Origin of the sequence: Klebsiella sp. BDA134-6 (assembly GCF_015601345.1) — a bacterium.
Lineage (GTDB): Bacteria > Pseudomonadota > Gammaproteobacteria > Enterobacterales > Enterobacteriaceae > Klebsiella > Klebsiella grimontii.
Window position 1 is genome coordinate 3732811 of record NZ_CP064784.1, and the last position, 57671, is coordinate 3790481.

Sequence of the window (57671 nt, forward strand, 5' to 3'; positions counted from 1 at the left end):
ATTCTCTTTACCAGTAAGCCCAACTTTCGTGAGCAGTTCACGCGCCCGGGCAATGGATTCATTTTTATCCTCCCCCTTGACGATGACCGGCCCTTCGATAATGTTTTCCAACACCGTACGATGGGGAAACAGATTAAAGTTCTGAAACACAAAGCCCACATGCTGACGCAGACGACGAATCGCCGCTTTTTGCTGGTTAATGCTGCGCGCGGCATCAATCGTCACGTCGCCTACGCGAATCGTGCCGCTTTCCGGCTGCTCCAGGAGATTAATGCTGCGCAGCAGCGTCGTTTTCCCCGAACCGCTGGGACCGATGATCGCCACCACTTCACCCTGTTGAACCTCAAGGTCAATACCGTGGAGTACCGTTTGTCCATGGAATTTTTTCACCAGGTTTTTGACTTCAATCGCACTCATTTTGGATCTCGCTCCTGGCGGTTCAGCTGATTTTCAAAATAGTTCTGCAGCGTAGAAAGCACCGTCGCCATTACCCAGTAGATAAGCGAAGCGGCCAGGTACATGGTGAAAACCTCCAGCGTTCGGGAAGTGATCAACTGGGCCTGGCGGAACAGTTCCGGCACCTGGATCGTAGCCGCAAGCGACGTATCTTTCACCAGGCTGATGAAACTGTTGGACAGCGGCGGTAGCGCCACACGCGCGGCCTGGGGAAGAATAGCGCGGCGCATCGCCTGCCAGCGCGTCATCCCGATACTCGCTGCCGCCTCCCATTGCCCTTTATCAATCGAGGCAATCGCTGCGCGCAGCGTTTCCGCCGCGTAGGCCGCCGTATTAAGCGACAGGCCGATCATCGCCGCGGGAATGGGATCCAGCTCAATACCAAACTGCGGTAAGCCGTAATAGATCATAAACAGCTGCGCTATCAGCGGCGTTCCGCGAAAGATGGAAATATACATCCGCGCCAGCCACTTAATCGGCCAGACGGGCGACATGCGCATCAGCGCCAGAATAAACCCCAGCACCAGGCCAAAAAACATGCCGCCGATGCTGAGCTGTAGGGTAAATACCGCACCTTTCAGCAGAAAAGGCGCAGAATCGATCACCAGTTGGATACTTTCTTGCATTCTATGTGTTCTGCATTAGATATGAGGATGATAGGCGAACAGCGCAGGGGCGCCACCGGTGTGAACAAACAGTATTGGGCCTTCATCCTTAAAGCGTTTCTGGCTAATGCCATCAATCAGTCCAGCCATCGCCTTCCCGGTATAAACCGGATCCAGCAGGATACCTTCCAGCTGCGCCAGTAGCTTCACCGCGGCCATCCCTTCGTCGTTCGGCGTCCCGTAACCCGGCGCAAAGTAGTCATCCCACAGCTGAATCCCGGCCTTTGCCTCAAGCTCCAGGCTATTGGCCACCGCCTGCTGCAACGCAGCCACTTTTGGCAGCTGGTCGGCCACCTTGCGCGACACAGTCACGCCGATAAGTTCGGCATTGGGCATCAGTTGCTCAAGCCCCACGGCGAGACCCGCATGCGTACCGGCGCTGCCGGACGCGACGACCACGGAGGAGAGCTCAACCGCCCCTTCGCACTGCTGAGCAATTTCCAGCGCGCTTTCCACGTAGCCCAGCGCGCCAAGCGCGTTCGAACCGCCAACCGGGATCGTGTACGGACGGTAGCCCTGAGCCTCGATACGGGTCGCCAGCTCTTCCAGCTGCGCATTCGGATCGGTCAGTGCGTCGCACATTTCGACCTGAGTATTAAACAGGTCAAGCAGCAGACGGTTACCGTTAGTCAGGTAGTTCTCAGCCCGGGTGCCGATTGGGTTTTCCAGCAGCGCAACGCAGTGCAGGCCCAGTTTTGCGGCCACGGCCGCCGTCTGGCGCACGTGGTTGGACTGGATAGCCCCTGCGGTAATCAGCGTATCCGCCCCCTCCCGCAGCGCATCAGCGGCCAGGAACTCAAGCTTACGCAGTTTATTGCCCCCCATCGCAAGCGGGGTCACATCATCACGCTTGATAAAGATTTCGCGGCCAAGGTAATCGGACAAGCGCGGCAGATATTCAAGCGGCGTCGGCGCGCCAATCAGTTCCAGACGCGGGAAAAGGGTTAAATTTTGCAGTGACATAAGACCTCCTGACTGAGTTATCCTTGATTATGCACGCTATGGCGCTCGAAATAAAAAAAGGCGCTATCAAGAGCGCCTTTTTTCATCGCCAGCCGTTACTTCGTCACGTCAGCGCCAAACCATTTTTCCGACAGCGCCTTCAGGGTGCCGTCTTTTTGCATATCCGCAATGGCGCCATCAACCGCTTTCAGCAGGTCTTCATTACCTTTACGCAGCGCAACGCCGGACTCCTGACGGGAGAAGGCCTCCCCGGTCACAGCCAGGGTATTGCCGGTTTTCTTCACCAAATCCAGCGCCGCCAGGCGGTCAACCAGGATAGCGTCGATACGGCCTACGCGCAGATCCTGATATTTCGTCGGGTCATCATCATAGGTACGAATGTCGACGCCCTGTACGTTCTGGCGCAACCACTCTTCATAGTTGGTGCCCAGACCAACGCCAACTTTCTTACCTTTCAGGTCAGCAGCGGTTTTGATCACGCCTTCGTTACCTTTCTTCACCAGCGCCTGAATCCCGGAGATGGTGTACGGCGTCGAGAAGTCATATTTTTTCTTACGCTGATCGGAAATAGTGACCTGGTTGATCACCACATCGATACGTTTAGAGTCCAGCGAAGCCAGCATGCCGTCCCACTTAGTGGGTTTAAGGTCAGCTTTCACGCCAAGGTGTTTTGCCAGCTCGTTAGCAAATTCCACCTCGAAACCGGTCAGCTTACCGTCATCTCCCTGGTAGCTGAATGGCGGATAAGTCCCTTCCAGGCCAACGCGTAGCGTGCCGCGCTCTTTAACCTGATTGAGCAGATTTTCAGCCGCAAAGGTTTTTGCGCTGACGCCAACCATTAATACAACAGCCATTGCGCCCATCAGCGCCTGACGACCCAGAAGTGCTAATTTCATAGATACCCCTAACAGAGTGATATTTTGCAATAGTGTAAGGCGTTTAGCCCTGGTCACCAACATCGATACGCTACATCTTATTCCAAATTATTATATATGATGCCTTTTAGGGCATAGGGAAAACGTAGGCGAAACGTCTGCATTTTGCTGGATATCTCTCATACTGCAATAGTCAGCTTGATGACGTCTGGAGCATGGAAGATGAAAAACCCCACGTTACTGCAGTGCTTTCACTGGTACTACCCCACCGGCGGCGAATTATGGCGTGAAGTCGAGGCCCTGGCGCCGAACCTCAATGAAATCGGTATCAATATGATTTGGTTGCCCCCAGCTTATAAGGGTGCTTCCGGAGGATATTCGGTCGGTTATGACTGCTACGATCTGTTTGATCTCGGCGAGTTCGATCAAAAGGGGTCTGTCGCCACGAAATACGGCGATAAAACCCAGCTACTGGCCGCCATCGCCGCGCTGCGCGAGCACGATATCGCCGTGCTGCTCGACGTGGTGGTCAACCACAAAATGGGGGCGGATGAGAAAGAGCCGGTACGCATTCAGCGTGTTGATCAAAACGACCGCACGCAAATCGCCGATGAGATTATCGAGTGTGAAGCCTGGACACGCTACACCTTTCCGGTACGGGCCGGTCAATACTCTGAATTCATCTGGGATTATAAGTGCTTCAGCGGCATCGATCATATCGAGAATCCCGACGAAGATGGCGTGTTTAAAATCGTCAACGACTACACCGGGGAGGGATGGAACGATCAGGTCGATGATGAAATGGGTAACTTCGACTACCTGATGGGCGAAAATATCGACTTTCGTAATCGGGCGGTGACCGAGGAGATTAAGTACTGGGCGCGTTGGGTGATGGAACAAACCGGCTGCGACGGCTTTCGCCTCGATGCGGTTAAGCATATCCCCGCCTGGTTTTATAAAGAGTGGATCGACCACGTCCAGGAGGTCGCGACAAAACCGCTGTTTATCGTCGCGGAATACTGGTCGCACGAAGTCGATAAACTCCAGCAGTATATCGCCATGGTTGACGGCAAGACGATGCTCTTCGACGCCCCCCTGCAGATGAAATTCCATGAAGCCTCGCGGCAGGGTCGCGACTACGACATGAGCCAGATTTTTAGCGGCACGCTGGTGGAAGCCGACCCGTTCCACGCCGTGACTCTGGTGACTAACCACGACACCCAGCCGCTGCAGGCGCTGGAGGCGCCGGTTGAGGCCTGGTTCAAGCCGCTGGCCTATGCGCTGATTTTGTTACGTGAGAACGGCGTTCCGTCAGTCTTTTATGCCGATCTGTTCGGCGCAAGCTATGAGGACACCGGCGGCGACGGCGAGACCTACGCCATTGAGATGCCGGTGATTGAGCAATTACATGAGCTGATCGATGCCCGTCAGCGTTTTGCTCACGGCGTACAAACGCTGTGGTTCGATCACCCGAACTGTATCGCCTTCAGCCGAAGCGGCACCGAGGACGATCCGGGCTGCGTGGTCGTGCTTTCCAACGGCGACGACGGCGAAAAAACGCTGCCTCTGGGCGAAAACTACCGTAATAAACGCTGGCGGGATTTTCTCGGCAACCGCGAGGAAATCGTTGAAACCGACGATGAAGGAAACGGCATTTTTACCTGTAACGGCGGCAGCGTGAGCGTCTGGGTTATTGAAGAGGTGCTGTAAAATACGGGGGGAAACGCCGCGGGCTGAGAAGGTTTTCAGCCCGCAAAAAGCTTATTGTCCGCTTTTATCCGCTGACGCTTTTTTCCATGCCAGTTCACATTCCGGAGTGAGACGATTCACCCTTTTAAGCGTCATCCGATCGTAGCTCAAGGTATCACCTTCGCGCTCAATCGGATAGACATCCAAAGCGGAGGTGACGTTATAAACCGCGTCATCACGCTTCATTAATTTCCCCGGCAGGACAATGACCCGCTGCCACTGACGACAGTCAAGCGTGTCACCCTCTTTGGTCACAATCAGGCTGGCGATCGCCTCCGGGCTCATCATTTCGCTCTGCGGGCCTGCCGATTGCCAGTATCCTTCCAGCCCTGTCGGGGCTGGCGCTTTAACAACATCGCTGTAGCTATCAACCTGAACGCACCCGGCGAGGGTCAGCAGAGCACCAGCAAACACTATCTTTTTCATCATCCATCCCACAAACCGATAAAAAAACATTGTGGCATTAAAGCGTTAAGCTCGCCACCCTTCCCGGATCGGGGAGCAGCGCAGCAAGACGCCGCCGTCCTCAACCAATATGGCTAAAATTTGCCTTCGAATGTTAAGTTATTCTTACTTATCTTATAAAACCAATAAATGAGAAGATGTTATTTTAACCATTCAATATAAGGATAATCCTATTTTAAAAAACCACAAAAATGACCATCCTGTATATGACGGGTATTGAATGTTTTTATTTCCTCCACATAGCGATTTGTAGCCTTTACTTTGAGAATATTCCTGGCAAATTATGGGGCTTATTACGAAATAGTTCAGGCTGCCTAATGGTTCCATGGCAGCAGTCGTTTTTATTGCTAACAAAATGGACTTCATCGCTTATCGGCGAGGAATAAATTATCGTTACGTGTTGATTGAGGATGGGTCATGTCAACGATTATTATGGATTTGTGCAGCTTCACCCGGCTGGGATTAACCGGGTACCTGACTGGCAGGGGGGTAAGGAAGCGAGATATCACTGAAGTTCACAGTGCTCAAAGCCTGAAAACCCTCTGCGAGGCCAGCCGCCCTTCAGTGGTATTTATCAACGAAGATTGCTTTATTCATCATGAAGACAGCAACCAGCTTATCCGGCAAATCATTAGCCAGTATCCTGCAACGCTATTTGTGATCTTTATGTCGCTGGCGAATATTCATTTCGACCATTACCTGCTGGTACGTAAAAACTTACTTATTTGCTCTAAATCTCTCACCGAAAAAGACCTGGATGACATTCTCGCCATCCGCCTAAAATATGAGAACTATCGCGCTACCCGGCTTAATATCCCCACGCTGACCTTAAGCCAGACCGAGTCAAATATGCTGCAGATGTGGATGGCTGGTCACGGAACCTCGCACATATCAGCGCAGATGAACATTAAGGCGAAGACCGTCTCATCGCACAAGGGCAATATTAAAAAGAAAATTCACACCCACAATAAACAGGTGATTTATCACATCGTACGACTGACTGAAAACATCACGTCCGGAATTCATGTCAACCTGCGTTGAAAGACGCTGGCGGCCGCTGCCGCCAGTTCACTTGCGGCAAGTCACTCGTCCCGCTCAACGAAAATACCGTCAGGATGCCCGTGCTCGTTAAAAAACCATATGCCGAGCGGATAATCTTCCAGTGATACCAGATACATTACCCCTTCGCTAAACGACTCTATCGCCAGCACAACACCCGATCGACGTGGGCCACCATCGGTCTTCACCGTGACACGATCGTTTACCTGCATAACTCATCTCCTCTATTTTTGAGCCAGTGTAGAACAAAACAGCCGATCGCGCAGTGTCCAGCCCGGTAACTGCTGTTTTTCTAGACCGTCTATACTTAAGTGGCCCTATCTGAGTTAAGCGAGGTAGCCGAAATGAAAACCGCCAAAGAAAATAAAGGCGCAGGCGGCGTTGATGTTGACGCCCTGCTGGCGGCGATTAATGAAATCAGCGAAAGTGAAGTGCAGCGTACGCAAGACGATCCCCACCGCGTCAGTATTGATGGCCGGGATTACCATACCTGGCGCGAGCTGGCTGAGGCCTTTGAACTCGATATCCATGACTTCAGCGTCACCGAAGCCAACCGCTGAATTCTGCGCGAAAAAAATCCCGACTCGCAGGAGTCGGGATGAAGCTTGCTAATGCAAGAAGCACTTGAAAATTCGTTACATCAGGATATCCGATGCGCTACAAACATTACCCTCAATTATTTTGCATGACAACAAACATTCATGAGGCAAATTATTGAAAAAAGTGACTTAGCTTCATCGTCACGCTGGCAAAGCTCGCCAGGCAAGGACTCCAACACTTCGTTCTTCCACGAACGTCCGACTGCCGCCAAACGATTTTTAAGAATAATCTCACTAAAATAACCGCAGTGGATGATTTCAATTCAATTTATTCACAAAAGAAATTTCTTTCACCCTTCAGCGCAGACCCGATCGCGCCCATCCTGCTTGGCCAGATACAAGCGATGATCGGCAACTGACTGCAAATTTTCGAAGTTATATTCGCCGGTATCATCGCTGGCGCTCACCCCTAGCGAAGCGGTAATACGCAAAGAGGTGCTGTTTCCCAGCAAAATCTCGCGACTATTGATGCGGATACGGATCCGTTCAGCAATCACCTTCGCTTCTTTTAATGGGGTATTCGGCAGCACAATGCAAAACTCCTCCCCGCCAACCCTCCCCGCCAGATCGCCTTGCCGAATATGGCTGGCGATAGTGCTGGCCACCAGCGACAGTACGCGATCCCCCGCGTGATGACCGAAGCGATCGTTAACGCTTTTAAAATAATCCAGATCGAGCTGAATCACCGCCACAGGTCGCTTCAGACGCTCGCTCAGACGAGTTTCCGCAATAGCGCGTTCAAACAGCGCGCCGCGGTTTAATAAACGGGTCAGCGCATCATGCCAGGCCTGCCATTCCAGCGAGGTCTGCAGCACGCTCATGTTGCGCACCATTCGACGAATGACCAGCCAGGAGATCAGCAGCATAAAAGTAAACATTAACCACATCAGCATCAGCGCAATGGTGATGCTGCCAAAATCACCGCGGACCCCTTCCTGGATAGTATGGATACGGATCAGCACTCCATCAAAATTGCGTAAATTTTCCCAGCTAATATAACGCGTTACCAGGCGAATCCCGCCCTGATTCTCATGGGAGGACGCGCGGCTTAGCATCTCCTGTTCACGCGGCGACAGCAGCGTCAGCACGTTGCCCGGCGCAGAAGAGGCAATTAAATTGAGTCGATTATCATAAAGCTGGTACTCGCCTTCCTCGCCCGTTTTTATCGCATTGACCAGAAACGTTTTCATCTCCTGAACCGAGAAATCCATCGCCAGAACGCCGAGCCAGTGGCGCTGGAAATCAAGCGGAATAGATGCCGTTACCACCTGCATTTCGCGCTGCGATTCATCATCGGGGAACGTTTGCCACACAATTCCGCGGGCAGGATTATTCCGCTGCGTTTGTCGGGTAAACCATGCAGCGCCTGTTGCCCGCGAATAGAGGGCCAGCGCCTGCGTTGAATTTTTCGGCAGCTCGGTCGTCGTAAAAAAAACCGCTGCGCGACACGTACAGCATGCGTTTCGCAAATCCACGGTTGTTATTGGCCAGACGCAACATATAACCCAACTCCAGTGTGGCCATGAGCTCATTGCCGGAAAAGGGATTATCACGGGAAAGAAGCGCGTCGCCATCGACAAAGGCATCCGCAACGCCGTAGATCGGCAGCGTCCGGCGGTTATGGATCTCAACCGACCATATGGGATCGTGCCGCTTTGTTAAGTAATCCTCTTCGGCCTTACGCAGCGCGGCAAAATCCAACGGCGTACCCAGCGCCGACTGCATACCGTTACGAAAAAAAATCATTCTGTCGATATTAAACTGCAGCAGGCTGTCGAACTCATGGGCCACGTTTTCAAGATTATTGCGCTGGTTTGCGACGTAGGCCTCTTCCAGGACCTTGATCTCACGCCATATCAGCAGCGTGGAGAAGCAGAAGACGATAAAAAAACAGAGATTAACCACATATCCGGGGCTTAAAATCTGACGCAATTTTTCCACCCATATCAGCTTATCCATCGTTTTCTCGCAGCACGGTTAAAGAAGCAAACGTCATCCACGCTCCCTGTTTGTAAAATAATCACTATTATGAAAACGCCCGACGAATGCCGGGCGCTGATAAAGGGTCAGGTGCGATTCGACTTCCCTCCCCCTCCGCGAATAAGTTCATCCTCACGAAACGCCTCGCGCTTAACGCCGTAACCGTCATACCAGCGGCACTCCACCATGCCGCTGGCGAACCCGGTAACGACCATACGAGGGCCGCCGTTTTTTCGCCTCACTTCATCACTGACCAACAAGACCATTTTTGCCTCCGGTATCAGGAAGAAACAGATTTACCTTAGACGAAGCTGAACCACTTTGCATGAGCAGGAGCACATTTACTTCGCCGGACGACGAAGAGCGGCAATCGCTTTCACTCCAGCCAACACGATGGCGCCAATGATGAATCCCAGCACCAGGTTGGCGGCCGTTGGCAACAGCGAGGCAATCACCGCATTCTGCCCATGGGCCAGATTTTCAACGGCATGGTGCAGCGGCGCAATACCGTGGACCACAATACCGCCGCCGACCAGGAACATCGCCAGCGTGCCAACGATGGACAATACTTTCATCAGGCGGGGCGCAATTGCCAACAAAGCTTTGCCTGACCACTGCGCCAGCGAGCTGGTTTTCTCCACCAGCCAGTAGCCCATATCATCAAGCTTGACGATGATCCCCACCAGACCGTAAACCCCCACCGTCACCAGCAGCGCAATGCCGGATAAAATCAGGATCTGATTTAATAACGGCGCTTCAGCCACAATCCCCAGCGTAATCGCGACAATTTCAGCTGACAGAATAAAATCGGTGCGTATCGCCCCTTTCACCTTATCCCGTTCAAAAGCCATGGGGTCCTGGTTCGCCAGGGCCTCAAGCCGCTGCCGGCGAACCTGCGGATCCTCTTTATGCTTCCGCGCCTGCAGACTGTGCAGCACCTTCTCGACGCCTTCGAAGCAGAGAAACGCGCCCCCCACCATCAGCAGCGGGGTAATCGCCCACGGGATAAAGGCGCTGATCAACAACGCCAGCGGCACCAGGATCACTTTATTGATCAATGAGCCTTTAGCTACCCCCCAAACGACCGGCAATTCGCGGTTGGCCCGCACGCCGGTGACCTGTTGAGCATTAAGCGATAAATCGTCTCCCAATACGCCTGCCGTTTTTTTTGCTGCCAGTTTCCCCATGACCGAAATATCATCGAGTAACGTGGCAATATCATCCAATAAGGTTAATAGACTACTTCCCGCCAAAATTGCATTCCTTCATTTATGGTTGTTCCTCCTGAAGTATGAAGCAAAAGCGCTTTTTCGCCCACCAGTGTCCATAGTCAACAAAAATTTAACCATAGCAGGCGAATTAAAGCGCTCGCCAGCACGAGAGTTTTCACGTTTACTATATCTCCCCCTTTCTGTCTCTGTACCGTCGTGAGGAAGTATGTCTACCCGTCAGCTGTTACCGCTCATCGGGGCGTTGTTTGCGCTGTATATCATCTGGGGTTCCACCTATTTCGCTATCGCCGTCGGCGTCGCCAGTTGGCCCCCGCTAATGATGGCTGGCGTGCGCTTCCTTTCCGCAGGCGCACTGCTGACCGCCTGGCTACTGGCAACCGGCCATAAGCTCCCTGCGCGAAAGCCGCTGCTCAACGCGGCGCTGATTGGCGTGTTACTGCTGGCCGTGGGTAATGGTTTTGTCACTCTCGCCGAGCACCAGCATGTGCCCTCCGGTATTGCGGCGGTCATGGTCGCAACGGTGCCGCTGTTCACCCTGTGCTTTAGCCGCTTTTTTGGTATTGCGACCCGCAAACTTGAATGGCTGGGTATCGCTATTGGTCTCGCGGGGATCGTACTGCTCAACAGCGGCGGCAACCTGAACGGTAACCCCTGGGGCGCGCTGCTGATACTTATCGGTTCAATGAGCTGGGCGTTTGGTTCCGTCTACGGCTCGCGAATCGAGCTACCGACGGGGATGATGGCGGGCGCCATTGAGATGCTGGCGGCAGGCATCGTACTTATGATCGCCTCCTCGCTAACTGGAGAAAAATTAACCCAGATGCCGTCGTGGTCCGGCATTTTTGCCGTCGCCTATCTGGCGATCTTTGGTTCGCTTATCGCCATCAACGCCTATATGTATCTGATTCGCAACGTAACACCGGCGGTAGCGACCAGCTACGCCTACGTTAACCCGGTGGTCGCCGTGCTATTAGGCACCGGTTTTGCCGGCGAAAGCCTATCCGCCGTAGAGTGGCTGGCGCTGGGAATCATCATCTTCGCCGTCGTTCTGGTCACGCTCGGCAAGTACCTGCTCCCGGCTCGCCGCGATGTCACCTCCTGTAAGGCGGAGAAGTAACGTCTAACAGACCTATACCTTGCGTATCGATCTGCGCGCAGTTCCCACCGCCGCAGATCCACTCTTCCAGCCGTTCCCCCAGCGCTTCGTCGCTAAGCTTCTGGCGCCCGCGCAGCGCGCACTCCCAGACCACCAGCACCCGCCATCCCTGCTCCGCCAGGATGCCGATATCCCGGCGATCGCGCGCCACATTTTTGGCTATTTTATCCAGCCAGAACTCAGTTCTCGTCGCGGGGACCTTAAACAGGTAGCAATTATGATGATGCCAGAAGCAGCCGTGGGTAAAGATAACGCACTGATACTCGGCCACCACAAAATCCGGGCGGCCGGGCAGCGCGGCATCCTGCACGGTAAAGGAAAATCCCGCACGCGCCAACAGTCCCGCCAGCCGTTTTTCAATCGCCGTATCGCGGGTGCCGATCGCGCGCATGTTTTTACTGCGGGTGGCTTTATCGTGGACGTCGGCCATAGTCAATCTCTTGCTCACGGCAAGCCACCGCTCTTGCAATACGCGGCGCCAGCAGCTTCGCTACCGCCGCAAAGACCGGCACAACAACCGAATTGCCAAACTGGCGATAGGCCTGGGTATCCGATACCGGAATGCGAAAATGATACCCCTGCGGCGCTTCAAATCCCATCAGACGCGCACACTCGCGGGGAGTCAACCGACGCGGCCGCCGAAGCTGGTTTTCAGGATCGTCAAAAGACTTTTCGCCTAAAGGCCGATCCCAACCGCGATCGATAAGGATCTCCGCACCATCTTTGTAGTAGCGGGCAGACAGCGTACGCGCCACGCTGTGCGGATTCGTTGGGTCAACGAGCCCGTAGCCAAAGCCGTTCCCTCGCTCCTGATGCTTGCGCGCATAGCGATAGAGATATTTCCACAGCACTCTGGTGAGGATAAATTTGTCATCAACGGCGGGTTCCAGCAGCTCGCCGAAAGTCGGGCGAACGGAGGGATAGAGAGTGGCGATATCACGCAGGGTGAATCCCTCATGCAGCTTGAGGTCACGCCGAAAACCCACCAGCACAATGCGTTCCCGGTGCTGAGGTAAAAAATGACGCCCGTCGATCACTTTCGGATCATCCGCTCCAGTATGAGCCGCATCAGCAACCTCATAACCCAACTCATCCAGCGTCTGCATAATGATACGAAACGTCCGCCCCTTATCGTGGCTCTTCAGGTTTTTGACGTTCTCCAGAACAAAAATCGGCGGCTGACGGGCGGCGATAATCCTGACCACGTCAAAAAACAGCGTCCCCTGCGTTTCGCAGGCAAAGCCGTGAGCGCGACCAAGGGCATTCTTCTTCGACACGCCGGCGAGTGAAAACGGCTGGCAGGGAAAGCCGGCCAGCAGTACGTCATGCTGCGGGATAGTCTGGCGTATATGCTGCGCCGCGTCTTCATCGCTCACCTCAGGGAGATGGCTTAAAGTCACATCGCGGATATCTTCATTGAAACGATGCTGCTCAGGATCGCAGTACCAGTTGGCTTTATAGGTGCGCACCGCATGTTTATTCCACTCGCTGGTAAACACGCATTGCCCGCCAATCGCTTCAAAACCGTGGCGAATGCCGCCGATACCGGCAAACAGGTCGACGAAGCGGAATCCATAATGCGGATGATGCGCAGGCGGCTGCGGCAGGAGCGTACGCAGGTGGGCCTGCTCCTGGTGGGATATGCGACCTGCCGCGCGCGCTACCGTCGCAACGCGCTTGAGGATAGCCGGGCTCCAGTGCTGCTCGCCGACGGCGACCAGCTGCGCGACCAGCGTTTTGACATCGTATATCGCCATCAGCTGGCGCAATAGCGCCTGCGCGTCTTCTCCGGTATGTTCAACCTTCAAAGACGGGGGATTTTCCTTGGATAAATTTTGCGCCATAACCTCAACCAGCCCGACTATTTTTGCAGAGGTTACCATAAATAGCGCAGCCAGTTTTACGCGAGTGGGTTAAAGCGCTGCAAAACCTCGTCATCAATAGCCATTGGGTCTCCGCGAAGCTCCGCGCTGAGCTTGGCCATAAACTGCACCAGAAAGCGCGCATTGTGTATCGCCATTGCCCTGCCCTTTTCGGTCTGCATCGTTTGCGGTAAACGCAGCAGCTTGCACTGGAAATGATCCAGCGCGTAGGTTTTATCATTTAATTCCCGCCGGTCGGCAAAGGGATCGCTGGCATCAAACAAGATATTGTTCAACGCGCCGGACACGGCAAAAACGCGCGCCAGGCCAATCGCCCCCAACGCCTCAAGTCGATCGGCGTCCTGGACGATTTTCGCTTCTTCGCTTCGCGGAGCAATCGCCGCGCTAAAACTGTGCGCTTCAATAGCGTGTAAAACCGCCGCGTAGCGTTCGACGGGGAAATCAGGGAAAGCTGACTGGAGGATAGCCAGCGTTTTTTCCGCCGCCATCGCAGAAGAGCGGCTACGCTCAGGATGGTTTTTCGCCAGGCTGACGATGTCATGAAAGTAGCAGGCAGTCAGGATCACCAGACGGTCAGCATCCGTATCTTCGGCCAGTCGCTGCGCAGTGGCCCAAACGCGGCGGAAATGCGAAATATCATGAGCCGCATCCCCTTGCGCGTGATGTTCGGTTAGCCAGGTTTCAAATCGTTGCTGCCAGTGAAAAAGGTCCATGCATGTTCCTTAGGTGTCAGGCCAGCAACGAGCATAGCAACTTTATTCGTGATGTTCATAGATCTGCGGATTGGGGCGCGTGTACCACGCAATTGCACCAAGAATGGTCCCCACGATACCTAACACCAGAAACCCCAACAGGGCACCAATCCACTTCCCACTCGTTGAACCAAGTTCACCGTCAATCGTGGCGCCGGGCACGCTTTGAATCTGCCCGACAACCCACCAGTACCGCGCCATCGCCCACAGAAAATAACCACAAAAAGCATAAAATGCCCACAGCGCCAGTTTTCCACCAGGACTTCTTTTCGCTTTATCTTCCATTCATTTGCTCTCCATGTACTCAACAAGCAACATCACTTGCCAGTCAAAAATAGTGACATCCATCACATTATATAGCGAAAATTCTTGCAAGACAGCATTTCTCTCTGCCCGATGCATTTCTGTGCATCAACCTGCTTCATTGTCATAATACCGGCTATATATACTCAATGAATTTATTCCATTTTTAAATAATACAAATTAATGAATGGCATTTAATTTCTGGCCATTTCCCACTCCCCCTCCCCAGCCCCTCATTTCACCATCAACCACTCTTACTCAGACCACTCTCTGAAAGAAAACTCCACGTTTAAACACGAGCAAATAATTATTCATAAAATCAATATTAAATGATGACACATAGAACACATGAAACTCATCAACGACAAAATTCAATCAATGAATAACCATAAGTCCATGTTATTAAAAGCTATAAACACGGAAAATAATTTATCACAAAACAATACAATTTTAATATAAAGAATATAACTGAAACATTTTGCAATATTAGATATAATTTAGTTACATATTTGATTTAAAGAAAAATGAACTTAATCGCTAATATCAAATAGTCACCCCGGAAGGAATGACACAATTCATATTAATTATGATTAAAAGGGAATATATAATGAAAAGAAAAGTATTGGCAATTCTGGTTCCAGCTTTATTAGTCGCTGGCGCGGCTAATGCAGCAGAAATCTATAATAAGAACGGCAACAAACTGGATTTCTACGGCAAAATGGTTGGCGAACACATCATGACCCATGATGGCGACAACAACAATTCTGACGATACCTCCTATGCGCGTTTCGGCGTTAAAGGCGAAACCCAGATTAGCAGCGAACTGACCGGTTATGGCCAGTTTGAATACAACATCAAAGCGGACAAACCGGAAGGTCAGCAGGGCAGCGCTACCCGTTTAGCATTCGCTGGTCTGAAATTCAGCGATTACGGCTCATTCGATTATGGTCGTAACTACGGCGTGGTTTATGACGCGGCGGGTTACACCGATATGCTCGTTGAGTGGGGCGGTGACGGTCTGGTTTACACCGATAACTTCATGACCGGCCGTACCAACGGCGTAGCAACCTATCGTAACACCGACTTCTTCGGCATGGTGGATGGTCTGAATTTTGCTCTGCAGTATCAGGGTAAAAACAACGACACCACCGCGAAAAAATCAAACGGCGACGGTTTCGGTTTCTCCGTTAACTACAACATCGACGGCTTCGGTTTCGTTGGCGCTTACAGCAACTCCGATCGTACTGATGAGCAAGCAGCGGACAAGCGGGGCGAGACAGCTGAAGTCTGGAACCTGGCGGCTAAATACGATGCAAATAATCTGTATGCATCAGTCATGTATGGTGAATCCCGTAACATGACTCCGCTGGAGAAAACGACTTTTGGCAGTTTTGCCAATCACACGCAAAACATCGAAGCCGTTGTGCAATATCAATTTGATTTCGGCCTGCGTCCGTCCCTGGGCTATGTCTACGCGAAAGGTAAAGACCTGGGCGCCAAAGAAGACACCAATGCGGATATCATGAACTACGTTGAATTGGGTACCTGGTACTATTTCAACAAAAACTTCAACGTTTACACCGCATACAAATTCAATCTGATGGATGATGAAGACGCGGCGGTAAGTGGCGCAGCCACCGACGATCAGTTCGCTGTGGGTATCACCTACCAGTTTTAAGATTGTATAGCTACGCTAAAACCCGCCTTGTGCGGGTTTTTTCGTTTTTACCAACGGATAGTCATCCTGTATCGCTACATGGCAGAAAAATAGAGTGTTGCGATCTATATGCAGTAAACTATGAAGAGGAGATTTCCCACGAATGCGTGGCGCCTACTCCGGTTTTCGAGATTTTAACTTAATCATTTAAACCATGAAATCAACAATAAAAAAACAGGGTATTCACAATACTTTTACCTTCCACCCTATCCGGTAGATTTAACCTGTTTTTCTCCGTAAGCCAAACAAATTACGCGCATAAATATCGTTACCGCTACAGTAGACACTGTTAATCCCGCAGGACTGCCTGGTAATGACCGCACCAGAACTCATGCCCCCGATAGCTTTCCCGCTTTTATAGTCTCCATTCGGCATAATCACATCCAAACAAACTCGGGTGGAGAAGCGTAAACAACATCCGTCGAGGAATATGTCTACTGTGATAAAAACCCTGGTTGACACAGACCACGAGTTGGCGTCAAATATTTATCATCCGGGAGCTTATTGCTTATATCGATCGCGCATTTAATCTCTTAATTTTCCTTTTATAAAATTGATGTAAATCAATAAATGATTAATCATACCTTGAAAAAAAACACATCCAGAGAAGCGGTCAGGTACATTATCGTTGGCCTGGCAAATACAGCAATAACCGCAGTTGTTATATTTGGCCTTATGCATGCCGGTGCGGGTGTCTACCCTTCAAATGCAGCAGGTTATGTCGTTGGCATTATTTTCAGCTTTATAATGAATGCGAAGTTCACTTTCTCAACGACCTTAAACCCCCTGAGATTTATCAAATTCGTATCCACATGTGTTTTTTGTTATATTTTAAATATAATAGCAATGAAAGTTTTTTTCATCGTTATACCTAATGCTATCTATACAGCACAAGTTGTAGGAATGATTATTTACACAACAGCTGGTTTTATTATAAACAAACACTGGTCAATGAAATGAAAGAAATAAATATAAACCGCACGAGGAGTGAAATACCTTCGTTAGCAATCGTTGTTCCTTGTTATAATGAAAAAGACGCCTTTCCATACTGCGTGGAGGGGCTTGCCACTGTATTAAAAAACCTCCTTGCAAAAGAAAAAATCGCTCGAAATAGTTATATCCTCTTTGTCGATGATGGCAGTAAAGACAACACCTGGGAACAAATCAAATCCACATCGCAGGAAAAGTCGTTCGTTCGCGGTTTGAAATTATCACGGAACCGGGGCCATCAGATAGCCCTGCTGGCGGGGTTAGCAAACGCGGATACGGACGTTACTGTAAGTATAGATGCAGACTTACAGGATGATATAAGTTGCATTGAGAAAATGATAGACAAATATAATGAAGGGTTTGAGATTGTTTATGGCGTACGCGACAACAGAAGTAGCGACTCAGTATTCAAAAGGACAACAGCCAATAAATTCTATTCTCTGATGTCAAGGCTGGGTGTCAATCAGGTTCCTAACCATGCGGACTTCAGGCTTCTTAGCCGGACAGCGTTGACAGCATTAAAGGATTTTAAAGAACAAAACTTATACTTAAGGGGGCTAATCCCTTTGTTGGGTTATAAGTCTACCCGCGTTTATTATAGCAGAGATGAAAGGGTTGCAGGCGAGTCAAAATACCCCTTGAAAAAGATGGTAGCACTGGCGTTAGAAGGAATAACGTCTCTGACAATTACCCCATTACGGATGATCGCCGCCACTGGGATTACCACATGCCTTCTATCTACAATAGCTGCAATCTATGCCCTCATTGAGAAGATCCAGGGAAATACCGTTGCGGGTTGGACATCTGTTATGATTGCGATTTTCTTCCTTGGCGGCGTCCAGATGCTTTCTTTAGGGATAATTGGTGAATACGTTGGAAAAATATACATGGAATCCAAAAACCGGCCAAAATATTTTATCGAAGAGGTAGCAAAATACGAAATGAGAGGCGAGCAATGAACACCATGGATGAACGAATGACGCCCTACACTAAAAGAGTTATTGCAATGCTTTACCTCGCGGCAATTTTCTTAGTTTACAGCCCAACCATTATATTTAGTTACGCATTTTCAGATGATTGGTCGACACTTTCTGATGTTTTTTCAGGGAAAGGTTCTCCATTTCAATGGGATATGCAATCCGGCAGGCCCTTGTATGCCATTGCCAGACGACTTGCCTTTACGCTAGTTCACAATATCGATGACCTTGCCTATCTTAGATTTTTCACCATAATAACGGTTTTTATATTTTGTTTGTTCCTCTTTTTATTTATAGAAAAAAGAAACATATTCAAGCGTAACATAACAACGATCACCTTCCCTTTATTAATATGTTTGGCACCCGCCATACAAGTATATAACTCCTGGGCGACATGTTTCCCTTTTGTACTATCTATACTCCTTGCCGGAATAAGTTATGCGACATTAAAGCCCACCAATAAAAAAACGACAATTATAAGATTTGCAGCATCCGTCATTATTTTATGGTTTGCATTTGCCATATACCAACCAACGGCGATGGCATTTTTATTTTTCGTCATGCTTGATAACTGCCTGAAAAAAGACAAACCATTTTCCATCAGCATTGTTTTAATCAGTGGCGCAGTTTTATTTATCGGCATGCTTGCTAGTCTGCTATTTTCAAAATTTATACCTGTATGGTTATATGGCAGTTCAATTGCACGTGCCGAGTTAACGAATAATCCACTTGAGAAATTACGATGGTTTGTCAAAGAACCATTGATTAACGCCATCAACAACTTTAATATAACCCCTGGCACCTTATTCACAACGCTGTCATTAATAATTTGCGCAATAGGTTTATTTTCAATAATAAAAGGCAAATCAGGACCTATTAAGGTGCTCATGTTTATTATCATGGGGATTGGCGCCTACTCTCCAAACTTATTAGTCAAGGAAAACTGGGCTGCATATAGGTCACTGATAGCACTGGAATTTTTCACGTGCGCTCTTATCATTATTGGGGTGGATGCCTTGACTAGCAAACTCAATATTGCAAAAAAAGCGCTCCCCATATTGACGGTATTCGCGATGATCGCTGCCTCATACAATATCTTTAATGGTTTCATTATCCCACAAAAATCAGAGTTAAACGCATTAGCAAGCGCACTTTCCTACAAGGTGGGAAAAACATTTACAGGGGATGTTCTTTTTGACATTCAAGATCCCGCCTATAATGCCTTTACTAAAACACAACGTTATGACGAGTTTGGCAATATATCACTTGCGGCCCCCTGGGCTATCAAGGGGATGGCGGAGCAAATCTTAATCAGCAAGTCCATGCATTTCAGGCTTCCAGAAAATGTTATTCTGACGGCAAAGGAGCAATGCACCACTGATTGCATCATTATAAAAACGGGCGATGCCATGAGGAGTTCAACCTCCAACTATTGAATCTTTTCGCCCCCCGGCATGCAGAAAGATGATCCCGCGCCAGAGCCGCACGGGATCTTTTTATCCCGGCAGCTCAGGTCAGGGTCATAAGTTTCTCTATCACCCCATGCGCTCACTTGACAACAATCCCTGCTCCAGTGCTTTCCTGAGTTCGCTCCTTTCCATCCATCATCCCTTCTCTTTAAGATACTTCTACAGAATCTATGTGTAGCAAGGGCAGTTGACTGCTTTGTTATCAGGGATGCAAGACGGGCTATGTTGTTGTTAAGAATGTGAGCTTGTGAACTAAAGAAGATAAAAGTGGATGCCCAACAAGAGGCAACATGGTAAAAAAGACAGCATTAGGGATGGGAAAACAGAGCGATAGAAAGAAATTTTAATGCGGGGATTTTGCAGAGAAAAATTAAAAGCGACATTCAACTTATTGATTTTTCTAAATAATTGGCGGAGAGAGGGGGATTTGAACCCCCGGTAGAGTTGCCCCTACTCCGGTTTTCGAGACCGGTCCGTTCAGCCGCTCCGGCATCTCTCCGCTGTTGAGGTTGCTATAATGCCAGGTTCTTTGGCATTTTAATAGTTCCTGTCTCTTTAATTCAGTTCAAGTGACGACTTTGCGAGCAATATGATATTTAAATGGCCCTGGAAAGTAGATGAAGAGTCCGGCAACGCGGAAATCCCCTGGGAAAAGGCGCTTGCCATTCCTGTATTAGCCAACCTCTCCGAACATGAGCAGCAGCAGCTGGTGCAGATGGCTTCCCGCTTTTTGCAACAAAAGCGTCTGGTTGCCTTACAGGGGCTTGAGCTTACTCCCCTGCACAGCGCTCGTATCGCGCTATTGTTTTGCCTGCCGGTTCTCGAACTGGGTATCGAATGGTTAGATGGCTTTCACGAAGTGCTTATCTACCCTGCCCCGTTCGTCGTCGACGACGAATGGGAAGATGATATCGGCCTGGTGCATAACCAGCGAATCGTACAATCAGGTCAAAGCTGGCAGCAGGGGCCGATTGTTCTCAACTGGCTGGATATTCAGGACTCCTTCGATGCGTCCGGTTTCAATCTGATAGTCCATGAAGTAGCGCATAAACTGGATACCCGCAATGGCGATCGCGCAAGCGGCGTGCCCTTCATCCCCCTGCGCGAGGTGGCGGGCTGGGAACACGATCTCCATGCTGCAATGAACAATATTCAGGATGAGATAGACCTGGTCGGTGAAAGCGCCGCGAGTATCGATGCGTATGCAGCCACCGATCCTGCAGAATGTTTCGCCGTGCTCTCTGAATACTTCTTCAGCGCACCAGAGCTATTTGCTCCCCGCTTTCCCGCGCTTTGGCAGCGTTTCTGTCTTTTTTATCGTCAGGATCCGCTCGCGAGATTACGTGAGAATAGCCCGCCAGATGATAGTGATAACCCGGTAGTACACTAAAACAACGACCTGCGCTAAATTTAGCCATTTGAATCAGCAAGTTAAATTTAGTGTTGACACAAAAATCCGAGACCAGTAGTATTCGCCTCGTTCACACGATTCCTCTGTAGTTCAGTCGGTAGAACGGCGGACTGTTAATCCGTATGTCACTGGTTCGAGTCCAGTCAGAGGAGCCAAATTTGAAAAGCCCGCTTAAGGATACTTAAGCGGGCTTTTTGCTGTCCGTCCCGGGATTCGGGTATGCACTACTGTTTATATCTCAATGAAAATATTAACTCATCATCACCGCCTTTAGCGCAACCTGTGACAGCCTCTGCAGCCCATTCAGCACGATAGCGACTTTTCAACCGGTATCCCACTTCTAAGCAAAAAATAACAACACCAGGCATCTTTCCCCGCTAGCGCTATACGCAACGTCCCTGCAGGACATAAAAACCTTTCTCCAAAAGTCATCACACTGAACAACTAACAAATTAATAAACTAGCCGCACCACAGAAAAGCATATTTAAGCCATAACACGACATACGCTGGAGATAAATAAAGCCAAAAGCGACAGTCATCATGCTATAACAATACGTCATCATAATAGTCGTTATGGTTTACCAGATCTCATATAAACCGGACTATCAACATCAGCAGTTCTGGCTTTCCCACCAGCAACATAAAACATGCTAAGGGCTACCGCTTCGACAAGACGCACGATCTTCGTCCCTCAAACGTTTTACTGGAATATTAAATTATCAAATTTATTAATAAATAAATGAGCAGTCGCTTTGATCTGCGAAAACCCATAATCTCAAAAAACACAATCTTCAGCAATTTAAGCTAAGACTTCAGATATCTAACGTAGGACGTTGGCCTAACCCATCCGCAGCAGGTCTTTTTATTGATATTTGAAATTGCAGAATCGCCGCCATGTCTATACTTAAATCGCTTTCCTAATAACGGAGCTCACCCAATGCAATATATAGTGCCTTTCAAAAGGACAATGCTCGCCAGCCTGTTAACCTTAGCAGCCGGCGCAGTGTCCAGCGCTTATGCGGCACCAGCGACAGCCACCGCACCAGAAAATGCCCCCAAACAAAATACCTCAAAACCGAATATTGTCGTTATTTTTGGTGATGATATTGGTTACTGGAACCTGAGCACTTATAACCAGGGCACCATGGGGTATAAAACGCCGAATATTGATAGCATTGCCGCAGAAGGCGCTAAGTTTACCTCCTATTATGCTGAGCAAAGTTCAACGGCCGGCCGTTCTGCGTTTATTACCGGCCAGATGCCGTTCCGTACCGGGATGAGTAAAGTTGGGATGCCTGGCGCGCCGCAGGGTCTGCAAAAAGAAGACATTACGATTGCCACGGCACTTAAACAGCTCGGTTATGCCACCGGTCAGTTTGGTAAAAACCACCTCGGCGACCGCGATGAATTCCTGCCTACCGCGCACGGTTTTGATGAGTTTCTCGGCAATCTGTACCACCTGAACGCCGAAGAAGAACCGGAGAACCCGGACTATCCAAAAGACCCGGCCTTCCGTAAAGAATTCGGTCCGCGCGGCGTAATTAAGAGCACCGCAGACGGCAAGATTGAAGATACCGGTCCGCTGACCGTGAAACGTATGGGCACGGTCGATGAAGAGACGCTGGCTGCCAATAACGACTTTATGGAACGTCAGGTAAAAGCCGGTAAGCCATTCTTTACCTGGTTTAACACCACCCGTATGCACAACAAAACCCACCTGAAAGACGGCAGCATCGGTAAAACCGGTCTGGGGACCTATGCCGACGGTATGGTTGAACACGATGCCATGATCGGTGAAGTGCTGCAGAAAATTAAAGATCTCGGCATCGAAGATAACACCATTCTCGTTTACACCACCGATAACGGCCCGATGACCGCCACCTGGCCTGATGCGGGTGAGACGCCGTTCCGCGGTGAGAAAAACACCGGCTGGGAAGGCGGCTTCCGCGTACCTGCCATGGTTCGCTGGCCGGGGCATATTAAGCCGGGCACCATCATTGACGGCATGTTCGCCAGCTACGACTGGTTCCCAACGCTGGTCGCAGCCGCCGGGGACGCTAACATCAAAGATGAACTGCTGAAAGGCTATAAGACGACCTCGATGACCTACAAGGTACATCTGGATGGTTATAACCAGCTCGACTTCCTGCAGGGTAAAGGCGACAACCAGCGTAAAGAATTCTTCTACTGGAGTGATGACGGCGACCTGCTGGCGATGCGCTATGGCCGCTGGAAAGCGCACTTTATGATTCAGGAGCACACCGGTCTGGATCTGTGGAAATATCCGTTCACCAAACTGCGTACGCCAATGATCTTCGATCTGGAGATCGATCCGCTGGAGAAAGGCAGCGACGGTATGGGCTACAACTCATGGTTCTACGATCGTCTGTTCCTGATGGGCGGTGCGCAGAAATATGCCAAAGAGATGCTGGCCACCTTCAAAGAGTTCCCACCGCGTCAGAAACCAGGTTCGTTCACCATTTCCGATGCTTCAGCCATGCTTGAGCAGGGTTCCGGTATTAATAAATAACGCCACCTCGGATAGGTTGCTAAAGCAGCCTGTCCGCTTTGGATGATAAAAATCAGTTCACCTTTTTGTTATCACTTCTCAGGGGCATACGATGAAGTACAGCACAACACTACCCGTTACCGCATTACCGTCTGCCGAGAAATATAACGGCAAAGGCCCTGAATATAAGCGTCGCTTCCACGTAATGGCCAAGCCTACCGGCTCGACCTGTAACCTTGACTGTTCCTACTGTTTCTATCTGCACAAAGAAGATCTGCTGCACCAGGACAGGCATACCGGCATGAGCGATGAGACGCTTGAACAGTTCGTTCGCCAGTATATTGAAGGGCAAGACGGTGAGCAGGTGGTCTTCTCCTGGCAGGGCGGCGAACCGACCCTGATGGGGCTCGAATTTTTCGAAAAAGTGGTTAAGTTTCAAAAGCAGTACCAAAAATCCGGCCAGCGCATCGAGAACGACTTACAAACAAATGGTGTTTTGCTGAACGATAAATGGGCTGAATTTCTCAAAAAACATCATTTTCTGGTGGGTCTGTCGATTGATGGCCCACGGGAACTTCATGACCGCTACCGCGTCACGCGTAGCGGCAAACCGACCTTTGATAAGGTGATGGCCGGGGTTGAGGCGCTTAAGCGTCACGGCGTACCGTTTAATGCCCTGGTAACCGTCAACCGCACCAATGCCCGCTACCCGCTTGAAGTCTATCGCTTTATGACCCAGGAACTGGGCGCGACCTACGTACAGTTTAACCCGTGCGTGGAACCGGTTGATTTTAAACAGACCGCCCCGCAGTTCTGGCGCGATGACACCATTCCGCTGACCGGTAGCCGCCGCGCTCGCCCCGGCGATCTCGACTCTGTCGTGACCGATTGGTCGGTTGACCCGGATGACTGGGGCCACTTCCTGATTGCGGTGTTCGAGGAGTGGGTTAACAACGATTTAGGCCGCGTTCAGGTCAATCTGTTTGAAACGGCGGTGGCGCAAACGCTGGGCATGCCCGCGCAAATCTGCACCCACTCCGAATTCTGCGGCAAAGGGCTGGCGATTGAAAAAAACGGTGATATCTACTCCTGCGACCACTACGTTTACCCGGAATACCAGATAGGCAATATCGCTAATACGAAACTGTCACACCTGGCGTTCTCCGAGCGGCAGAAAGCCTTTGGCATGGGCAAGCGCGATACGCTGCCGAAATATTGCCAGGCCTGCCCGTATTTAAAAATGTGCTGGGGCGAGTGTCCGAAAAACCGCATCGTGCGCGCGCCGGACGGCGAAACGGGTCTCAACTATCTGTGCCCGGGCATCAAAGCCTTCTTCAACTACGCCGAGCCGATGCTGGTGGGATTAGCCACCTTAATCAAACGTGACTATTCAGGATTAAAACGATGATGCAGCGCGAGAAGCTATTAGAACTTGAGCAGAAAATGAACCAGCAGGTGCTGGGTCAGGAAGAGCTGGTGCGCATGTTGATAATCGCCCTGCTCTGCGATGGACACGTTCTGCTGGAGGGGCTGCCAGGGCTGGCGAAGACCCGCGCCGTGCGCGAACTCGCCCGCCGCGTGGAGGGCGAGTATCGCCGCATTCAGTTCACCCCCGACCTGCTCCCTTCTGATATCACCGGCAGCGAGATTTATCAGCAAAATGCCACCCGCGAAGAGGACCAGTTTACGTTCCGCCCCGGCCCGGTGTTTGGCAACCTGATTCTGGCCGATGAAATCAACCGCGCCTCCGCCCGCGTTCAGTCTGCCCTGCTGGAAGCGATGGAAGAACGCCATGTGACCGTGGCGGGCAAAACCTGGCCGCTGCCGGGGGTGTTTATGGTTCTCGCCACGCAAAACCCGGTGGATCAGGAAGGCACCTGGCCCCTGCCGGAGGCCCAGCTTGACCGCTTTTTGATGAAAGTACTGGTGAGCTATCCCTCAAAAGAGAATGAACAGAAGGTGATGCAGCTGGTTCGCGCCGAGCAGCAGCAAAAATACCAGCAGTTGAGCCAAAACCAGCCGAGCGCCGCCGCCGAAACCCTGATGCTGACGCAGCAGGAGATTGCCGAGTGCTGGCAGGCGATTGCCCAAGTTCACGTCGCGCCAACGATTGAAAACTATATCGTCAATCTGGTGGATCTCAGTCGTCACCCTAAAAACGTCAGCGATACCCTGGCAAGCTATCTGACCTTTGGGATAAGTCCACGCGGGACGCTGGCGCTGGAGCGCTGCGGCCGCGCCCAGGCATGGCTGGAAGGCCGGGACGCCGTTATGCCGGAAGACATCAAAAAGATAGCCCCTGCGGTGCTACGTCACCGTCTGATGCTGAGCTACCAGGCCAATGCCGACAACTGCACCCCGGACGATGCGGTGCAAATGCTGCTCGACGCGGTGGTGGCGTAATGAGCGATGCCGTCCGCGTCTCGCGTGGTAGCCTGCTAAAACTGGCGGCGCAGGCGCGTTCTATTATCAATCCGCCAGGGCAAATCCCGCCCAACGCGCTGGCCGGAGAGCGCATTTCGCGCCAGCAAGGTCGCGGGCTTAATTTTGACAGTCTGCGCCGCTACCAGCCCGGTGATGACGTTCGTCTGATGGACTGGCAGACCACCGCGCGTATGCGTACGCCGTGGATCCGCCTGTACAATGAAGAAAAAGAGCGGCCGGTCTTTTTGCTTGTCGATCAGCGTCGGGATATGTTTTTTTCCACCCGCGTCCAGACCAAATCGGTGGCGGCGGCAAAAATTGCCGCGCTGCTGGCATGGCGCAGCTGGCACGACGGTGACCGTCTGGGCGGCGCGGTGTTTGGCGACAAAGACTACGCGCTGCGCGCCTGTCGTCCACCGAACGCGACCCTGCCCCACTTTCTGGACGACATCGTCGAGTATAACCACGCCGTCGCCGAGGCCTATCCTCATGAAGCGCCAAATCCGCTGTCGCTGGCCGATATGCTGCGCCACAGCCTGCCGCTGATCCCTACCGGGAGCTGGGTTGCGGTGATAAGCGATTTTCACGATATGGGTAGCCAGTGCGATGCCCTGCTGGCCGCGCTGCGCCGCCGGGGGGAGATCAGCGCCTTTGTGACGCTCGACGATCTCCATCTGCGGCTGCCGACCCACGGCCAGCTTGCCGCGCGTTACGAAGGCCAGGAGGCAACCTTCTCCCTTTCCCCCTCCCGCCGCGACGAGATCGTGCATAGCGTCACCGCCCGGCTGGCGCAGCAGGAGACGCGTCTTGCCCGGCTTGGCGTGCGGGTCAATCAAATCGTGGTCACCCGCGATCTCCTGCGACAGCTACAGCGAGGTGTCTGAATGCTGGAGAAAGGTTTTACCGTCCCCCATCTGGCGGAGCCGGCGCTGCCCGGTTCACCCTCCTGGTTTCCGCTGCCGCCGGGCTGGGTTGTGCTCAGCATCCTGGTTCTGCTTGCCGGGCTGACCGTCGCCCTGTTTCGCTACGCCCGCTGGCGGCGGAATGTCTGGCGTCGCCAGGCGCTAAGCGCCCTGTCGCAGCCGCATACCGCCGATAGCTGGCTGCTGCTGATTAAACGCATTTTGCTGGTTCATCACCCGCGCGAAGCGATAAGCGCCGCGTCCAACCCGACGCAATGCCTGCAACAGGTGCCGCTGGACGACGCGCTGCGCGAACAGCTTAGCCTGCGCTATTGCCAGCGTGAAAACCAGTTGAATGACGACGATAACGCGCGTCTGCGTGCGCAGTTACATGCATGGATAGAGCGATTACCCTATGTCTGAATATCTCTCTCGCGTGGACTTTGTCTGGCCCTGGGTTTGGCTGCTGCTGCTGCTGCCGTTGGTGGGCCGCTTTTTTATGGCTAAAGCGCGGCCGCTAAAGGAATACGTGCGCGTGCCGTTTTTACCCGCGCTTATCCACGAGATCCAGCCCAACAGCCAGCCTGTGCGCAGCGGTAAGCTTGCCGCCGTGGTGTTCTGGCTGGTGTGGGGGCTGCTGGTTTGCGCCATGGCGCGTCCGGAATGGCTCACCCCGCCGCAGCATATTGAAAAACCGATGCGTAACATCATGCTGATTTTAGACGTCTCTGGTTCGATGGCGAAAAACGATGTCGCCGGAGGCAGCACCCGTCTGGAAGCGGTACAGGCCTCGGTGAAAAAATTTGTCGCCGCCCGCCCGTCCGACCGAATTGGGCTGGTGATTTTTGCTAACGGCGCATGGCCCTTCGCGCCAATTAGCGAAGATAAACAGGCGCTGGAAACCCGAATCAACCAGCTATCGCCGGGCATGGTGGGGCAGCAGACGGCGATCGGCGACGCGCTGGGAGTCACGGTGAAACTGTTCGATTCCGCGCAAAACGCCGACGCCAGTAAGCTGGCGATTATTCTCACCGACGGCAATGATACCGCTTCACAGCTGACGCCGCGTCTTGCCGCCAAACTGGCCGCCGCGCATCACGTACAGGTGCACACCATCGCTTTTGGCGACGTGAACAGCACCGGGGACGATAAAGTCGACCTGCCGCTGCTCGCCGAAATCGCGCAGATGACCGGTGGACGCGCGTGGACTGCCGAAAGCAGCGGCGCGTCGCTGGACGCCGTATGGCAGGAAATTGACGCTATCACGCCGGTGCAGGTTAAAAGTATCGGCTGGTCCTGGCGCGAGCCGCTGTTTGGCTGGCCGCTTGCCGCCGCGCTGTTGCTGCTGCTGGCGTTCGCCCTTTATCGCGTCCTCAGGGAGGAAAGCGCATGAGCGACTTCCACTTTTTACACCCCTGGTTTTTAGTGCTGTTACCGCTGTGCCTCGCGCTGTGGTGGCTGCCGTCCGCCGGACGCAGCGCCTGGGTACGTATGATGGATAAGCCGCTTGCCCGTGCGCTTATCGTCAATCAGCCGCGAAAAATAACCCGCGCGCTGCCGTGGCTGATGATGGCAGGGATTATCGGCCTCGCCGGTCCTGCCTGGCAGCGTCAGCTTCCCGCGGCGTTAACCCCGCAAAGTAATGTGATGGTGGTGTTGCAGCAGGATAACGCCATGCTGGCAAGCGATTTGGCGCCAAGCCGTCACCAGCGGATGCAAAGTAAAATCCTGTCGCTGATGGCGCAGATGCCCGGCACCCGCTTTGGCCTGGTGGTGTATCAGTCCGGCGCGTGGCTCACCACGCCGCTGACCGTCGATCAGGATTTTTACACTCTGTTCCTGCATGCCCAGTCCCCCGCCCTGCTTCCGGCAGGTGAAGGATCAGGGCTACAGGCGGCCCTGACCCTGGCGATGAAAAATATGCCCTCGCCGCCGCGCAGCATCATTCTGGTGGCGGATAATATCGATGAGCGCGATGCGCGCTGGCTGACAAAACAGTCGCTACCGCTGCAAATCTGGGTTCCCGGCACCGCCCACGGCGGGACGCTGCCGGAGAAGTATGCCAGTCGCGGCACCGATACCCGGCTTAACGTCGCGCGCTTTGAGCAGATCCGCGATGGCGGTATTCCTGTCACCCTGGTGACGTCGGACGACAGCGATTTTTCGGCAATCCGCAGCCATATACAGCAGTCCGTCAGCGCGCAAAACAACGCGCGCATCGATCTACACTGGCGCAACAGCGGCTGGCTGGCGGTCATTCCCATGCTGATCATCATACTGCTGTGGCGACGCCAGCTTTTTTGCTGGCTGCTTATCGCGCCGCTGTTGATGTGGCAGCCCGCCGGGCACGCCGCGTCATGGCTGGATGCGTGGATCAGCCCCGATATTCAAGGGCAACAGGCGTTCGCACGCGGGGATTACACCACCGCCGCGCAGCGTTTTACCGACCCGCTGCGGCAGGGGATCGCCTGGTATCGGGCGGAGAACTACCCCGCCGCCACCGCCGCTTTCCATCAGGCGGAACAAACGCCAGAAGCGCTGCTGTGGACCGGTAACAGCTACGCGCAGCAAAAGCTGTGGCAGCAGGCGCTCAACAGCTATGACCGGGCGCTCAGCCTGCGGCCTGACTGGCAGCTGGCGCAGGGCAACCGGGCGAAGATTGCCGCCATCATCATGCAGCTGCGGCAAAAAGAGCGCGACCGCCAGTCGGCGCAGAGCGAGGAGCAGGACTATAAACCGGATGAGATCAAACACGATCTCAAACCCGAGGAAGGCGTTGAGCAAAAAGATATTCAGCCGCAGGTCGGAGGCAACCCGCAGGTGAACCAGTGGTATGAGAATCTCAGCGTTTCGCCTTCCGGCCTGCTGGAAAACCTCTATCGCACCCAGTCAGGAGATCAACAATGAAGCTGCTGTGGTTATTACTGATTGCCACGCTGCCCTGTCAGGCGGCCATAACGGTTTCGCGCGAGCTTATTGCGCCAGAGCACGTTGCTCCCGGTCAGCCGGTGCGCATCGCCGTGACCTTCTGGACCGATAGCTGGTTTAACCCGCCGCCGCAGTGGCCTGATTTCCCTGTTGAAAATGGCGCATTGTTGACCACCACCGAACCCAATCAGCTGCTCACCCGTCATGAGGGCGGCACCAGCTGGAGCGGTATTCGTATGGAACGTCAGGTAACGGCCTGGGATCAGGGGCAGCTGCATATTCCTGCCTTTGAGCTGACGCTTACCGGAGCCGGACAAGCGCCGGTGACGGTAAAACTGCCGGCGTTAGATAAGGCGGTAAGCTGGCCTGACGATGTACAACAGCCGGACCATTTCCTGCCCGCCGCCAGCCTGTCGCTGAGCCAAAAAATTACCCTGTTCCACAGCGGCGATGATGGACAATTGCACGCCGGAGATGTGATTGAGCGTGTGGTAACGGTGGTCGCCGACGACGCCGTTGCAACGCAGATCCCGCCGCTGCTGTACGCCATTCCCGGCACGCACACCCAACGTTTATCGCCGCAAAATACTCTGGTGACGGCAGGTCGCGGCGATATCCGCGGCGCCCAACGCGTCGAAACGCTGCGCTATCTGCCGGTGGAAGCCGGTACCGTTGCCCTTCCGCCGATAAAATTACGCTGGTGGGATACCGCCCATCAGCAGTGGCAAACCGCCGAACTGCCGGGCAGTGAGTACAAGATTGCCCCGGCGCCGAACGCGGGTGCGGAAGCGGCGCTCAAAGGCCAGGCGCCAACCTCGTGGGGTCTGCTGTCACTGTGGGTCGCGGTGCTGGCTGCGACGGTCGCGCTGCTGTTTATGTTTCGCCGTACGCTGTCGCAGAGCGCCCGGTATGTTTATCACCAATGGCACCGTTTCTGGCATCCCACATCCCTGCCGGATCTGGTCCCTGAAAAAAGGAGTTCTCGATGAAGGGTACGTTGATCGGTATGTTATTAGTGAGCCTGTGCGGCGGCGCGGCGGCGGCTCCGCTTTCCGCCTGGAACGACACGGCGGCTAAACGGGCCATAGAAACCTGGGTGCACAATGCCACCGATGCTAAAAGCCACTCTTTTATCCCGCCGGAAAAGCGCTACGTGGTGTTTGATAACGACGGCACCCTGTGGCCAGAAGCGCCGATGACCTTCCAGATCCAGTTCGTGCTGGATGAGGTTAAGCGTCTTGCGCCTGAACATCCTGAATGGCAAAACGATCCGCTGGTCAGCGCGGCGCTGAAAAACGATCTGAAAACGGTGGCGGCCGCGGGCGAAAAAGGCTTGCTCAAGCTGCTGGCCTTGACCCACAGCGATATCACCACCGACGAGTTCACTCAACGCGTCGCCAGCTGGGTCGATACGCACAAAGACCCGCGGTTTGGCTGTCAGTACAACCAGTTGGGCTATCAGCCTATGCGTCAGCTGCTGGACTACCTGCGCGAAAATGGCTTTAAGACGTGGATTATCTCCGGCGGCGGCATCGATTTTATGCGCGTGCTGTCTGAGAAGATGTACGGCATTCCGCCGGAACAGGTCGTCGGTTCGTTCGCCCTGGGCGAGTTCTCGTTGACCAAAGATGGCTCGCAAATACGCAAAACTATGCAGGGTGCCTTTAATGACGATGTGGCGAACAAACCGGTGGCGATCCATCTGTTTATGGGTCAGCGCCCGGTAGCGGCTTTTGGCAACAGCGATGGCGACCTGGCGATGATGCAGTACACCGCCAGCAACCCGGATTACAAAACCTTCGGGCTGCTGGTGCACCATACCGATGCGGCGCGCGAATACGCCTACGACAGCCATCCACCGGCCAGCGGTAAACTGGTGGAAGGCTTAAAAGAGGCCAAAGAGAGAGGCTGGGTGGTGGTCGATATGCAAAAAGACTGGAAAACGGTATTCGACCCGGCGCAGTGCCCGGCGAAAACCGCGCAGTAATCCATCAGGTTTACCCCTCTCCAGGCGGCTGTGCGGGAGCGGTAAACCATTTCTCTTTGGGCACCATCACCGGTTCATTGGGTTGCAGCACAAAGTTTGGCGACATAATTTGCACGTTAAATTCGTTAAATACGTCCTGAATCAGGCTGTGCATCTCGGTGCGCGCCCCAGCCATCAGGCCATCACCCGGACCGTTCTGCTCAACCGGCAGCAGCCTGACCTGCAGCTCGTAGGAGGTGTACCAGTCCATTAAGGCCAGTTGGCGCACCCGCGGCGCGATGGATTGATCGACGCACTTCGCCCGCCGCGCCGCCAGCTCCAGCATGCTGTGCACCTGCCGCCACGGGGTGTCGTAGCCAATCGTCACGTTGAGCGTCAGGTTGACGCTGCCGTCGGGGTTTTGCACGCTAAGGTTGGTAATTTTGCCGCTGACCACTACCGCATTGGGCAGCGTAATAACGTAGTTTTCCCGGGTTACAATTTTGGTCGCCAGCATCCCGACTTCGGTCACCCGCCCTTCGTTTTCGGCAATGCGGATCACATCGCCTTTGCGCAGCGCCCGGGAGTAAATCAGCACCAGCCCGCTCATAGCGTGATTCATTACCCCCGCGGACCCCAGCGTGAGCATCAGACCGAAGAAGACGCTAATGCCTTTAAACGCCAGCGAGTTGGCCCCCGGCAGGAAGGGATACGCAGCGGAGAGCGCAAACAGCCAGACGATTACCGCAATCAGCTTGCGCGTGGCCCCCACCGTTTCCGGATGCAGGCCGGGAATATACAGGCGTCCCGTGGCAACCTGGTTTAGCACCACTTTGAGGATTTTCAGGATGACGGAGGTCATCACAAAGATAATAAGCACCACCAGCAGTCCCGGCAGCGCTGAGACGATGGAGTAAGAGATTTGGCTGACGATACGTATCGACCAGTCGCCCAGGGACTCGCCCCAGACGCGCGTCCAGGGAAACAGGCTGAAGGCCCAGCGGAGCAAAACATAGATCGCGGTGATACCCAGCAGTAGCATCAGTAGCGCGTACAGACGGCTTTCAACCTCACCTAAAAAGCGTCGCCAGGTTTGGGGAATAAGCCCTTTATTATCGATTATTTTGCGCCGATAAACCCGGCGCACCCAGCGCCAGGATCGGTACTGAACGAACCAGAGCGCCAGTAACGCCGCCACGCCAACGGTGGTTTTTAGTGCGGAAAGCGCCAGACTGCGGTGATCGTACTGGTCTCTTAGCGCCTTTCGCTGGGCTTCCAGCCGGGTTAAGACACGAGATGCCGCCTGGTCGAGGGTGAGATCGTCGCCTTCGTCGAGATCCGCCTCCACCAGCAGCATCACCGGTTTGCCGTTCATCACGATCAGGCGTCCCGCCTGGTTATATCGAGTCACCGGGACAATAGTCAGGGGCTTTGCCACGTCTTCACGGCTAAAGCCGCGCAGGGTATTGCGAATGCGCAGTACGCGCTCTTCCGGCGTGGTTAAGCCAAACTTCGCCTGAAGCATCACTATCGGCTGGTGGAAAACATAAACCGTTCGGGCCCGTTCTTGCGCTGAAGGTGCCTGACGTGGCTCCGCGGCCTGTAGAGGATAAGCCATCAAAACAAAAAACCACAGAACTACCCGGGAAATTGCCCTGTTCATGACCTTCACCTACAGAGAGATTTATTGTTTTATGCTACAACAACCCGACACGCTTTCGCCTTTTTGAGCTTAGACCAGAGCGGCGTGAATTCAAGAACACGTCACTTTTTTGCGTTTCAGATACGCAACCTGGAAATTAAATAATATATCTCTACCAATATTCATTATCCGTACTTTACGATTTACCTTAACCCAAAAGTCCCGTCAGCAGCCAGACAGACGGTGATTGCCCTGGTTTGATAAAGTACAGATCTTCTGTCCGTTTAACGATGACCTCTTTCGCTTTAAAGGCAAGGGACTCCGTTAAATATGAGAGGTATTAACTCATTTCCACCAAAGTCATAGTGATACTCACGGTAAGCGTTGCAGAATAATCCCCTGTATGAGGGTAGTTGACGCCGTCATCGTCAGTTAATCAGGATGGCGTGAGTTTTATAATAAAAATATGTTTATTATTGGATTTCAACAACGAACGAGATTCGCCATCCGGGCCATAACTGGTTATATTTATACCCTAAATAATTCGCGTTGCTTAAAGGCGGCATTGAAGTGACAAATTCGTCGGCAACAAATTTGACCAGCGAAGGCTGGAAGTCGGTGAGAGGCAGGAGCCTCTCATTAGTCACCTGGAGCATAGATAACTACGTGCTGGGGCGAATGACAAATCTGTCTGGAACAGATTTGAACGCTGTGTCATGGCGCCCCGTAAGGCCGAGGCTCATGGATAAGCTGAGTAACAAAGCCAACGCACAGGTAATTTGAAGATATGACGGATATAGACATTATTCTCTTCTGCGCCACCGAGATCGGTTCATGATTAATACGACGAATGAAAACCATAAAAACCTGGATATTGTTAACTCATGGAACCTGGTCTGGTTCCTGAGCCTTAACATCGTTTTTTGCTTGTGGTTGATTTTGAACAATTTTATACATACCCCGAATGACTTTTATCGGGAGGTGATGAATATGCTATGTATAGCAACCACGCTTTTTTCAGCGCTGGGATTTACGTTAAAGGCGTTGATCTCCAGAAAATATCTCGCCAGGTTGCTACCGACATACGCGCTACTACAAGGCATCCTCTGGGGCGCCATGTTCTATATGATGGTCAAACATTACAATAACCCTTCATTAACGCTTTCATTGCTCATCAGCACGCTGTTACCCGCCACCATCTCCTTTTATATCTCCGGCACTGTATTGCTATTATTTAGCGTACCGATCAGCATCGCCATGCTGTTAAGCGAAATCACCGCTTATGATAAATTTAACTTTCTGCAACTGTCTGGTTCTGTCATTATTTTCATTGTCGTGATAACCGCTCGCTACATATTGCTTGAATGGTACACCCGAACCCAACAAAGTGAATACGCAAAGAATCTACTCATTAAAAAACTCACCCACCTTGCTCATCGTGACGCCTTAACGGGATTGTTAAATAAAAGCAGCCTGTTAACCCATTTTGAGGAACAGGCACAACGACTGCCGCACTCAGGTGGTAATTTATTCATGATCATAATGGATATCGACTATTTCAAACAATATAACGATTTATATGGGCATATTGCCGGTGATGAATGTTTATTAAGCGTTGCGAAATGCATCAACCAGTCATTACGTAAAACATCTGACACTGCGTTTCGCTTTGGCGGAGAAGAGTTTGTCATATTGACTCATTGCAATGAAATGGCTGAAGCCGTGATGATTGCAGAACGCATTCGTACCAATATTCAAAAAGCGAAGATCCCACATCGGGGTTCTCAACTTTCGCCCTGGCTCAGCGCCAGCTTTGGCGTTGCCCAATGGGTCAAGGGTTATTCATTTGCCGTACTGGCAGAAAAAGCCGATAAGGAGCTCTACAAAGCAAAACAGGCCGGACGTAACCAGGTTTCCGCAGCAAAAAGATGATCATGTCGCGGCAAAAAGTGCCCTGCTGACGCCAGTACATAATTCCAGTATTCATCGCCCTATATCAACCAACGGCGCGTTTAGTGTTCGCAAAAAAAATACCGCTACGCGCGGTTTTAAGTATTTAATCACTGCCATTGAATAAGCAGCCCTCTCTCAAATTGAGCACACCAATGACCTAAGTCATATACAAGGGGTAACTGATGTGGCGCATTAACGCAGTCCCCGCAGCATGCCTGACAGGAAGTCATTATTATATTTATGACATGCTCATAACATACATTGCAAAATAAAATACATTAATATTGCCTTTTAAATACTAACCCGCAAAACATTTAATTTTAAACTAATTGAATTTGCACCCACAATGCGTAGCATGATAATTAATATATCTCACTCATAACACAGGTAGAATAATGCGGAAGCTCCATCAAATTATACTCTCGGGCGTCGTTGCCCCCTGCAAAACATCACCTCCGGGTATTTTACGCAAACTACATGTAATACAGATACCTATCATCTACAATAAGCACCGGGGGTCACCGGTAGACTCTACGAGCTATGCCTCACTACATGATAAAAATAAGTCTCTGCTCAAAAAGATATATCGCCAGCTAAAAAAAGAACACCTGCAGAAAAGCCATATCGATGAACTGGTCGATACCCAGAGTCAGACCTATCAGGCATACTGTTCTTTGGTCAGGCTTTACAAGATAAACGTCATAAACAATCGTTATCTGAAAGAGAAGAATATTTCGGGACTGCGTACGCTGAGCGAATTACTGAATACCATTATTGAAGACTAAAAAAAGCCTCCTTATGGGAATTTAAGGAGGCTTTTTTAGTCACCTATCTCCAGCGCCGCCGGTACGATAGCGATAGCCGGTGACCATCTCCGCCGTCCTTTTAGCCGGTTGCAGCCACGACTGCCACTGCAGGCCTATCGTCATGCTAGCCAAAACTAAATGCCTGGTTTACAGATCAGAACTGATAGCTGTAGTTTACGCTGGCGAACCATAGCCAGGGTTTATTATATTCTCCAGCGAAGGCTGCGGAATTCACCTGAGATGATTGCATATGCAGATATTCAACCGCAAATCCGATATTACTCGCCGATGTCATTTGATATTGCGCCCCGGTCGCAAAACGCCACTCATCACCGGTAGGTAGAGTCAGAGCGACATCGCTTTGGGTGTTGTATGGCGTGCTGTCAAAAGCGACACCCGCGTTAAGGCGCCATCGCTCGTCAGGCCGGAACTGAACGCCTAATGCCGTATGCCAGGTATCTTTTAACCGGTTGTTTCTATTGCCCGATTGGCCATTAATCGTAATATCCGGGCTACCAAACTGGCTCCAGTCCTGCCAACCAAGATCGCCCATGACCGACCAATATTTATTTACATCATGAACCAGACTCAGCATGACCTGCTGAGGTGCGCGGACTTGAGCCGCCACGGGTAGATCGTACTCGACGTTTGGCAAGTTCGGAAAACGTGCCTTGCCGTCAATACTAAAGTGATAGTCAGTTTTACTTGTCCAGGTTATTCCCGCTCGAGTCTGGTCGGTGAGATCCATCAATATGCCCAGGCGGTAGTTCATTGCCCAATCGTGGTCATTTTGTCGTTCATCACGGCTATCAACATTCCGGGTTAAAGAAAGGTAGCCGTAATTAAGTCCTACAGCGGCGCCGACGGAAACGTTATCACTGAGTTTCCAGGCAATTGCCGGGCTGAGCGTCATCGCTACCATTGTACTTTTTTTGATGAGTCGATCGCCTGCCCAGTTGCCAAAATCAATACCAAGTCCATAGTTACCGTAAAGGCCCAGTCCCGCGGACACGGAATCATTCAGCCGTTGCGTATAGAACACGCTGGCATTAGGAAACAGGTTCATGACATTGCCCGGACTTTGACGCCCGCTCGATTCATTATCCAGTTTATAGGATATATCACCTCCCATAGCCTGTACTCCCCCCGTCAGCATATGATCGGGTAATCGCGTCATTCCTGCCGGATTAGTTAAAAGCGTTGACGCATCCTGCGCGCGTGCAGCCTGCCCCGCTCCGGCCAGCGCAGCATCTTCCGTACCCACTTCGTAAAAATAGAGCGCGCTCGCATGACTTACTGCGGAAAAAAATAACCCACAGATAATAATTATACTTTTTCTCATTATGTTACCTACCACTTGAATAAAACGATGAGCTATTTTTTTGCAAAAAAGTCTATTTTCTTGTCCTGTATAATTTTAGAACTTGCTATCTATTTCGCATATAACCAGACTATTAAATGACCTAATATTATAAACAACCGCGTTACTCAGGTCTCTGTAAGTTTTGTCTAATATTAAATATTGCGACCAGGCGTCCGAATATCCACAGGGACGATAATAAATACCCAGCTTAAGCGGATACGTCTTCTGTGAAATTCAGGAACAGCATGCCAACACAAAATAAAAACAGCAAATAAGTTAAAGAGATTCATGGAGGCCAATTTTAGCCTTTGTGACGCCAGCGCAGCGCGTCGACCACCAGGGTAAACGCCGCCGGAAGATGTTGTCGGCCCGGGTGAATGAATCCTGCGCGATGCGCTCAGGCTATGCGGCAAACGATGGCCACATCATCTGAACGTCATTCACTACCTTCATGCTAGCTTTCGGCGGCATACGAAAGTAACGCTCGGCTACTTGCCCGTTCCCCGCGGATAACCGCTCATCGTCAGCAGCGCGCTTTGCAACGACGCGTTAAACATCTCCCCGTGAGTCAGCCCGGGATAAGGCCACCAGTTGACCGCCACGCCCTTTTTCTTGAGCAGAGAAACCGTCTGCAGGACGTTGCCCCGGGTCTCTTCTTCCCCTGCGGAAGAGACCCGCTGCGTCGCAACCGCCCCTTCCATCAGGTACAGGGACTTCCGGCTAAACGCATCGGCTTTTGCCTCGGCCATTTTATCTAACAACGAGGTATTGCCTCGTCCCAGGGAAGGACTGGCAGAAAAATAGATCCGGAAGCGGGATGATGCCAGCCAGGAATCAATAATAAATAATCCTCCGTAGGAGTGCCCCCAGATCGCCCGTCGCTGCGGGTCAATCTTCATCCCGCGCTCAACGTTTTCCACGATTGTATTCTGTAATAGCAGGCGAAATGCCTCGCTACCGCCGCTTTTGCGCGCGTCCCACCCGCTATCGGCAGGATCCTCCTTGACGGCCGGCCGGTAGTCATAGGCTCTGGCGTTCTGATCAAAGGGCAATGCCGTTTGATAGCCCACGGCCACAATCACGGGCGGCGTTTTTTGCGTAAGCTGCGCAAGCAGCGAGTCGGAGACCCGGTCCATCACCGCGTTGCCATCCAGAGCGTAGAGAATCGGATACCCCTCTGCTGGCGGCGCCGCGTTCGGTATCGCGGTCCAGACCTTATAATGCCGTTCGCCGTCAAGGGAATCGAAATAAGCAACGTTGAAGTGATAATACGCGGAGCCGCGGTCGGCGATATTCGGCCCTAATGGCCTCATATCCGGTTTGGCGTCAGCATTAATACCGTAAAACGCGAAGACCAGCGCGGCGATAAAAATTCGCCCTTTAGGCGGATAAGCAGAACAAAACTTACGGATTAACATCGATTGATTTTTCCAGCACACCATCATTAATGATAATGATTGCCAATATCAATCTCAATTGCAAGCTGAGGGGGGTATCCCAGGGCGGCGCCTTGCACCTGGCCGGCTATCCAATCATCATACGGGTAGCCAGGACAGGTGCGCAGCAGCGCCTCAGGGTAAGGATCAGGCGGTGCGCCATCTCCGGGTCAGCGGTTTCTCAACCTCTACAATAAGGAACATGACAAAACCGATAATAAAGGTGATCACCCAGTAGCGGAACGGCAGCGCTTCGGTACCAAACAGCATCTGCATAAACGGCGCGTAGATAATCAGCAGCTGCAGCACCAGCAGCACCCCGCTGACAATCCAGATGCCGCGATTCGCCAGCAGCCCTTTACTCAATGAGAAGCCATCCGCAACCCGGCAGTTAAGCATATAGAACCACTGGGCGGTGACCAGCGTCTGCAACAGCACCGTGCGAATAAACTCAGGCGAATAGCCGCGCGGCTGCAGCCAGGCCTCAAGCACAAAGGCGCTAACGGCAATCATCGAACCGACAAAAATTACCCGCCAGATAGCAAAGCCGTCCATTACGTGCAGCTTAGGATCGCGGGGCGGACGCCGCATGATGTTCTTCTCTCCGGCTTCAAACGCCAGGCCAAACGACAGCGTGGCGGAGGTCGCCATGTTCATCCACAGGATCAGCACCGGCGTCAGCGGTATTAAATTCCCCGCCAGCAGCGCGATAATAATTAACAGTCCCTGCGCCAGGTTGGTCGGCATGATAAACAGAATGGTTTTCTTCAGGTTATCGTATACCCGACGCCCTTCTCTGACGGCGCTGGCGATGGTGGCGAAGTTATCATCGGTGAGCACCATATCAGCGGCCTCCTTAGTCACTTCGGTGCCCTTAATCCCCATGGCGATCCCGACATCGGCCTGCTTCAGCGCCGGGGCATCGTTCACGCCATCGCCGGTCATCCCGACCACCTCTTTCCTGCTTTGCAGCGCCTGGACCAGGCGGAATTTATCTTCCGGGCTGGTACGCGCGAAAATATCAAATTTCTGCGCCGCTTCACTAAGCTGAATATCATCCATCACCTCCAGCTCGCGTCCGGTAATGGCGTTTTCCGCATTGCCGATCCCCAGCATCTTGCCGATACTCATGGCGGTTTGCGGGTGGTCGCCGGTGATCATCTTCACGCGGATCCCCGCCTGCAGGCAGTCGCCGATCGCCGTAATCGCCTCCGGTCTTGGCGGATCCATCATCCCGGCGATCCCCAGCAGAATGACGCCCTGCTGTAAATCCTGATGGCCAAGCTCCGTTTGTCCGTTGGCTGCCGGTTTCCACGCCGCCGCCACCATCCGCAGCCCTTCCCGCGCGTACTCTTCGATTTTCGCTTCCCAGTAAGGCTGGTCGAGCGGCTCCAGACCATGGTCGGTTTGCTGATGCTGACACAGGCGAAACAGGACATCGGGCGCGCCGGTAAGCAAAATCATCTCTTCATCGCCGATGCGGTACAGCGTCGACATATATTTGTACTGTGAATCGAAAGGTATTTTACTGCGCAGCTCGGTGTTGACCGCCGGGAGCGGGACTTTCGCCGCCAGCACCTTCAGCGCCCCTTCGGTCGGGCCGCCGGTAATTTTCCACAGCCCGCTTTCATCTTTGATAAGCTGGCTGTCATTACACAGATCGATGGTGCGCAGATAGCGTTCCAGCAGCGTGCCTGGAGCAACGGTTATCGGGGCGGGTTCATCGATCGGATGAATATTCCCTACCGGCTCGTAGCTGTCGCCTTCCACCCGATAAACCTTATCGGCGGTGATAACGGCTTTGACCGTCATCTCGTTCATGGTCAGCGTCCCGGTTTTATCCGAGCAGATCACCGTCATCGCGCCGAGGGTTTCCACGGTCGGCAGTTTGCGGATAATCGCCTTCTGCCGGGCCATGGTTTGTACGCCAAGCGAGAGGATAATCGAGATAATCGCCGGTAGCCCTTCCGGCACCGACGCCACCGCGAGGCTAATCAATGACAGCATCAGCTCGGAAACCGGCATATCGCGGAACAGCAGGCTGAAGACAAACAGCGCGGCCATCATCACCAGAATGATGATAAAAATGGCTTTACCGAGCTTATCCATCTGCACCAGCAGCGGAGTACGGTGTTTTTCGATATCCGACATCATCTGGTTAATGTGGCCCAGCTCGGTATCGCCGCCGGTCGCCACCACCAGACCTTTTCCGCCGCCCGAACTCACCGTGGTGCCGGAAAACAGCAAATTCGTGCGATCGCCAAGCGGCAGTTCGCCACTAAGCGCCTCGGTGCTTTTTTCCACCACCGTCGATTCACCGGTCAGAATCGCCTCTTCCACCCGCAGATTATGCGCTTCGATAACCCGCAGGTCGGCAGGTATTCGATCGCCCGCGCGGATCACCACGATATCGCCGGGAACCAGAGCGGTAGTCGGGATCGTTTCATGATTACCCTGACGAATCACCACCGCCTCACTGGAAAGCATGTTGCGAATGCTCTGGAGCGATTTCTCCGCGTTGCTCTCCTGGATATGGCCGATCAGCGCGTTAATCACCGCTACGCCCAGAATCACCAGGGTATCTACCCAGTGGCCCATGACCGCCGTCAGCAGCGCCGCCGCCAGCAGGACGTAAATCAGCACATCATTAAAATGCGCCAGAAAGCGCAGCCACGCCGGCTTCCCGGCCTTTTGCGGCAACGCATTTTCACCATACTGCTGCAAGCGCGCCGATGCCTCGGCACCGCTGATGCCTTCCGGGGTGCTGTTGGTGCTGGTCAGCGTTTCTTCTACGGAGAGCTGATAAAACGGGCCGCCCGGTTTTTCTGTATTCATAGTTATCTCCTCACTCCTGTAACGGAAATCAGGACAGCCTCAGGCCGTCCTCAACGCACCACAAAAACCGGAACATGGGCATAACGAACGATACCTGCCGCCTCTGACCCCAGCAGATGGGTCTGAATATTGGGATTGCGCGAACCAACGATCACCACATCCGCCTTCAGCTCATCGGCCAGTTTGGTCACTTCATCGCGAATGTTGCCGCTGCGTATATGAATCTCGATATCGTTTTCCGCCAGCGAGAGTTTTTTACTGAGCTCATCCAGCTTTTCTTTAGATGTATTAACCAGATAGTCTTCCATTTTCCGTGCATCGGAAATAAAACCGCGCGTCAGTATCGGGGAAAAAGCGGGGATAACGTGCAGGAGATGAATCTTTCCAGCAGAGCTTTGCGCAAGGAATCGGGCGTGAGATATGGCCTTGTCGGCAAGACCGATTTCAAACACATCAACCGGCACGAGGATATTTTTATACATAGAGACAATCCTTTTATTACCTATAAAAAAGGTGGTGACAACAGCCCAGGCAATGGCGCTGAGGAAGCAATCTCAAGAACAAGATCTGTTAGATGCGTGGTTATAATTAAACGTAGCACACCACAGTTAACATTATTAAGCAGCCAATTAATATATTGAAAAATATCACAGAGCCTGGCACCGCCAGACAATTCGACTACAAACCCGGTAAAATCGTCGACATCGCCATAATTTTTGCTCTTTTTAACATTTCCGTTTTACTACGACTATCCTCATTATCAGTGGCTTGCTCGTTTTCTGGCGCCCCACAATAATTATTAAGATAAGAATTTACTTAGCCAGCTATTTAAGCTAAAGGAGGAACGATGTTCGGTTACAGTCTGTTTCGCCTGAGCCTGTTTATTGCCCTGGCAATAATCGCTTGTACGGCTACCGGGTTAATTACCTATTTCGTTGTCTCGGCGCTCGCTGAATAAAACCAGTGATTGTGAACAATATGTAAAACATAGCCTTTAACTCCGAGGGGAATACAGTGAACCGTTATTTTTCTCTCATTCCGCTTGTTATTTTAATAACAACGGCTTGCGATCGGAAAGCACCTCAAATTACCCCGCTACCGCGGATGGTTAAAGTCGCCGAGGTGGTTGCCATCGGTGATTCACAGCAGCGCGTATTCCCCGCCCGCATTGAGTCCGGGGACTCCACCGATTTATCATTTAAACGCGGCGGGCAGATTGAATCGCTTGATGTGCGTCAGGGAGCCGCTATTACTCAGGGGCAGACCCTTGCCCGCCTCAGCGCACGGGAAGCGCAGCAGCGCGTGAATGAACGGCAGACCGCCGCTACCCTCGCCCAGCGGCAGTTCGATCGTTTCCAGACGCTGGCCGGTCGCCAGGCGATTTCAAAGGCGGAAATGGATATCCAGCGGGCCAACCGCGACGCTGCCAACGCCGCGCTGAAAATCGCCCGCGAAGAGCTGTCGCAAATGGCGTTGACCGCCCCGTTCAGCGGCGTTGCCGCTTACGTCCCGGTACGTAACCATCAGGTGGTTGCCGCCGGGCAGCCAATTGTGACCCTGACGCGAACCGATCTGCTCGACGTGGTGTTTAGCGTTCCGGAAAATCTCTTTACCGCGCTCGATATTCGCAACGCGCAGTATCGTCCGGTCGTCAAAATTAACGCCATGCCGGACCGCCAGTTTACCGCTGAATATAAAGAGCACACCGGCAGCAGCGACAGCAATACGCTCACCTGGCAAATCATCCTGACCATGCCGCGACCGGCCGACTTTCCCGCGGTGGGCGGCGTGAGCGGAACGGTGACAATCAACCTGGCGAACCTGCCCGCCAGCGCCGGTAAAAATGCGGTGGTGGTGCCGGTCGAAGCGGTGTTTAACCCGGATAATCGCCCGCGCAATGACCCCCACGTCTGGGTCGTTCAGGGCAGCGGCGACCAGCTTAAGCTGGAAGAGAGAAAAGTCGGCGTTGGTCAGGTCACCTCTCAGGGCGTAGTGATCACCGAAGGGCTCAGCGTCGGCGAGCGTGTCGTGGCGGCAGGCGTCAGCGAATTGCATGCGCAACAGCCGGTTCGTATCTGGACGCGTGAACGAGGTTTGTAATGGATATCTCCCGCCAGTTTATTAACAACCCGATCCGCGTCTGGCTGACTATTTTGCTGCTGGGCATCGGGGGGATCTTCGCCCTGCTGAATATTGGCCGCCTGGAAGACCCGGCGTTTACTATTAAAACCGCCGTGGTGATCACCCATTATCCCGGCGCGTCGGCGCAGCAGGTTGAAGAAGAAGTCACCCTGCCGCTCGAGAACGCGCTGCAGCAGCTGCCATATCTCGACAACGTCAGTTCAATTTCCTCCAACGGCCTGTCGCAAATCACCGTCAATATCGCCTCGCACTACCACTCCAGCGAGCTGCCGCAAATCTGGGATGAACTGCGCCGCCGTGTGGGCGACGCCGCCCGTCAGTTTCCTCCCGGGGTCTCCTCCCCATTTGTCAATGACGATTTTGGCGATGTCTTTGGCTTCTTCTTTGCTATCTCTGGCGAGAGCTTTACCAATCCTGAACTGGTTCGCTACGCCGAGCAGCTGCGCCGCGAGCTGGTGCTGGTTCCCGGCGTCGGTAAAGTCGCTATCGGCGGGGCGATCCCTCAACAAATCAACATCGATATCTCGCTGGCGAAAATGGCCGCCCGCGGCATCACGCTCAACCAGTTGGCGGCTATCCTCAGCCGGTTGAACGTGGTCTCTAACGCCGGCGAGATTAAATCCGGCAGCGAGTCGATCCGCCTGCACCCGACGGGGGAATTTGCCAATCTCGATGAGCTCGGCGACCTGTTAATCAGCCCGCACGGTTCGGGAACGGCGACGCGGCTGCGCGATATCGCCACGCTATCGCGCGGGCTGAGCGAAACGCCCGCCAGCATCTACCATGCCAACGGCCGCCAGGCGGTCACCATGGGGGTATCGTTTATTCCCGGGGTTAACGTGATTGATGTTGGCCGCGCGCTGGAGAGCAAGCTGGAGCAAATGTCGGCGGAAAAACCGGCCGGGATCAGCATTGACCTGTTCTACGATCAGGCGGCGGAAGTCGCCCACTCGGTCAACGGTTTTATCACTAACTTCCTGATGGCGCTGGCGATTGTAGTTGGGGTCCTGCTGATCTTTATGGGCGTGCGCAGCGGCATTATTATCGCCCTGTCGCTGGCGCTCAACGTGCTCGGCACGCTGCTGATCATGTATCTGTGGGGCATCGAGCTGCAGCGCATTTCGCTGGGGGCGCTGATTATCGCCCTCAGTATGCTGGTTGATAACGCCATCGTCATCGTTGAAGGGGTGCTGATCGCCCGCCAGCAGGGGTCTACGCTGCTTACGGCGATAAATTATGTGATCCGCCGTTCGGCGCTGCCGCTGCTGGGGGCCACGGTGATTGCCATTCTCGCCTTTGCGCCGATTGGCCTGTCGCAGGACTCGACCGGGGAATACTGTAAATCGCTGTTCCAGGTGCTGCTGATTTCGCTCATGCTGAGCTGGTTCTCGGCGCTGACCATCACGCCGGTGCTAATCAAATGGTGGCTGTTTAAAAATCAATCGCAGCCGGTAGCGCAGGCCAACGCCAACCCGTACGGCGGGCGCTTTTACCGCCTGTATCAGCAGGCTCTGCGAGCCCTTCTGCTGCGCAAAACCCTCACCCTGACCGTCATGGCGGCGCTGTTGGCCGCCGCTATCTGGGGGTTTGGATCGGTGCGGCAAAACTTTTTCCCCTCGTCAAATACGCCGATTTTCTTTGTCGATCTCTGGCTCCCGTACGGTACCGATATCGCGACCACCGAAAAGATGACCAGCGATATTGAGACCACCATTAACGGCCAGCCCGGGGTGGTCACCACCGTGGCCACCGTTGGCCAGGGCAGCATGCGGTTTATCCTCACCTATAGCGGACAACGGCAGTACAGCAACTATGCGCAAATCATGGTGCGCATGGACGATCAGCGCAATATTGCCGCCCTGACGCAGCATGTTGATCGCTATATTGCGCGCAACTACCCGCAGGTAAACGCCAGCACGAAACGCGTGATGTTCGGCCCTTCCGGCGACAGCGCCATTGAGGTGCGGATTAAAGGTCCGGACCCCGACCGCCTGCGCCTGCTCGCCAGCCAGGTTGGCGATATTCTCTCCGCAGATCCGGCTACCGATGGTGTCCGAAATGACTGGCAAAACCGCAGCAAAGTTATCCGCCCGCAGTACTCCACCTCGCTTGGGCGCGAGCTGGGGGTAGATAAACAGGATATTGATAACGCGCTGGAGATGAACTTCTCCGGCAGCCGCGCGGGCTTGTACCGCGAGGGAGCCGACCTGCTGCCAGTGGTCGTCCGCCCCCCGGCCGCTGAGCGCCAGGACGCGAATCACCTGAACAACGTGCTGGTCTGGAGCCAGAGCCGCCAGCAATATATTCCGCTCAGTAACGTGGTTAGCGGCTTTCACCTCGAATGGGAAGATCCGCTTATCCTGCGCCGCGACCGCAGCCGCGTGCTGACGGTGCAGACCGATCCCGATCCGCTTAGCAACCAGACGTCGGGGGATATCCTGTCCCGCGTGAAGCCGCAGATTGATGCGATCGCTTTGCCGCACGGCTACAGCATTGAGTGGGGCGGCGATGCGGAGAACTCCAGCGAGGCGCAGCAGGGTCTGTTCACTACCCTGCCGCTGGGTTACCTGGTGATGTTTGTGATTACCGTGCTGATGTTCAGCTCACTGAAAAACGCGGTGGCGATCTGGCTGACCGTACCGCTGGCGCTGATTGGCGTAACGCCGGGCTTCTTGCTTACCGGCATCCCCTTTGGCTTTATGGCGTTAATCGGCTTGCTGAGCCTGAGCGGCATGCTGATCCGTAACGGCATCGTGCTGGTAGAAGAGATTGAACAGCAGAAGCAGGAGAAAGGGCAACAGGAGGCCATTATCTATGCCGCCACTTCGCGTCTGCGCCCGATCCTGCTGACGGCGTTTACCACCGTGCTCGGCCTGGCGCCGCTATTACTGGACGTTTTCTTCCAGAGCATGGCGGTTGTTATCATGTTTGGTCTGGGTTTTGCTACTATTCTGACGCTGCTGGTTCTGCCGGTGATTTACGCCTGTTTCCACAATAAGGACATGAAGCGACAACCATGAATAGTACCGGTTTAAATATTATTAAAACGCTGGGATGCATGACGGCGGTGACTTTCTTCACCATTTACAACACCTGGGATAGCTATGATTATGACTATCACTGGATCCTCGGGTTTTTGACGTTTATTTCGACTATCGCCACGCCGCTGTTTTTTGTGGTAGCGGGCTATCTGGATTCGCAGTCTCGCCATGATTCACAATGGCAGTTGGGCAAAATCAAGAGCGTGGTGATCGTCTTTCTGTTCTGGATGACGGTGTACTATCTCTGGGAGCCCTACCAGCGCGGCTATCTTATCCAGCCATGGTTTGTATTTGCGTTTATCGTCATTTACACCTTTCACCCGGTTATCGAGTGGCTCAGCCAAAGACGCGCAGCGTTCTTTGCCACGGTGTTCTCCCTGCTGCTGTTCTCGTATGGTTACGATCTTTTATCCGCGTTGTACCCTGATATTCATCCGCTAAGCCTGGCGCCGCAGTACCGCCTGTGGACCTGGCTGCTATTTTATCTGACCGGTCAGCTGTTCAGCGACCCGCTGGTCGCCGACTGGCTCAGGCGTGAAAAAGTGGTCAAAGGTGCGATGATCGCCATTCCGTTTATTTATCTTTTCACCTGGTTTTACGAGCGGCATTTCTTTTTCGCCCTGTTTAAGGCCGACAGAAATGCGTTCATTCTGACTGGTTCACAAATTTATATTCTGGTTGTTGCGCTGGTTATTGCGGCCAACGGCGTGCGCTTTCGTAAAAACAGCGAGTTTAAAGAGACTCTTCTCGCTACCATTAGCAAAACGATGACCGGCGTTTATATTCTCCACTACTCCGTTTTTCACCTGCTCACTGCGTTTATCCCGATTAACTCGCTGGGGACAAAATTAATGCTGATTGTCCTCACGTTTATTACTTCGGTGCTGATTTCGATGCTGGCGCTCTCCAATTCGGTGGTCAAAAAAGTGATTACGATTTGACGATCTTTGATTTCTGGCCGCGCGGACGCCGCCTTACCGGACCGAGGGGAAGGATTCAACTTCAGGCTGGAGCCGATCTTTGTAGGTCGGGTAAGGCGGCAGCCGCCCCCCGACATAAAACCAAACGCCTGCCTGATAAAGATTCAGGCCACCGCCGCCCACGCATTTAAAAACCGTAGCGCAGCCACGCGAACAGCACGTTACCGTTGTTATAGGTGCCGGGAATATAGGTGAACTGCACGCTCAAACGGCGATAGCTGGCAGAGAAAAGCGGCAAAATAATCGGCAGCGGCACGTAGTTGGCGAAGTCATCACGGGCGGTGATGCCGGCAGTGACGCCAAGACCAAGGCGAAAATCACGGCGGCTATCAAGATACCAGCCCTTCTCCCAGCCGTAGCCGATAATCGGCTGCCACTCGTTGTGCGAATCCTTGAACATCATGGCGTAGAGCGAACTCCAGTTCCCCTCCGGGTTATATCTGGACACGCCAAATCCTCCGCCCCATGGCATTTCATTATAGTTATCGGTCTTCTCTTTATCGTACATAAAGCGGTTGTGCCAGCTGAGAAACGGCAGATAAAGATCGTAGTTTTGCGGCTCATTCCAGGTCTGAGAGACATCGTTTTTTAGCCAGTTCCACCAGCCGCTGACGCGCTGCTCGCCGTATATTTTAGTTTCAGCCTGTACTGAAAAGGCGAAAATAAACACAATTCCCCACGCTACCCGCAGACAACGTTGCATAGTTTTATCCTTAAAGAAAGTCGCCCGGTGTTCATTCAGTTTGGGAACAAAAAACAGGCTTTGCAAATATCGGCAAACAAATTTTCTGCACCGGCCAGGGGCTAAATGCAAGTCCAGTTAAGCGCCCATTTCAGGACAGTGAGAACCGCCACGGCGATTTCAATTCCTTGCCGCTGGGATTATGATGGCGCTAATTATCCTTTCTGTCCGTAGTGATTGAGAAATAGATGGACTTCATCAGCATTATTATGTCGGCGGGGAAAACCTCCGTCGATGTGGCGCTTTATACGCTGTTGCCAATCATGGTCGTCATGCTCATCGTGATGAAATATCTCGAGGTACGCGGGGTACTGGACGTTATCGTTCGCTGGCTCGCCCCGCTGCTTAAGCCGTTCGGCTTAACCGGGATGAGCGCGTTTGCCCTGATTCAGATGAATTTTGTCAGCTTCGCCGCCCCGCTGGCGACTCTTGCGATTATGGATAAACGCGGCGCTTCGGATCGGCAGATGGCCGCCACGCTGGCGATGCTTTTCGCCATGGGCCAAGGCAACGTGTTTTATCCGTTAACGCCCTTCGGCCTGCACTGGCTGGCCTCTATCGTCATCTCGATTGTCGGCGGACTGTGCGCCGCCGCGGTCACCTGGCATATCACCGGCCGCAGGCTGTCAATGGTTGAAAACGCGCGGGCCGAAGCGCTGCCTGAGGCCGAGCAAAATAACCAGGGGATTATCGCCGTTATCAACAGCGCCGGCGCCGACGCCATTCGCCTGGCCCTCGGCGCGGTGCCCATGCTGATCCTGTCGCTGGCTATCGTCGGTTTCATGCAGGCGGCGGGCCTGATTGAGATGCTCCAGCGCCTGCTGATGCCGCTGCTGCTGTGGCTGAATATTCCGGTTAACTTCGTGCTGCCGGCGCTGGTCAAATGCGTGGCCGGCGGTACGGCCTACTTTGGCGTGGTCTCCGAGCTCGTTCAGCAGGGTAAAGTGACCGTAAGCCAGATCAACGCCTCGGCGGGCCTGTTGGTGCAGACCTTCGACCTCCCCGGCATCGGCATCTTTCTGGGCGTCAGCTCGCGCTTCGTACGCCTGTTCCGCTTCGCCGCGACCGGCGCAATCGCCGGGATCGCCATCCGTACCGTGATGCATCTTACGCTATTCTGACGCTGCCGACTCTGGGCGAAGACAGGCAGCGATATCAGCCCGATCGCTACAGGCGATATGATGGTTAATTCTCACCATCATCCACGGGAAAAAGGGGTTGGACGTGACGCGCATCAGCGTATCCAACCCGACGCTCAGCGTGGCGGTTTCTCCGCGCAACGAGATCGTCCCGATGCTGATCCCGTAGCGATTTTTCTCCGCCGGTTCGCGGCCATAGAGCGAATCGCTCAGCGGGAACGGCACCGCCACATGCGACAGGGAGTACATATCCTGCGGCCAGGCGATATGCAGCGGCGTCACGGTTTCGCTTCGCGTCCCGGCAAGCGTGGTGCGGGCCACCGTCTCGTAGGTGTCGGGCGCGGCGTTGGTGATCACCGTGGTGCCGTAGGGCCGCGGCGCCGGCGGCAATAACGTATTCACCGCCGAATAGAGCGACGGACGGAATAACGCGCGCAAATTCGCCGCCTGGTTAATATCGAAAATTACCAGTTCGCTACCGTTATCCGGTAGATAGCGATAGAGCGAATCCACCACCGCCCGGGTGCTGACCGTAGAATCCATCACCGACTGGAAAGTTAATACCGGCGCCAGTTCAGAAAGCCGCTTACTCTGCGCTTCCTGCACGATTTGCTGCTGCAGCGCCTGCGACAATAGCCACGACTGCCTTGCCGCCTTCACCGGGAACGAATTGTATTTATAGGGGTTAAATTCCGGCACGATGTTCAGCCATGCCGCGCGGGCGAAGGCCGGAAACACAGAGGGTAAACCGGCCAACCCGGCGAAACGGGCAAATGCGGTCACGCCAATCATTGGCGACAGCAGGATGACCTGCTGCGGCCGGCGTAGCGATTTATCCTCAAGGCTATCGAGGGCGTACTTCAGCGCCAGCGCCCCGCCGTTGGAGTAGCCAACCACGTGCAGCGGCGCGTCATCCCCCGCCAGCCGCGTCGCTTCGCGCACCGCAAGCCGGGTCGTCGCTATCCACTCTTCACGGTCCACCGCGGTGAGCGCGCCGGGGGCAGTCCCGTGTCCAGGCAGACGCGGCGCGACGGCGACAAATCCCAGCTGCTGATAGCGCTGCGCCAGATAATGTACGCTGTAGGGCGAATCCGTCAGGCCGTGGAGCAGCACCGCCGCGCCGCGCGGTTTGCCCTGCGGCAGCAGAATAAAGGAGCGGTTCCAGTCGGGATGAAACTTATCCGGATAGACCAGGCTTTGCGCGTAAAAGCGGTTAATGGCCGTTTTTTCATCGTCGCTCAGCGTATCGGTAATTTTGCTTTTCATATCGCGGAAGATCGCCGCTTCCCGCGCCTGGTATTCAGCAAAAGTGGCGTGGTCAATCTCGCTGGCGGTCATTTCATTCGCCGTCCAGGTATGCCAGCGGTGCAGCGCCGGGCCGCGCTGCGACTCGTAAATACGGCCAATAAAAAAGACTATCACGACCACCAGCAGCCCAATGATGGCTTTTTTCGCCACTGAGACCATTCTTAAGCCCGACTTATTCAGCAGGCGGGTAAAACGCATCATTGCCATATTTCTGTCCGAATTATCTCTTTAACTGCCAGGGCGGGTGGTATTACTCAGAGCGAATCCGATCCTGCGATTCACTTATTAAACATAGACTAAACCAACCGCCTGTTCTTATTGTCAGATGAGGAGCAAACATGAATTATCGCCGGAGTGTAACAGGTCAGGAATAAACAAATGGAATGGTGGATTAAGAAACTACGCGAGACCTCGACGTCTACACATGCCCACGCGGTTCTGCAAAGCGGCCAGTTAACGATCATTGCCGAACTCACGCCCTGCGGCCGACGTTTACAGGAAGGCGATAAGCTCACGCCGTTGGCTAACGCGCTGTACTGCATCAACGGCGATAAATCGATCACGATTAAAGTGCTCAACGCCACGCATTTCAGCGCTGAACGCTGGGGGGCCATCATGAATATCACCGCGCATTAAGCAACGTACTCAGCATCAACCGGTTCTAATCTCAGTACTTTCTCAACTCAGCGGGTGAAATTGTCCTACGCCTGGTTCAGCCTGTGACATACTAAGCAAAACGTCAGCAGAGCAGAAACAAGGAGTAAGTCATGAACCAGCAAGCCGCCAGGCTGACCCCAGAACAGGCGCTTACGCAACTCGAAGCGCTCTATGAAAAATCGGTCAATGCGCTGCGTAAAGCCATCGGCGACTATATCCACCACAATATCCTTCCCGAGAATAGCGCCCGTGCGGAAGGGCTGTTCGTTTACCCGCAGCTGTCGGTATCGTGGGACGGAGCGGAACATAAAGCGTTAAAAACCCGGGCCTGGGGTCGTTTTACCCATAGCGGTTGCTATACCACCACTATTACTAACCCTAAACTGTTTCGCGCCTATCTGCTGGAACAGCTCACCATGCTGTATCAGGATTACGATGCCGCGATTACCGTCGGGCTATCGCAGCATGAGATCCCCTATCCGTACGTCATTGATGGCTCAGAGCTTACGCTCGACCGTTCAATGAGCGCCGGCTTGACGCGCTTTTTCCCCACCACCGAACTGTCGCAAATTGGCGATGAAACCGCCGATGGCCTGTTTCATTCGACGGAATACTATCCGCTTTCGCACTTCGACGCCCGCCGAGTCGATTTCTCGCTGGCGCGCCTGCGTCACTATACCGGCACGCCGGTTGATCATTTCCAGCCGTATATGCTGTTTACCAACTACACCCGCTACGTCGATGAGTTCGTGCGCTGGGGCTGTAGCCAAATTCTCGATCCCGAGAGTCCCTATATCGCCCTCTCCTGCGCGGGGGGGATCTGGATAACAGCGGACACGGAGGCGCCGGAAGAGGCGATTTCCGATCTGGCGTGGAAAAAGCACCAGATGCCCGCCTGGCACTTGATCACCAAAGACGGCCAGGGGATCACGTTGATTAATATTGGCGTCGGCCCGGCGAATGCCAAAAATATCTGCGACCATCTGGCGGTGCTGCGTCCGGACGTCTGGCTGATGATTGGCCACTGCGGCGGCCTGCGTGAAAGCCAGAATATCGGCGACTACGTGCTGGCCCACGCCTATCTGCGCGACGACCATGTGCTGGATGCGGTGCTGCCGCCGGATATCCCGATTCCGAGCATTGCCGAAGTTCAGCGCGCGCTCTACGATGCCACGAAGCAGGTCAGCGGCATGCCCGGTGAAGAAGTTAAACAGCGGCTGCGTACCGGAACGGTGGTCACCACCGACGATCGTAACTGGGAGCTGCGCTACTCGGCCTCGGCGCTGCGTTTTAACCTCAGCCGCGCGGTGGCTATCGATATGGAAAGCGCGACCATTGCCGCCCAGGGCTATCGCTTCCGTGTCCCCTACGGCACCCTGCTGTGCGTCTCCGATAAACCGCTGCACGGCGAAATTAAGCTTCCGGGCCAGGCGAACCGCTTCTATGAAGGGGCTATCTCCGAACATTTGCAGATTGGTATCCGGGCGATTGACCTGCTGCGTGCCGAAGGTGACCACATGCATTCGCGCAAGCTGAGAACCTTCAACGAACCGCCGTTCCGCTAAGCGCTAATACGCGCAGAATAAACTCAGTCCGGATGGCGTGAAATATTTACACTTTCCGGACTGAGCGTTAGCCAAGAAGAGTCATTCGGCAGAGGGTCAATAGCCACTCTCCTGCCGTTATAAAATAAAGGATTTATTTTCTTTTGTGGTAAAAATTCCGCAGAACACGCCCATATTGCCTATCCGCGAAATATTATTGCCAAACTGCCGCAATTAAAAATCCGCTACGCCGATTAAAAAAATAAACATTTAATTAACACTTCGGTATCATTTTTCCCGTAGCCATAAAACGCCCAGCCGTGGCCTGCTTAACACTTGCATGGAGTCTCGTAACCCTTTAAATTTATTACAGAAATTCACAGGTTACAAAACAACCATACAAAATAGACAGCGCCAAAGAGAGATCAAAATAATCAAAGAGTTATCTATGGGCGCTACTCTACCCTGGAATTATCCTTTAATAGCGACAGGTTACTTGCAACAAACATCTTGTTACGACATTACCAGAGATAAAATTGCGCATGTCGACTGTAAGCAACCATGGATACGCTTATCAATCGCGATCGGCAATGTACTATTTTCGTAAAAGTAGGGAAGACAGCTTTATGAAATTAACCATAGGGAATATCCGCCTGTTTATTATATTAGCAACTCTTTTTTTCTGGACGGTCGCGATCGGGCTAATTTCCCTTATTGTATCCTGGTTTTAAAAACCTGATGGTACGCAGGGTATGTTCTTCTGTGCCCCGTCGTCGCCACCCTCGTGTCTATGGAATAGAAAGCAAAAAGCCCGCTTAAGTTTCCTTAAGCGGGCTTCTTAAATTTGGCTCCTCTGACTGGACTCGAACCAGTGACATACGGATTAACAGTCCGCCGTTCTACCGACTGAACTACAGAGGAATCGTGTGAACGGGGCGCATATTATCGATGGCGCCCCACCTTGTCAAAGGCTGTTTTCACATTTCAAACCGTTTGCCGAATAATTCTCCACTTTGGGCAAAAAGTCCCGTTGCCCACCGCATGTTACGTTTCTTCAACCTGCGCGCGGGTCTCATCGGCCCGCACTTTCGTTCGCGGATACTTCCACAGCCAGCGCCCGCTAACCATTCGGCAGTAAAAAAGAACGCCGCGCACCGCCCAGTCAAGCACCATCCCGAGCCAAACGCCGATAACACCCATCCCCAATACAATCCCCAGCGTATAGCCCGCCACCACGCGACAGCCCCACATACCCAGCATGGAGACCCACATGGTGTAGCGCACGTCACGCGCCCCTTTAAAGGCGCACGGCAACGTCCATGCCATCGCCCAAATCGGCATAAAGAAGGCGTTCAGCCACAGCAGCTCTTTTACCACCACTTTGACATCTTCTTCGCTGGTATAGAACGAGGCAATCAGACCGGCAAGTGGCGCGGTTCCCCAGGCAATCACCGTCAAAATGATGGTCGACAGCCAGAAGACATGCCACGCCTGACGCTCCGCCTGGCCAATCTGCCCTTTTCCGAGACGTCGGCCGGTAATAATGGTCGACGCCGAACCGAGGGCATTCCCCGGCAGGTTGATCAGCGCGGCAACCGAGAAGGCGATAAAGTTGCCGGCAATCACGTTGGTCCCCATCCCGGCGACAAACATTTGCGTCAGCAGCTTGCCGCCGTTAAACAAGACCGATTCAATGCTGGCGGGAATACCGATACCCATCACTTCCCAGATAATGGCGAAGTTAAACGGCTTAAAATAGCTCTTCAGCGAAATGCGCAGCGCTGGGTTAAAACCGATCATTAGCACCCAAATGGTGGCCACCGCGCCAATATAGCGGGCAATCGTCAATCCAAGACCGGCGCCGACGAATCCCATGCCGGGCCACGAGAAAATGCCGTAAATCAGGATGCTGCTGATGATAATATTGAGAATATTCATCCCGCCGTTGATCAACAGCGGAATTTTAGTGGTTCCAGCGCCGCGTAGCGCGCCGCTGCCGATCAGGGCGATGGCTGCGGCCGGATAGCTCAATACCGTCAGTTCAAGGTAGGTGAGCGCCAGACCTTTCACCTCTTCTGTCGCATCTCCGGCGACAAAATTAATAATTTCCGCGCCAAAAGCATGGATAACGGCCGCGAGAAGAATCGAAAACAGGGTCATTATCGCCAGCGACTGGCGCGCTGCCGCCCTTGCCCGCCGCCGGTCACGTTTTCCCAGGCTAAACGCCACCACCACGGTCGTACCGAGGTCGATGGCGGCAAAAAAGGACATAATCACCATGTTGAAGCTATCGGCCAGGCCAACGCCCGCCATGGCTTCTTTACCGAGCCAACTGACCAGGAAAGTACTCAACACGCCCATCAGCAGTACGCAGGCGTTTTCCAGCAAAATCGGGACCGCAAGCGGGCTGATTTCACGCCAGTAGAGGGCGCGATAGCTCTTGCGTTTTTTAAACCAGGACGTGCGTTCGACGGACTGGCGTAAGGCGGCGGTGACGTTCAAGGGAGACCTTAGTGAGAAAAGTTGAAACTACATTTCAAATGATGATAGAGAAAAGCTAATCCTGCAAAGCATTTTTCCCGATAAATTGTCGATAATGGCGACAATTTGTTGATGGATGCGCCAGTTGAACAACAGACGGCGAATAGATGTTTGACAAAAGTTTTTTCGCCGCTAAGATACGACTCCACAACGATTCCTCTGTAGTTCAGTCGGTAGAACGGCGGACTGTTAATCCGTATGTCACTGGTTCGAGTCCAGTCAGAGGAGCCATATTCTTGTTTTTATGCTTCTTTATGAGTCTTTATCTGTTTATGATTCAATAAGTTAGCGTGAAAACCTTTCCCGATGCGTATCTGGTTTTCTCTCTGCATCCGGGAAATTTGGTGGTCAGATCTGGGGTCAGTTTGGTTCGATTCTGGAGTGACCCCCAAATGTCTTTAAAACGATTCAAAAATCCGCAACTTAAAGTCCCCTTCTAAACCCGTAAAATTGTCTGATTCGCACGGTCTGTACCTGCTGGTTAATCCGGCGGCTCGCGTACCTGGTACCTCAAATATCGTTTTAACGGCAAAGAATCCCGTATCAGTCTGGGCGCGTATCCGCTGATTTCACTCGCCGAAGCCCGCCAACAACGCGACGGTATTCGTAAACTGCTGGCGCAGAATATCAACCCTGCACAGCAGCGCATGACTGAAAAAGCCGCCGCATCACCGGAAAAATGCTTTGAGGCCGTTGCGGTGGCATGGCACAAAACCAACAAAAAGTGGTCGGCTGACTATGCAGAGCGCATTCTTGCCAGCATGAAAAACCATATCTTCCCGGCAATCGGTCATCTGCCCGTCACGATGCTGAAAACGCAGCATTTCACCGCATTACTGCGGGTTATCGAGGATAAAGGCTTTCTCGAAGTCGCGTCCAGAACCCGGCAGCAGCTTTGCAACATCATGCGTTATGCCGTTCAGCAGGGACTGACTGAAAGCAACCCGGCGCAGCATCTGGAAGGCGTCACCGCACCGCCGGTTAAAAATCACTATCCCGCCCTGCCGCTGGAGCGGTTGCCCGAATTGTTTGAGCGCATTGGCAACTATCAGCAGGGACGGCAGCTTACGAGGCTGGCGGTGGTGCTGACACTCCATCTGTTTATTCGCTCCAGTGAACTGCGCTTCGCCCGCTGGAGCGAGATAGATTTCAGACACAAAATCTGGACCATCCCCGCCACAAGGGAAACGATTGAGAAAGTCCGTTTCTCTGGTCGTGGCGCAAAAATGCGCACCCCGCATATTGTCCCGCTTTCCCGACAGGCTATCGCCATTCTGAAGCAGATACACGAAATTTCCGGCCATCTGGAACTGGTGTTCCCCGGAGACCATAACCCGTATAAGCCGATGAGTGAAAACACCATCAACCGGGCGCTGCGTCTGATGGACTACGATACCAAAACCGATGTCTGCGGGCATGGTTTCCGGGCAATGGCCTGTAGCGCACTGGTGGAATCTGAACTCTGGTCGCGGGATACCGTGGAGCGGCAGATGAGTCATCAGGAACGCAACAGCGTCCGGGCGGCGTATATCCATCGCGCTGAACATCTCGACGCTCGTAAAGCCATGATGCAGTGGTGGTCAGACTATCTGGACGTGAGCCGCGAGGGATACGTCGCGCCGTATATTTATGCGCGACAACATAAAGCGGCCTGAGCCAGTAACTACATAATTTGTTAAAAATGAAAAGCAGATCCTGATTGAATCCGGATCTGCTTTTTGCATTAAAAGGATTTCTCTTCAATTTATTGGTTATTAATCGGAAAGCGTACAAAATTATTCGACGTAGAATAATTTTGTACGAAAATCTATCAATATATTATGAATCAATAGGCAAATAACGAAAATTATTCACAGTGAATAATTTCAGGCGATAGCTGCCAGATAATCTGCACCAGAAACCGATTCCCCGATACATCATACCTGCACCAGTGCTAAGGCCCTTTCAGCCCTTTGGCCCTTTCAGCCCTTTGGCCTTTTCCGGTCTGGCGCTGTTACCCTTAGTCGCCCTTTACCTTTAACTGGCCTTTTTCCTTTTGTTGGCACAATCACCAGAAAAAATACCATCATGCTGCACCAGAAGCCTGTTAATAGGCCATACCGTTCAAAAGG

46 protein-coding genes, 4 tRNA genes and 2 pseudogenes (1 of these 52 running past the window's edge) are annotated in these 57671 nt (G+C 52.9%); 28 read left to right on the forward strand and 24 right to left on the reverse strand.

Annotated elements, in window-relative coordinates; all coding sequences use genetic code 11:
• The 4 genes from tcyN to tcyJ all read right to left on the reverse strand — a co-directional run.
• Window positions 1-417 carry the 5' portion of an L-cystine ABC transporter ATP-binding protein TcyN gene (tcyN, locus tag IYV58_RS17260; RefSeq protein WP_004122108.1) on the reverse strand. It extends 336 nt beyond the left edge of the window, so only the first 417 of its 753 coding nucleotides appear in the window; its start codon is at window positions 415-417; its stop codon lies beyond the left edge, outside the window.
• Entirely contained in the window at window positions 414-1082 is a 669-nt protein-coding gene (gene tcyL, locus IYV58_RS17265; RefSeq protein WP_004103458.1) for a cystine ABC transporter permease, read from the reverse strand. The genes tcyN and tcyL overlap by 4 nt, the downstream gene beginning before the upstream one ends.
• Window positions 1083-1097: 15 nt before the next feature.
• The gene (gene dcyD, locus IYV58_RS17270; RefSeq protein WP_024359891.1) at window positions 1098-2084 is read right to left on the reverse strand and encodes a D-cysteine desulfhydrase; all 987 of its coding nucleotides are present in this window, start codon (window positions 2082-2084) and stop codon (window positions 1098-1100) included.
• Between the two features lie 95 nt (window positions 2085-2179).
• Window positions 2180-2980, reverse strand: a complete 801-nt coding sequence (gene tcyJ, locus IYV58_RS17275; RefSeq protein WP_142446685.1) for a cystine ABC transporter substrate-binding protein — start codon at window positions 2978-2980, stop codon at window positions 2180-2182.
• A gap of 201 nt (window positions 2981-3181) precedes the next feature.
• Here tcyJ and amyA point away from each other — a divergent pair, with 201 nt between their 5' ends.
• Window positions 3182-4669 carry an alpha-amylase gene (gene amyA, locus IYV58_RS17280; protein WP_049114928.1) on the forward strand — a complete coding sequence of 496 codons (1488 nt, stop codon included), beginning with the start codon at window positions 3182-3184 and terminating at the stop codon, window positions 4667-4669.
• 51 nt (window positions 4670-4720) lie between these two features.
• Here the strand turns inward: amyA and yedD are convergent, their stop codons facing one another.
• Window positions 4721-5137: a lipoprotein YedD gene (gene yedD, locus IYV58_RS17285; protein ID WP_162626064.1), complete on the reverse strand. Its 417-nt coding sequence runs from the start codon at window positions 5135-5137 to the stop codon at window positions 4721-4723.
• Window positions 5138-5590: 453 nt separating this feature from the next.
• On the opposite strand from yedD, the gene rcsA reads away from it, so the two are divergent.
• Window positions 5591-6214 carry a transcriptional regulator RcsA gene (rcsA, locus tag IYV58_RS17290; RefSeq protein WP_004122124.1) on the forward strand — a complete coding sequence of 208 codons (624 nt, stop codon included), beginning with the start codon at window positions 5591-5593 and terminating at the stop codon, window positions 6212-6214.
• Between the two features lie 41 nt (window positions 6215-6255).
• Here rcsA and dsrB read toward each other — a convergent pair whose 3' ends face one another.
• On the reverse strand, window positions 6256-6444 hold the full coding sequence (gene dsrB / locus IYV58_RS17295; protein ID WP_004122127.1) for a protein DsrB: 189 nt from the start codon (window positions 6442-6444) through the stop codon (window positions 6256-6258).
• A gap of 132 nt (window positions 6445-6576) precedes the next feature.
• On the opposite strand from dsrB, the gene yodD reads away from it, so the two are divergent.
• Window positions 6577-6792 (forward strand): YodD family peroxide/acid resistance protein, encoded by a 216-nt coding sequence (gene yodD, locus IYV58_RS17300; protein WP_004122130.1) that lies wholly within the window; start codon window positions 6577-6579, stop codon window positions 6790-6792.
• 329 nt (window positions 6793-7121) lie between these two features.
• On the opposite strand, the pseudogene dgcQ reads toward yodD, so the two are convergent.
• The 3 genes and pseudogenes from dgcQ to IYV58_RS17315 all read right to left on the reverse strand — a co-directional run bounded on the left by dgcQ (window position 7122) and on the right by IYV58_RS17315 (window position 10064).
• Window positions 7122-8790 (reverse strand): annotated as a pseudogene (gene dgcQ, locus IYV58_RS17305) (cellulose biosynthesis regulator diguanylate cyclase DgcQ).
• Window positions 8791-8897: 107 nt separating this feature from the next.
• Window positions 8898-9077, reverse strand: coding sequence for a YodC family protein (locus tag IYV58_RS17310; RefSeq protein WP_004122136.1), 180 nt, complete (start codon window positions 9075-9077; stop codon window positions 8898-8900).
• A 75-nt stretch (window positions 9078-9152) separates the two neighbouring features.
• Window positions 9153-10064 (reverse strand): DUF808 domain-containing protein, encoded by a 912-nt coding sequence (locus IYV58_RS17315; protein ID WP_004122138.1) that lies wholly within the window; start codon window positions 10062-10064, stop codon window positions 9153-9155.
• Between the two features lie 184 nt (window positions 10065-10248).
• Between IYV58_RS17315 and yedA the strand changes: the two genes are divergently transcribed.
• A complete protein-coding gene (yedA, locus tag IYV58_RS17320; RefSeq protein WP_004122140.1) occupies window positions 10249-11160 on the forward strand; it encodes a drug/metabolite exporter YedA in 912 nt (303 codons plus the stop codon).
• On the opposite strand, the gene IYV58_RS17325 is transcribed toward yedA, so the two are convergent.
• The 4 genes from IYV58_RS17325 to drpB are packed head-to-tail and all read right to left on the reverse strand — an operon-like array spanning window position 11135 to window position 14119.
• The gene (locus tag IYV58_RS17325; RefSeq protein ID WP_004122141.1) at window positions 11135-11629 is read right to left on the reverse strand and encodes a very short patch repair endonuclease; all 495 of its coding nucleotides are present in this window, start codon (window positions 11627-11629) and stop codon (window positions 11135-11137) included. The genes yedA and IYV58_RS17325 overlap by 26 nt on opposite strands.
• Window positions 11610-13043: a DNA cytosine methyltransferase gene (locus IYV58_RS17330; protein ID WP_032742142.1), complete on the reverse strand. Its 1434-nt coding sequence runs from the start codon at window positions 13041-13043 to the stop codon at window positions 11610-11612. The genes IYV58_RS17325 and IYV58_RS17330 overlap by 20 nt, the downstream gene beginning before the upstream one ends.
• A gap of 56 nt (window positions 13044-13099) precedes the next feature.
• Entirely contained in the window at window positions 13100-13795 is a 696-nt protein-coding gene (locus IYV58_RS17335) for a phosphohydrolase (RefSeq protein ID WP_004122145.1), read from the reverse strand.
• A 42-nt stretch (window positions 13796-13837) separates the two neighbouring features.
• Window positions 13838-14119, reverse strand: a complete 282-nt coding sequence (gene drpB, locus IYV58_RS17340) for a cell division protein DrpB (protein ID WP_004122146.1) — start codon at window positions 14117-14119, stop codon at window positions 13838-13840.
• A gap of 625 nt (window positions 14120-14744) precedes the next feature.
• Here drpB and IYV58_RS17345 point away from each other — a divergent pair.
• The 4 genes from IYV58_RS17345 to IYV58_RS17360 all read left to right on the forward strand — a co-directional run bounded on the left by IYV58_RS17345 (window position 14745) and on the right by IYV58_RS17360 (window position 19257).
• The gene (locus tag IYV58_RS17345; RefSeq protein WP_004122148.1) at window positions 14745-15815 is read left to right on the forward strand and encodes a porin; all 1071 of its coding nucleotides are present in this window, start codon (window positions 14745-14747) and stop codon (window positions 15813-15815) included.
• Window positions 15816-16424: 609 nt separating this feature from the next.
• On the forward strand, window positions 16425-16814 hold the full coding sequence (locus tag IYV58_RS17350) for a GtrA family protein (RefSeq protein WP_032741888.1): 390 nt from the start codon (window positions 16425-16427) through the stop codon (window positions 16812-16814).
• Window positions 16811-17803, forward strand: a complete 993-nt coding sequence (locus IYV58_RS17355; protein ID WP_112166245.1) for a glycosyltransferase family 2 protein — start codon at window positions 16811-16813, stop codon at window positions 17801-17803. Before IYV58_RS17350 ends, IYV58_RS17355 begins: the two co-directional genes overlap by 4 nt.
• Complete coding sequence (locus tag IYV58_RS17360; protein ID WP_004122156.1) at window positions 17800-19257, forward strand: glucosyltransferase domain-containing protein; 1458 nt, start codon at window positions 17800-17802, stop codon at window positions 19255-19257. Before IYV58_RS17355 ends, IYV58_RS17360 begins: the two co-directional genes overlap by 4 nt.
• A 442-nt stretch (window positions 19258-19699) precedes the next feature.
• On the opposite strand, the gene IYV58_RS17365 is transcribed toward IYV58_RS17360, so the two are convergent.
• Window positions 19700-19789: transfer RNA gene (locus IYV58_RS17365), tRNA-Ser, on the reverse strand.
• 90 nt (window positions 19790-19879) lie between these two features.
• On the opposite strand from IYV58_RS17365, the gene mtfA reads away from it, so the two are divergent.
• From mtfA to IYV58_RS17420, 11 genes are all read left to right on the forward strand, one after another.
• Window positions 19880-20680, forward strand: a complete 801-nt coding sequence (gene mtfA, locus IYV58_RS17370) for a DgsA anti-repressor MtfA (RefSeq protein ID WP_162626065.1) — start codon at window positions 19880-19882, stop codon at window positions 20678-20680.
• 100 nt (window positions 20681-20780) lie between these two features.
• Window positions 20781-20856 (forward strand) — tRNA-Asn (locus IYV58_RS17375).
• 783 nt (window positions 20857-21639) lie between these two features.
• A complete protein-coding gene (locus IYV58_RS17380; RefSeq protein ID WP_004122160.1) occupies window positions 21640-23232 on the forward strand; it encodes an arylsulfatase in 1593 nt (530 codons plus the stop codon).
• A 91-nt stretch (window positions 23233-23323) separates the two neighbouring features.
• Entirely contained in the window at window positions 23324-24619 is a 1296-nt protein-coding gene (locus IYV58_RS17385; RefSeq protein WP_142469074.1) for an anaerobic sulfatase maturase, read from the forward strand.
• On the forward strand, window positions 24616-25614 hold the full coding sequence (locus IYV58_RS17390) for an AAA family ATPase (RefSeq protein ID WP_195729154.1): 999 nt from the start codon (window positions 24616-24618) through the stop codon (window positions 25612-25614). The genes IYV58_RS17385 and IYV58_RS17390 overlap by 4 nt, the downstream gene beginning before the upstream one ends.
• Window positions 25614-26519, forward strand: coding sequence for a DUF58 domain-containing protein (locus tag IYV58_RS17395; RefSeq protein ID WP_142983194.1), 906 nt, complete (start codon window positions 25614-25616; stop codon window positions 26517-26519). Before IYV58_RS17390 ends, IYV58_RS17395 begins: the two co-directional genes overlap by 1 nt.
• The gene (locus IYV58_RS17400; protein ID WP_195729155.1) at window positions 26520-26960 is read left to right on the forward strand and encodes a DUF4381 domain-containing protein; all 441 of its coding nucleotides are present in this window, start codon (window positions 26520-26522) and stop codon (window positions 26958-26960) included. It begins immediately after the preceding gene.
• Window positions 26953-27930: a VWA domain-containing protein gene (locus IYV58_RS17405; RefSeq protein WP_004122177.1), complete on the forward strand. Its 978-nt coding sequence runs from the start codon at window positions 26953-26955 to the stop codon at window positions 27928-27930. Before IYV58_RS17400 ends, IYV58_RS17405 begins: the two co-directional genes overlap by 8 nt.
• Window positions 27927-29444, forward strand: a complete 1518-nt coding sequence (locus tag IYV58_RS17410; RefSeq protein WP_195729156.1) for a VWA domain-containing protein — start codon at window positions 27927-27929, stop codon at window positions 29442-29444. The genes IYV58_RS17405 and IYV58_RS17410 overlap by 4 nt, the downstream gene beginning before the upstream one ends.
• Window positions 29441-30454: a BatD family protein gene (locus IYV58_RS17415; protein ID WP_195729157.1), complete on the forward strand. Its 1014-nt coding sequence runs from the start codon at window positions 29441-29443 to the stop codon at window positions 30452-30454. Before IYV58_RS17410 ends, IYV58_RS17415 begins: the two co-directional genes overlap by 4 nt.
• A complete protein-coding gene (locus tag IYV58_RS17420; RefSeq protein WP_195729158.1) occupies window positions 30451-31452 on the forward strand; it encodes an HAD family hydrolase in 1002 nt (333 codons plus the stop codon). Before IYV58_RS17415 ends, IYV58_RS17420 begins: the two co-directional genes overlap by 4 nt.
• A gap of 10 nt (window positions 31453-31462) precedes the next feature.
• Here the strand turns inward: IYV58_RS17420 and IYV58_RS17425 are convergent, their stop codons facing one another.
• On the reverse strand, window positions 31463-33094 hold the full coding sequence (locus IYV58_RS17425; protein ID WP_112166260.1) for a mechanosensitive ion channel family protein: 1632 nt from the start codon (window positions 33092-33094) through the stop codon (window positions 31463-31465).
• Between the two features lie 813 nt (window positions 33095-33907).
• On the opposite strand from IYV58_RS17425, the gene IYV58_RS17430 reads away from it, so the two are divergent.
• A complete protein-coding gene (locus tag IYV58_RS17430) occupies window positions 33908-35005 on the forward strand; it encodes a GGDEF domain-containing protein (RefSeq protein WP_004122194.1) in 1098 nt (365 codons plus the stop codon).
• Between the two features lie 981 nt (window positions 35006-35986).
• Here IYV58_RS17430 and IYV58_RS17435 read toward each other — a convergent pair.
• The 4 genes from IYV58_RS17435 to IYV58_RS17450 all read right to left on the reverse strand — a co-directional run bounded on the left by IYV58_RS17435 (window position 35987) and on the right by IYV58_RS17450 (window position 41948).
• The gene (locus IYV58_RS17435; RefSeq protein ID WP_004122201.1) at window positions 35987-37174 is read right to left on the reverse strand and encodes an OmpP1/FadL family transporter; all 1188 of its coding nucleotides are present in this window, start codon (window positions 37172-37174) and stop codon (window positions 35987-35989) included.
• 509 nt (window positions 37175-37683) lie between these two features.
• Entirely contained in the window at window positions 37684-38613 is a 930-nt protein-coding gene (locus tag IYV58_RS17440; protein WP_195729159.1) for an alpha/beta hydrolase, read from the reverse strand.
• Window positions 38614-38778: 165 nt separating this feature from the next.
• Window positions 38779-41466: a cation-transporting P-type ATPase gene (locus IYV58_RS17445; protein ID WP_049123287.1), complete on the reverse strand. Its 2688-nt coding sequence runs from the start codon at window positions 41464-41466 to the stop codon at window positions 38779-38781.
• 50 nt (window positions 41467-41516) lie between these two features.
• Window positions 41517-41948, reverse strand: a complete 432-nt coding sequence (locus IYV58_RS17450) for a universal stress protein (RefSeq protein WP_004122209.1) — start codon at window positions 41946-41948, stop codon at window positions 41517-41519.
• Window positions 41949-42480: 532 nt separating this feature from the next.
• Here IYV58_RS17450 and IYV58_RS17455 point away from each other — a divergent pair.
• The 3 genes from IYV58_RS17455 to IYV58_RS17465 are packed head-to-tail and all read left to right on the forward strand — an operon-like array spanning window position 42481 to window position 47590.
• Window positions 42481-43566 carry an efflux RND transporter periplasmic adaptor subunit gene (locus IYV58_RS17455; protein WP_004122212.1) on the forward strand — a complete coding sequence of 362 codons (1086 nt, stop codon included), beginning with the start codon at window positions 42481-42483 and terminating at the stop codon, window positions 43564-43566.
• Window positions 43566-46628: an efflux RND transporter permease subunit gene (locus IYV58_RS17460; RefSeq protein WP_004122215.1), complete on the forward strand. Its 3063-nt coding sequence runs from the start codon at window positions 43566-43568 to the stop codon at window positions 46626-46628. Before IYV58_RS17455 ends, IYV58_RS17460 begins: the two co-directional genes overlap by 1 nt.
• A gap of 38 nt (window positions 46629-46666) precedes the next feature.
• Complete coding sequence (locus IYV58_RS17465) at window positions 46667-47590, forward strand: acyltransferase (RefSeq protein ID WP_162626068.1); 924 nt, start codon at window positions 46667-46669, stop codon at window positions 47588-47590.
• A 166-nt stretch (window positions 47591-47756) separates the two neighbouring features.
• Here IYV58_RS17465 and pagP read toward each other — a convergent pair whose 3' ends face one another.
• A complete protein-coding gene (gene pagP / locus IYV58_RS17470; protein WP_004122223.1) occupies window positions 47757-48332 on the reverse strand; it encodes a lipid IV(A) palmitoyltransferase PagP in 576 nt (191 codons plus the stop codon).
• A 227-nt stretch (window positions 48333-48559) separates the two neighbouring features.
• Between pagP and IYV58_RS17475 the strand changes: the two genes are divergently transcribed.
• Complete coding sequence (locus tag IYV58_RS17475; protein ID WP_004122226.1) at window positions 48560-49492, forward strand: nucleoside recognition domain-containing protein; 933 nt, start codon at window positions 48560-48562, stop codon at window positions 49490-49492.
• Here the strand turns inward: IYV58_RS17475 and IYV58_RS17480 are convergent.
• Window positions 49484-51019 (reverse strand): alpha/beta hydrolase, encoded by a 1536-nt coding sequence (locus tag IYV58_RS17480; RefSeq protein WP_369893779.1) that lies wholly within the window; start codon window positions 51017-51019, stop codon window positions 49484-49486. The genes IYV58_RS17475 and IYV58_RS17480 overlap by 9 nt on opposite strands.
• A 177-nt stretch (window positions 51020-51196) precedes the next feature.
• On the opposite strand from IYV58_RS17480, the gene IYV58_RS17485 reads away from it, so the two are divergent.
• Window positions 51197-51454, forward strand: a complete 258-nt coding sequence (locus tag IYV58_RS17485) for a histidine kinase (protein WP_004122231.1) — start codon at window positions 51197-51199, stop codon at window positions 51452-51454.
• A 131-nt stretch (window positions 51455-51585) separates the two neighbouring features.
• A complete protein-coding gene (locus IYV58_RS17490; protein WP_004122234.1) occupies window positions 51586-53040 on the forward strand; it encodes an AMP nucleosidase in 1455 nt (484 codons plus the stop codon).
• A gap of 824 nt (window positions 53041-53864) precedes the next feature.
• Here IYV58_RS17490 and IYV58_RS17495 read toward each other — a convergent pair.
• The 3 genes from IYV58_RS17495 to IYV58_RS28605 all read right to left on the reverse strand — a co-directional run bounded on the left by IYV58_RS17495 (window position 53865) and on the right by IYV58_RS28605 (window position 55709).
• Window positions 53865-53940 (reverse strand) — tRNA-Asn (locus tag IYV58_RS17495).
• A gap of 123 nt (window positions 53941-54063) precedes the next feature.
• Window positions 54064-55521, reverse strand: a complete 1458-nt coding sequence (locus IYV58_RS17500; RefSeq protein WP_195729160.1) for an EmmdR/YeeO family multidrug/toxin efflux MATE transporter — start codon at window positions 55519-55521, stop codon at window positions 54064-54066.
• Between the two features lie 8 nt (window positions 55522-55529).
• Window positions 55530-55709 carry a DUF5951 family protein gene (locus IYV58_RS28605; RefSeq protein ID WP_220676329.1) on the reverse strand — a complete coding sequence of 60 codons (180 nt, stop codon included), beginning with the start codon at window positions 55707-55709 and terminating at the stop codon, window positions 55530-55532.
• 6 nt (window positions 55710-55715) lie between these two features.
• On the opposite strand from IYV58_RS28605, the gene IYV58_RS17505 reads away from it, so the two are divergent.
• Window positions 55716-55791: transfer RNA gene (locus IYV58_RS17505), tRNA-Asn, on the forward strand.
• A 183-nt stretch (window positions 55792-55974) separates the two neighbouring features.
• Window positions 55975-57215: pseudogene (locus IYV58_RS17510) on the forward strand (tyrosine-type recombinase/integrase).
• Window positions 57216-57671: the final 456 nt, after the last annotated feature.

What these genes read in the sequence shown, in the direction of transcription:
- tcyL (WP_004103458.1), bottom strand. Translation starts at nt 1,082, where the DNA reads ATGCAAGAAAGTATCCAACTGGTGATCGATTCTGCGCCTTTTCTGCTG.
- dcyD (WP_024359891.1), bottom strand. Translation starts at nt 2,084, where the DNA reads ATGTCACTGCAAAATTTAACCCTTTTCCCGCGTCTGGAACTGATTGGC.
- tcyJ (WP_142446685.1), bottom strand. Translation starts at nt 2,980, where the DNA reads ATGAAATTAGCACTTCTGGGTCGTCAGGCGCTGATGGGCGCAATGGCT.
- amyA (WP_049114928.1), top strand. Translation starts at nt 3,182, where the DNA reads ATGAAAAACCCCACGTTACTGCAGTGCTTTCACTGGTACTACCCCACC.
- yedD (WP_162626064.1), bottom strand. Translation starts at nt 5,137, where the DNA reads ATGATGAAAAAGATAGTGTTTGCTGGTGCTCTGCTGACCCTCGCCGGG.
- rcsA (WP_004122124.1), top strand. Translation starts at nt 5,591, where the DNA reads ATGTCAACGATTATTATGGATTTGTGCAGCTTCACCCGGCTGGGATTA.
- dsrB (WP_004122127.1), bottom strand. Translation starts at nt 6,444, where the DNA reads ATGCAGGTAAACGATCGTGTCACGGTGAAGACCGATGGTGGCCCACGT.
- yodD (WP_004122130.1), top strand. Translation starts at nt 6,577, where the DNA reads ATGAAAACCGCCAAAGAAAATAAAGGCGCAGGCGGCGTTGATGTTGAC.
- IYV58_RS17310 (WP_004122136.1), bottom strand. Translation starts at nt 9,077, where the DNA reads ATGGTCTTGTTGGTCAGTGATGAAGTGAGGCGAAAAAACGGCGGCCCT.
- yedA (WP_004122140.1), top strand. Translation starts at nt 10,249, where the DNA reads ATGTCTACCCGTCAGCTGTTACCGCTCATCGGGGCGTTGTTTGCGCTG.
- IYV58_RS17325 (WP_004122141.1), bottom strand. Translation starts at nt 11,629, where the DNA reads ATGGCCGACGTCCACGATAAAGCCACCCGCAGTAAAAACATGCGCGCG.
- IYV58_RS17330 (WP_032742142.1), bottom strand. Translation starts at nt 13,043, where the DNA reads ATGGCGCAAAATTTATCCAAGGAAAATCCCCCGTCTTTGAAGGTTGAA.
- IYV58_RS17335 (WP_004122145.1), bottom strand. Translation starts at nt 13,795, where the DNA reads ATGGACCTTTTTCACTGGCAGCAACGATTTGAAACCTGGCTAACCGAA.
- drpB (WP_004122146.1), bottom strand. Translation starts at nt 14,119, where the DNA reads ATGGAAGATAAAGCGAAAAGAAGTCCTGGTGGAAAACTGGCGCTGTGG.
- IYV58_RS17345 (WP_004122148.1), top strand. Translation starts at nt 14,745, where the DNA reads ATGAAAAGAAAAGTATTGGCAATTCTGGTTCCAGCTTTATTAGTCGCT.
- IYV58_RS17350 (WP_032741888.1), top strand. Translation starts at nt 16,425, where the DNA reads ATGATTAATCATACCTTGAAAAAAAACACATCCAGAGAAGCGGTCAGG.
- IYV58_RS17355 (WP_112166245.1), top strand. Translation starts at nt 16,811, where the DNA reads ATGAAAGAAATAAATATAAACCGCACGAGGAGTGAAATACCTTCGTTA.
- IYV58_RS17360 (WP_004122156.1), top strand. Translation starts at nt 17,800, where the DNA reads ATGAACACCATGGATGAACGAATGACGCCCTACACTAAAAGAGTTATT.
- mtfA (WP_162626065.1), top strand. Translation starts at nt 19,880, where the DNA reads ATGATATTTAAATGGCCCTGGAAAGTAGATGAAGAGTCCGGCAACGCG.
- IYV58_RS17380 (WP_004122160.1), top strand. Translation starts at nt 21,640, where the DNA reads ATGCAATATATAGTGCCTTTCAAAAGGACAATGCTCGCCAGCCTGTTA.
- IYV58_RS17385 (WP_142469074.1), top strand. Translation starts at nt 23,324, where the DNA reads ATGAAGTACAGCACAACACTACCCGTTACCGCATTACCGTCTGCCGAG.
- IYV58_RS17390 (WP_195729154.1), top strand. Translation starts at nt 24,616, where the DNA reads ATGATGCAGCGCGAGAAGCTATTAGAACTTGAGCAGAAAATGAACCAG.
- IYV58_RS17395 (WP_142983194.1), top strand. Translation starts at nt 25,614, where the DNA reads ATGAGCGATGCCGTCCGCGTCTCGCGTGGTAGCCTGCTAAAACTGGCG.
- IYV58_RS17400 (WP_195729155.1), top strand. Translation starts at nt 26,520, where the DNA reads ATGCTGGAGAAAGGTTTTACCGTCCCCCATCTGGCGGAGCCGGCGCTG.
- IYV58_RS17405 (WP_004122177.1), top strand. Translation starts at nt 26,953, where the DNA reads ATGTCTGAATATCTCTCTCGCGTGGACTTTGTCTGGCCCTGGGTTTGG.
- IYV58_RS17410 (WP_195729156.1), top strand. Translation starts at nt 27,927, where the DNA reads ATGAGCGACTTCCACTTTTTACACCCCTGGTTTTTAGTGCTGTTACCG.
- IYV58_RS17415 (WP_195729157.1), top strand. Translation starts at nt 29,441, where the DNA reads ATGAAGCTGCTGTGGTTATTACTGATTGCCACGCTGCCCTGTCAGGCG.
- IYV58_RS17420 (WP_195729158.1), top strand. Translation starts at nt 30,451, where the DNA reads ATGAAGGGTACGTTGATCGGTATGTTATTAGTGAGCCTGTGCGGCGGC.
- IYV58_RS17425 (WP_112166260.1), bottom strand. Translation starts at nt 33,094, where the DNA reads ATGAACAGGGCAATTTCCCGGGTAGTTCTGTGGTTTTTTGTTTTGATG.
- IYV58_RS17430 (WP_004122194.1), top strand. Translation starts at nt 33,908, where the DNA reads ATGATTAATACGACGAATGAAAACCATAAAAACCTGGATATTGTTAAC.
- IYV58_RS17435 (WP_004122201.1), bottom strand. Translation starts at nt 37,174, where the DNA reads ATGAGAAAAAGTATAATTATTATCTGTGGGTTATTTTTTTCCGCAGTA.
- IYV58_RS17440 (WP_195729159.1), bottom strand. Translation starts at nt 38,613, where the DNA reads ATGTTAATCCGTAAGTTTTGTTCTGCTTATCCGCCTAAAGGGCGAATT.
- IYV58_RS17445 (WP_049123287.1), bottom strand. Translation starts at nt 41,466, where the DNA reads ATGAATACAGAAAAACCGGGCGGCCCGTTTTATCAGCTCTCCGTAGAA.
- IYV58_RS17450 (WP_004122209.1), bottom strand. Translation starts at nt 41,948, where the DNA reads ATGTATAAAAATATCCTCGTGCCGGTTGATGTGTTTGAAATCGGTCTT.
- IYV58_RS17460 (WP_004122215.1), top strand. Translation starts at nt 43,566, where the DNA reads ATGGATATCTCCCGCCAGTTTATTAACAACCCGATCCGCGTCTGGCTG.
- IYV58_RS17465 (WP_162626068.1), top strand. Translation starts at nt 46,667, where the DNA reads ATGACGGCGGTGACTTTCTTCACCATTTACAACACCTGGGATAGCTAT.
- pagP (WP_004122223.1), bottom strand. Translation starts at nt 48,332, where the DNA reads ATGCAACGTTGTCTGCGGGTAGCGTGGGGAATTGTGTTTATTTTCGCC.
- IYV58_RS17475 (WP_004122226.1), top strand. Translation starts at nt 48,560, where the DNA reads ATGGACTTCATCAGCATTATTATGTCGGCGGGGAAAACCTCCGTCGAT.
- IYV58_RS17480 (WP_369893779.1), bottom strand. Translation starts at nt 51,019, where the DNA reads ATGATGCGTTTTACCCGCCTGCTGAATAAGTCGGGCTTAAGAATGGTC.
- IYV58_RS17485 (WP_004122231.1), top strand. Translation starts at nt 51,197, where the DNA reads ATGGAATGGTGGATTAAGAAACTACGCGAGACCTCGACGTCTACACAT.
- IYV58_RS17490 (WP_004122234.1), top strand. Translation starts at nt 51,586, where the DNA reads ATGAACCAGCAAGCCGCCAGGCTGACCCCAGAACAGGCGCTTACGCAA.